Source organism: Ruegeria sp. H9, from assembly GCF_056532915.1.
In genome coordinates, this window is the sequence record NZ_JBQFNX010000001.1 from 1 (window position 1) to 57,003 (window position 57,003).

The following is a 57,003-nucleotide window of genomic DNA, read 5'->3' on the forward strand; positions in this document are numbered from 1 at the left end:
TCGTCAGGCTCATAACCTGAAGGTCGCAGGTTCAAATCCTGCTCCCGCAACCAACTTTAGAAAATCCCAGAGCAGCCCGCGCAGACTACAATTGATCACCCGGAGCAATTGCTTAACGTCTTCACCTCATCGCGCCACGCTCCAAAATCGACGCGTGAGGAAGAATGGGAGAATAGGGATGACCCTGAATCTATCGCTCTACGTGCTTCTGATCTCAACCCATTAATGGCGCGATATTGGTATTCTGCGCCAAGCGTTCCGATCGCTTAATGCCAATGCCGCGTTCAAACGCAGTTTGTTTGCATGAAAGCCCAATGATCAGCTTGATCCGTCTCGCAGCAGAGACGAATCAATCCGTGCGCTTCATTCCCATATTCAATCTCCTTTGCGGCAAAATGCCTTGAAAGGAGCGGTATCAACCAATCACACGTCCTAGTTTGTTCAAACCTGTAAAAGTAGTTTTGCGACGTCCAATAGTCCTGCTTGCCCAAAAAGCTCATCTGTGCTCGGTGTTGTATATGAGTTCATGGCATCTGGCTGCAAAGATGACCCTGCATCTAACCAATACCAGTGGTCTAGATTTAGTTTATTGGTATCAGCCGAAAAACCTTCGAAAATGTTCTTGACGTCAACACCTGACACCTTTGAAGTCGACTTGCGCTGCATCATCGCGATTGCTCCGGCGACCAAGGCAGCAGCACCCGATGTGCCTCCAAATTCAGCATATAATCCCGAAGGATCGTCGCGCGCACTTTCTCGTTTCTTCACAGGGCCAGCGAATGTTCCTTCCACGTAGCCCCTCGGTCCTGGAACATCCAAGGAAAGTAACCGTTGTGAGGCAAATGAAATTTCAGGGATATCATCATAAGGTGGTTCGCGCTTTTTGTGCACGTTCTCTACCCAGAAGTCGCCTGCTGAAGCAGCGCGACGGTCCAATCGGATTTGGTATCTGTTATATACTTCTCCGTCATCTGAAGGTGCGACTACGGTCAGATCACCCGAGTAGTTGGAATAACCCGATCGGTAGCCGTTGTAATTGACGGCGCCTACTGAAATGACACCGTTTGCGGGATTGGATGACAAACTAGCCGGGTAAATCAGTTCACTCCTGCCCTCATTACCTGCGGCGCATACAACAGGCGTCTGCTTGCTTACCCATTCTATGACTTTCTCAAGTAGAGCCCAGGATTTTTGGATATCCAAAATATCTTCATGAACTTCTCCCGCCTTGCTTTTATGAAGGCGGGTCTCTTCATCATCGTCAAAAGAGGTTGGATAGCCGGGCCAATACGAAGGGTCAGCGGCATCGCGCGGAAATAGAATGACATCCACACCTTTCGCTTCTGCATATAGAAAGGCCGCTATCAGTTCTTCAGGGCTAGGAGATATTGAAGTTGTGATAGGAACTACTTTGCTTAGCGGGTCTACGCCAAAGTAAGGGGCAACATTACCCGCATTGCCGAACTGATCCAATTCATAACTGGTACCGCTAGTCAGGCCAGCGCATCCAGTCCCGTGAGCGGCATACCGATCATCATAGGCATCGACGTAACGCTTGACGCCAAAACCGTTACTAATTCTGTTAATTATCTCGGTTTCTTCGGGGTCGAGACCAGGTATGACCAAAGCGCTGATTCCGGTCAAATGTTGTTCTGGTAGCTCGCGGTGTCTGTTTGCTGCAGGATATGCCGATAACTCCTCGTACTTTGCTCCATACGGGTGGCTCGCTAGATCAATTGCGTCATTCCAAATAACTTGATCTGGAGGGGGAAGGGGGGCCTCTGGCGCTTCTAAGTTTGGATGATGCCGGGCCACCCCCATATCAATGAGGCCAATTTTTACATCCCGTCCTGCAAAATCCCATTCGACACCAGATATCGTCGGGCAAACCTCACCAGATGAGGTGCCAGTTGGTACGGAAATCGCATTGATCGCCACCAGATGCCAAAGATAGTAGTAACGTTTATATAACTCATCGCCAACAGGCATTGGCTCACCTCCCCTTTGTAGCTATCCCAGCCATTCGTCCTGGGCTTCATCCATCAGTTCATCGAGAGCTTCTGTTAGATAAACCACTGTTTTCTTTGCGAGACTGCGTCCTGCAGCTGTATCACTTGGGTAGTGTAGACCTGCCCATTCTCGGTTCTCGGCAATTCGCTGGGCGCGATGGAAAAGCGCTATCGTTCCCGGATGCTCTGGAACCAGCCGAGAGAACAGCTCGGCAATCGCGAATGATTGATAAGAATGGTTGGATGGATATGCAGCGTGATAGGGTACGGGGATGTAAGGACGGATAAGCGGCTGCACGATGTTTGGTCGAGGTCGGCTGAACCTATTCTTGTAAGTAAGGCCGATCTCGTTGGTGATTTCCAGCAGGATGACCATCAAGGCCTTCGTCGCATCAAATCCGCCCTGCTCGTCAATCCCTAAAGGGGTCAGGTAATCGTCAATTCCGAACTGCGCTTGTGCAACAATTTCGTCGCGACGGCGCACTTGATCTGGCTGTTTCAGTTGCTCCTGAAGCTCCAGCAGATGAGTGGTTTCGTTCAGGCTTTCATCGGGTCCTGGAGGTGGTAGAAGATCAATATTCTCCCAGATTTTCCCGAGAATACTTGTATCAATAGGAATGCCAATTTTACAGAGATCACGCATTTCGCGCCACCCAAATGAGGCATCGCTCCCACCGAAATCGAACTCAGTGCGGTTTCTGTTTCTATTTCGATTCCTATTTCTGTTTCTATTTCGATTCCTGTTTCTATTTCTGTTTCTATTTCTGTTGCGGTTCAGGGCAAAGGATGAAGACTGACCCATCGCGATTACAGCGGCTCCGAGTGCAGACCGGCTTCCAATTTCTGTGGCAACCGAATTAGCTACTTGTTCGTTCCGCTGAAGACGATCTACCAGAGTCATCTCATCAAAAAACAAATTCAATTTTTCAAGTGTTGGATCATCAATTATGTCGTCCTTGATCTCACGAATCGCATTGATGTACGCCCAGAATGTTTGCTGCTGTTCGTCATAGATTAGCGATACAAGTTCATCCCTATTTCGCTCAGGATTGTCCTCTGCGCCCAAGTTCGCCAGCTTTAAAACTTTACACGAAATCAATTCCCCACGCCGAACGAGCATACCGAAGTTGTTGAGAAAACTAACGTAATTCAATGAATCCCCCTCCCTTGATCGAAATACTAAATTTGTTTTGGCAGCCCGATACGGCTCAGACCATCCTCCATAAGTTTTGCGCTGAAGCGGGTTGGAACCGGAAACCAGTCTTCTCGAATACTTGTGAGAGACATGTCTGGCTCCAATTCGACAAGTCGATGTAACGCTTTCTCACCTTTGGTGTGATCGCCCAAGTGACCGTAAGATGCCGCCAGATAGCGCATAACTGCTTTAAACTGTGGTTGTACCGCCATTACGTTTTCGCCAAATTTGACGGCTTGTTCGAAGTCGCCATTTACCAACGAAGCTACGCAGCTTGCGCCGTCGAATAGATGACGATAAGGGCTGTGCCGTCCGATAACCCTAGCTTTGTTCGCGGCCTCCACTGCAAGCCTCGGACGATCGGTATAGCAATAGAGCATCGCAGCAGAATCCCAACACATTGCACGATATGGGCTCAGCTCCAGGGCTCTGTCAGAAAGGTCCTGAGCAATCGAAAACTCGCGGAACACGTAGGAATAGACGTGAGCGACAAGCCCTAAAACGGTCCCGTTATCTGCGTCAGCTTCGACTGCTCGCCTCGCTAGCTCTCGTGCTCTTTCTTCAAGCTCAATGTCCCACGTTCCGTAACGTTCGCCGATTTGGAACGTCGTAAAATATGCTAGCCAGGCCAAGTAAACAGGCTTGGGGTCGATTTCGTAGGCCGCCAATATGTCTGCCTGCAAATGGTCCAAACCGGGTCCGGACATTGTTAGCAAGTGATGGACAGCTGAGATCGCCGTCTTTGCAGCATGATGGGCAGCGGGGTCTCGCATATGACGCCCATTCACCAATGCCGTGAGGAGCGCATCGGTAGCGTAGCTTACAAAAGCTGCAACGCTGGAGGTTGAGAGCCCAAGAAAGTCGCCCTGATCAGCCACCACATTCTGATTCCAAATAACTTTCCGGTCCTCGGGGCGCATTGCAGTGACAGAAACTTGAAGCATGCTTTCGCAGGCTGACGCTCTGCACTGAAGAAACAAGTCGGGACCAACACCGTGGCTGGGGCTGGAGTTGTATGGCCCGGGCACGTTCGGGGTGCGATAGTCCTGAACAATCAGGGCCTCGGTTTCCGAAAGAGATTTTGATAGCTGCTCTGCGACGATATTTGCTACGAAAGAGGCTTTTTCCGATCCCGCTCCCACATCTGAGGCTAGAAGGCCAATTACGAAATTTGTTCTCGTAGTTTCTACCCATGACGCATTAGGCGTTGGCTGAGTTGTGAGATCTGTTTTACTTACTAGATTAGCATCATCTTGGTTGATGCATCGAACCGCAGACCGTTGATGCTGGAGCCAATCCATGAAAGCAGCATTGCGGCAATTGAAACCCTCCAACAGCCTATTATTCGATAGTTCTGCTGTTGGCTCCGTTACGTCTATTTCTAATTCTTGTTGATTGAGGCAAATGAGATCTTTGTCGCGAACTACACTGATTAGGGTTGCCAAACCCGTGTGTTCATTGGTGGCGTCAACGAGCCGCTCCAATAAAGCAGACCTTTCAGAAGTAGACTGGTCCTCCCAAATAATTTCGCCAGCCCGATGCGCTGAAAAAACACCTTGAGAGCAAGCTAAGAGCGAGAGAAGCATTGTCTGCTCGTTGTTTAGGTCCAGCAAAGTGTTTTGGGAGCCCCAATACTTCGGATACCCAATCAATTCGAGACGGGCCTTTGCCAGCGACTCTTGGTCCGAAACTCTGATCACCTTGAATAACTCGAGAGAGTTTCCCAGATTTTTTAGTGTTGGGTAGCCGATGGAGACAAACCGAAAGTCGTTTCCACCCTGAAGCGAATTTCGGACCGCACTGGAGACCAGGACATCACCGGCCGATCCAGCACTTTCGATACGGGCCGCGGTGTTTACGGTATTCCCTATAATTTGGCGGTCTATTTCAAATGTATCACCAACATGCACACCGATCCTGAATCCGCGATCATAGTTTCCGACTTGTTCGGAAAGAGTTTCCTGTACCCTCAACGAGGCTTCTACCGCGACTGAAACACTTCTGAATGTCGCGCAAAAACCATCACCAGCAATACCCGTGACTTCGCCTCCAAGAGCGACCACTACTTCACTGGCTAAATTCAGATCCGCGCGAATAGTGGATAGGGTTCGCATTTCAGTTTCGCGAACCGCTAACGAGTACCCACATGCATCAATGAACACGATGGCCATTAGGCGGGCTTCGGGTGTTTTAGTCTTGGAAAACTTTGTCTGGTCTACCCCATATCTTGACCTCAAAGTAAATAGATTAAACGTTTCTAATGCCTAAAATTCGACACCCTGATCGATTGTTTTAAATAAAAATAACCCCACAGTTAGGGTCAGTAGTACACTAATCTCAGTAACTCGTCGACATTAAACGCGCTCGACATTTGCAATTGCGAACGCAGGTATTTGTTAAGTGCCAGATATAAATAAATAAATTTAGTGGTGGGTGATATGAACTGATACTTTCCGGTCATTGGTAAATGTTAAAGAGGGAATGCTTCCGCATTACTTCATAAGTGCTTGATTCCGGTGAATAAGAAAGAAACGCACCGTCGCAGCGCGAGATAAGGATGCACATTAAGAGGTCAAAGAGTGAATGCCACTTGAATATCGACAAAAGGCGTTTCTTGACATCTTGTCATTGGATTCTATTTTTGCATCAACACGTACCAAGACTTCAAGCGCTGCTAATTCATCTTTCTCTATGACAACACAACGGTAAAACCCAAGGGTCGTGTTACAATTGAATTAGATCTTTGGATTTCTACCAATTGAAGCATTGTACTATATTTCGTCAAAATGGATGCTTATCAGTTGAAGTATATTGAACTAACCTAGAACTCCCCCGTTTTTTGTTTAGAACAAATTTTTCTCCCAAGGTTTGATGACTTGAACCGTTCTCTGGAACGAAGGATGCGCGATGGGCACAGATGGGGAAGCAAGATGCATTCCAGTTTAAAGTGTCAGTTCAGTAGCTCGGGAAGTGCCCATCCAGTGTTGGCTGTGCTATTCGGTTAAAGCTTGATGAGGCTATCCCTCATCCAATGAGAGGTATCGTAGTTTCTGCTGAGAAGGACACCAAGCAGCGATAGTCCGCTTATCGAGCCTTCTTCATAGGTGGAGAGAGTGACGTCATAGTGTTATCTTTCGAATTCAAACTTTCATCACTGAGCACCTTCGAAGTGCAGGGTTCTCAGTGGCCCCGAGAATCTTTCCGAAACATCTTGTTTCCAATTCGCGAACTAAGAGTTTCGAATTTAGCCGTGGACACATTTTTGCCATAATGCCATCCTGGCACTGTGGGCGGCATGTCTTTATTTTTAGCACTTTCTAGTTTTTCCAACTGGATTTGAGGGGGTTACCTAGTTCGATATGCCGCCCCACGAGCAATCTTCTGATCGTCCAATGAATGAAGCGCATTTTCGGTGGCGTTGATACAATGCGCGTTCAAACCTTTTGTATCGCGCATCTGGGTGTAGTTATGGCGTACCTCGACAGCGCCATTAGATTCTATGGGTGCAGTTTCAGGTATCTTTCCATTGATCGTTGCGCGCCGAATGATGTGCAATCGGCGATGCAGAGGTGCAACAGGTCAAGATAGAAATGCCATCAGAACGACCCCAACTAACGTCCTGAGAGCGGTATCTGAGCAAGTAAGCGCTACCTGGATAGCAAGTTTCCGCGACGTAAACATAAGCTCACTTTTCGCCTTTCAAGACTTGCTCTATGCCGGGTGCAGCATTCCGGTGGGGCCCGATATGAAACTCAGTGCGTTGGAAATCCTTTGCGTCATTTTGGCAAGTGTTGTGGCAGTGGCTGGTTTTGCCGGAGCCGTGAATGCGCTTGTTTCAGCGATCTAATGTAGCACCGCAAAGTTGTAGGGCCTTTAGGCGCATGTTGTCGCGCTCGTGACAACTGTTCTCTCGGGGTGTCGGTGGTTTTGTAGTAAGACATTGAAATTAAAAAATTAAAGAAACACCATGCACTTCTTTTTCGTTCATCGTTGACGCCGTCGTCACCCAAAGTGAACAGGTCTAAGGCCCGAAAGCAAGCCCGCTTCGTCCAAATCTCGCGGTGGCGGTATTAGATTGAAAGCGTCGCCTCACATTCCACCTAGCAGAGGGGTTGGCGAGGGGGTCGAGCCAACCCCTCTGAAGGGGATACACGGATCAGTGAAAGTGGTCCGTTGAACTCAGGTTATGCGATGCTTGTAGGCCCGTATATTGGGGGTTCCCCGTAGTTGGGAAAATTAATCTTTCAGACACATTCCGGACATCTCGCCCAGATACCAAAACGATACGGCGCGCCTAGAAGATGTCTGATGATTTCTTGAGGGGGTACGAGTTTGGCGCGTCGTACCTTGAACCTCGATGATTTCCCAAAAACCTCAATCGAGGTTGATAACGGTGCCCTGCTTCAAGGACGCATCCGCCGCATCGGCCAGCAACTGAGCCCGCAGCCCATCGATGATACCTGGTGCAAGTTGTCCTGATCCGGACACAGCGTCAGTGAAATGGGCCATCTCGGCTTGATAGGCGCCTTCGTAGCGTTCAAGAAAGAAATGCCGGGCGGGGGCTTTGCGGAAACCCGACGGAGTCGCGACCTCAACCGCATTCTCCAACATGTTTTCGGCCCGCAACATGCCCTTCTCGCCATGCACCTCGATGCGCTGATCATAGCCATAGCTGGCGCGGCGCGAGTTGGAGATCTGGCAAATCTTGCCACTGGCTGTCGTCAGGGTTACGGCTGCGGTGTCGACGTCTCCGGCTTTGCCGATCTCGGGATCGACGAGCGATGATCCAACAGCGTAAACGCTGATAGGTTCTTCGCCCAGCAAGAAACGTGCCATATCCAAGTCATGGATCATCATATCGCGGAACAACCCACCCGAGCTTTCGATATAGCTGATCGGTGGCGGCGAGGGGTCGCGGGACAGAATGGTGACAATTTCGACCGCGCCGATCTCACCTTCGGCGATGCGGGATTGAATATTGGCAAAGCTCGGATCAAAGCGGCGGTTGAAGGCCGTCATGAAGGGCACGCCGGTGGCTTCGACCACCTTGATGCAGTCGCGGATGCGGTCAGCGGACATGTCCACCGGCTTTTCGCAGAAGATCGCTTTGCCGGCATTCGCCGCTTTATGGATCAGATCGTAATGGGTGTCGGTCGGAGTACCGATGACGACAGCATCGACATCTTTGCTTTCGATCAGTTCGTCCGCCGACAGGATCTGTGCGCCAGTTTTGTCGGCCAGCATCTGAGCCGGTTCTGTGAATGCGTCCGCCACTGCGCTCACCCGTGCGCCATCAATCTGCCCGATCGAGCGCGCATGAACCTGACCGATCCGCCCGCATCCCAATAGCCCGATATTCAGCATGTCATGCCCCTTTGAACGCTTTCAGTACTCGGCGCGTCGCCTCGACCACCGGTTCATGTGTATCTTTCAGTATTTGAACGCGGTCGAACCTGTCCGGATCGGCATTCACGGCCGTTCGCAGGGCATTCCCAAAGGCCATTCGCAGCTCGGTCCCGATGTTAAATTTGCAGATTTTCGATCCGCGCGCCAGCGCAGCACGTTGCGCAACCGGCACGCCCGAGCCGCCATGGATTACCAGAGGTATATCGGTCACGGCTTCGATGGCGCGGATACGGGCCTCGTCCAGACCGCCCTCTTTGTTCTGCTGCAAATGGACGTTGCCAACCGAGATCGCCATTGCATCCACGCCGGTCTCTCGGGCGAATTGCGCGGCTTCCTCCGGGTCGGTTCCGTCCGAACCTTCACCACCCGAATAGCCGACAAAACCGATTTCCCCCTCGCAGGAGACACCAGCGGCATGGGCCATCTCGGCAATTGCAGCGGTCTCGGCGATATTCTGTTCCAAAGGCTTGCGTGAGCCGTCGAACATGACAGAGGTGAAGCCGCTGTCGATGGCGATGCGGCACTCGTCCCACGTATAGCCATGGTCCAGATGGGCCACGACAGGCACACTGGCCCCTTCGGCCAGATGGCGGAACATCTTGCCCAGAACCGGCAGCGGCGTGTGTTCGCGGCATGATGGGCCGGCTTGCAGGATGATCGGTACGCCTTCGGCTTCTGCTGCGGCCACGTAGGCACGCATGTCCTCCCAGCCCAGCGTCACCAGCCCGGCCACGGCATAGCCGTCGCGAAGCGCGGGTTGCAGCACGTCCGATAATGTCACAAGGCTCATTTGAACTTGGCCACCATGTCCATAATGCCCGGGATCGTATGCAGCTGGGCTGCATGGGTCGGTTGGAAATACTGCTTCAGCGAGCGCTGACTGAGCCCGCCGAGGATGGTGAAATAGTACATTTCATACCCCGGCAAAACTGCGCAGGGGTGATAGCCCTTGTCCAGCAGGATCGTCGAGCCATCCATGATGTGATAGGCATCACCCGGCTTGTTGTCTTCGCGCTGCAGCATCTGGACGCCAGAACCATAGTTGGGCCGGAAGCGGAAATTATAGGTTTCGTCATGGCGGGTTTCGATCATTTCGCCATCGTCGCTTTTGCGGTCGGTGTCATGTTTGTGGCTGGGAAAGCCGGACCAGCCGCCCTGACCCACGGTATAAAGTTCAGACACCAGCAAGCGGCCGACCTTGTCGTGATGGTTCGCGCCCAGAATGTGTTTGATCTTTCGATGGGTTTTGGTGTCGTCCGATCCATACTGCACCAGATCCAGCTCGGGTACGCGGACATCAAAGGGTTCAAGCACACGGTCGAATTTTGCGCCCGCGATGAAGGTTTCGGTTTCATCCGTCATGCAGGTTATTCGAACCTTGGCGCCGACGGGAACGTATACGCCCTCGGGCTCGCCATCCCAGACGTCGATGGTGCGGTTGCCAAGGTTGGTATAGATCGCGCCGTCCACATCGACATCCACGGTACCGGTAGCGGGCACGATGCAGGTCTCATAGCCCGGTACGGCATATTCGAACACCTCGCCCTTTTTCAGTTTGACGATGTTGAAATAGTTTAGCGGCACCAGATCATGGTCGGCATCGACGATAGGTTTGTTCTGGTTGTCATGGGGCGCAATATGCATCTGCGTCTCCTTTCAGGTATCCGTGGAGCCCGGGTGTTGGGCCAGAAATTCGTCAAGTTCGGGCGTCGTCGGCATGGCCCCGGCGCAGCCGGGTTTCGACACGACGATCGACGCGCAGGCCGAACCGCGCAGCACCGCATCGCGCAGGTCATGCCCCGCAGCGATCGAGGCCAGCAGTCCGGCCAGGAAGCTGTCGCCTGCGCCGTTGGGCTTCACGGCGGTAACCGGGTAGATGCCGGTGCGGACCTCTTGCCCGTCTGCCAGCGTAATGGCCCCCTCATGGCCCATCTTGTAGATCACCATCTTGCCGTTGGCCGCCAATTCGCGGGCCTTGTCTAAACCTTTTTCGATGCCGCCCGCCATAAAGCCGAACTCTTCATCATTGCCTACGATCAGATCGCTTTCATTCCCTGCGCGGGTCAGAACCTCTGAGGCGACTTCGGGTGATGGCCAACTATAGGGGCGGTAATCGATGTCGAAAATCACCGGCAGGCCTGAGGCGCGCGCATTTTCAAATGCGCGGAAGGTGGCCGAGCGTGAGGGTTCCGCAGCAAAAACCGTGCCCGCCGTGATCAGGGCTGAGAAGGCGCTGTAGTCGACCTCATCCATATCCGCCTCGGTTACCTGGAAATCAGCGGCGCCGTTGCGGTAGATGACATTCTGAAAGTCTTCAATGCAACTTTCGTAGACAGCCAAGGACGTACGCGCCTCGCCACCCACAGCTCGGACATATCTCGTTTCAACGCCATAGTCCCGCAGCCGGTTCACACAGAACCGCCCCACGGCATCATCCGAGACCGAGGTGACCAGCGCCGCTTGCGATCCCAGCTTCACCAGTCCGGCGCAGATATTGGCGCTTGATCCGCCCAGATCGGCGCGAAACACTTGTGCGTCTTCGCTTTTGGTTCCGACCGGATCCGCAAACATGTCCATTCCGGCCCTGCCGAACACGGCAAAGCGGTTACCTTTTATACCTTCGATCAGAGTCACGTGCGCCCCTCGGTATTGCCTGCCCGCGCGGCATCCAGCACCTCGGGGTAGGGATAATTCAGGCCCAGCAACTGCCGCAGATCGGGACTTGCCTGATCAAGGAAATCCTGCGGTAGCGCAGCGGGCATATCTTCCATCGGTTTAACCCATTTGGGCAGATACTGGATCAGGATCGCGCTGCGGTCGTGATCCGCTTTGTTCGGCATCGCGCAATGCCACGTTACGCCATAGAACAGAGCAACATCGCCAGGCTCACCGGTCATCTGCTCGCATTTGTCATAGAACTTGTCTTCGGGCGTGGGATAACGAAGCTCTTTCTGCGATCCGGGTACATAGCCGGTCGCGCCGCTTTCCTTGGTGAACGGGTCCAGCAAAACCGAGACCTGTGCATTCATCGGAAATGATCCATTCAGACCGACGGGATGCGTTTCGGGGCTGTGAAAGTCCCAATAGGGATAGTCGACATGCGGCTCCTGCCCCGGCCCGCCCGGCAGGATGCGATTGGCAGCGATCGAGCCCATGATGAACTCGGTCCCCAGAAACTTGCGGAGGATCTTCATCAGAACCGGATGCGCAGCCATGCGTGAAAACACGTCGCCCTTGGCCAACAGGTTCCAGACCCGCCGCTGCAGGTTCAGTTTGCCATCTTCTTCCGCAGCGCCTTGGAAATGGGTCACTTTCTCGGCCGCCGTTTCGGATTCGGCCATGACGATGGCACGTGCCTCGGCGATCTCTTCAGGGGTGAAAAGGCCCGAGATTGCGACGACTCCGTCACCGTTCAGCAATTCATCCACAATGACGTCTGGGTCAGCCGTTTCTGCCTTGAACCGTTTCATCAGATGCCCTTGCGTTGTTTTTCACGGGTCGATTCCCATTCGACATGGGCATCACGAACCCTCTCGTCAGCCGAAGTGTGGGGTGTACCAACCTCCCACCATGCATGGCCTTCAGTGGTCCAGCCTTCATAGGCGTCCACGTCCATCACAATCACATAAGTCTTGTCGCTGGCCTTGGCGCGCTTGAACGCTTCGGCCAGTTCTGCCGGGTTCGCGACCTTTTCGCTGGTGGCCCCCATCGAGGCTGCGTGGGCAGCGAAATCAACGCCAAAGGCTTCGGGGATGGTAGGGCAGTCTTCCAGCAGGTTGTTGAAGCTTTCGTTGCCTGTGTTGTTCTGCAGCTTGTTGATGACTGCAAAACCGCCATTGTCCAGCACCAGAACAATCATCTTCTTGCGGCTCAGAACCGAGGAATAGATGTCCGAGTTCAGCATCAGATATGAGCCATCACCGCAGAAGGTAATTGTGTCCTTATCCGGCTCACGCTCAGATTGGGCAATGCGCGCGCCCCAAGCGCCTGCGATCTCATAGCCCATGCAGGAGAATCCGAACTCAACATCAACGGTGCCAATATCCAGCGTGCGCCAGTTGGCGGTGACTTCAGCGGGCAGACCTCCGGCAGCGGCGACCACACGGTCACGCGGGTCGCAAAGCTCGTTCACAACGCCGATGGCTTGCGCGTAGGAGCTTGGGCGGTTCCCGTACGCGACATTCTCGGCCACATAGGCATCCCATTTATGCCGTTCGTCCTGCGCCAGAGATACCCAATCGGGCGGGGCGGTATAGTCAACAGCCTCTGTTAGAGCCTGAATTGAAAGCTTGGCATCCCCAACAACTGGCAAGGACATGTGCTTACCCGCATCATGCCGCGCAGCATTGATCGAGATGAACTGAGCGTCCTTGGCAAAGGCAGTCCACGAGCCGGTCGTGAAATCCTGCAAGCGCGTCCCGACGGCGACAATCACATCGGATTGTTCCGCAATCGCGTTGGCACTGTCTGATCCAGTGACGCCGATCGGGCCAATGTTCAGCGGATGGGTCGCCAGCATATTGGCGCGGCCCGCGATGGTTTCGACGACCGGAATCTGAAACTTTTCGGCGAATTCGGTCAAATCGGTCACGGCTTTGGAATACTGCACGCCCCCTCCCGCAATGATCATCGGGCGTTTCGCGCCGGCCAAAGCGGTAGCGGCATCGGCGATTTCATGAGCATCGGGAGATTGGCGGCGAATGCGATGAACTTTTTTCTCAAAGAACTTCACCGGGTAGTCATAGGTCCAACCCTGCACATCCTGTGGCAACCCGAGGAACGCCGGCCCGCAATCGCCCGGGTCCAGCATTGTCGCTATAGCGGCGGGCAGAGATTGAATGACCTGTGCCGGATGCGTGATGCGATCCCAATAGCGGCTGACCGGTTTGAAGGCGTCATTCACACCAAACGTCGGGTCATAGTAGTTCTCCATCTGCTGCAGAACCGGATCCGGTAAGCGGGTGATGAACGTGTCCCCGCACAACATCAGCATTGGCAGCCGGTTCGCATGGGCCAGTCCAGCAGCAGTCAACAGATTCGCAGTGCCGGGGCCTGCGCTAGCGGTGCAGAACATGAATCGCTGACGCAGCCACTGCTTGGAATAGCCTGCGGCGGCGAATCCCATGCTCTGTTCATTCTGTCCGCGATACAACGGCAGCTCATCCCGGACAGTATTCAGTACCTCGCCCAGGCAGGTCACATTGCCATGACCAAAAATCCCGAAGCCCCCGCCACATAGGCGATATTCCTGACCATCGATCTCTATAAACTGGTTCGACAGCCAGCGAATGATCGCCTGCGCCGTTGTCAGGTAAACAGTTTCGTGTTGCGCGGACATGTCTGCGGGCTCCTTTAGGAAAATTATGATGCAGTGCCGAATGCAGCTTGCGAGAGTCCTATTCTCACGATACAAGTTTTGCAACCGGTTGCAAATGGTTTTCAAGAAAAAGCGAGGGAGGACGTCGGAATGGCAGAGATCGGCATTGGCATTCTAGGCGGCGGATATATGGGCAAGGCTCATGCGGTCGCCATGTCCTCGGTTGGGGCGGTGTTCAACACGGCCTTGCGACCACGGTTAGAGATGGTGTGCGCCTCGTCACCGGAAAGCGCTGAGCGGTATCGTCAGGCCTATGGATTCGCGCGCTCGACGGATGACTGGCGTGTGTTGGTGAACGACCCGAAGGTCGAGGCCGTTGTGATCGCCACGCCTCCGGAAACACATCGCGAGATCGCTCAGGCAGCGTTTGCGCTGGGCAAACCGGTGCTGTGTGAAAAGCCTTTGGGCGCGTCGCTGGAGGATGGTGCGGCGATGTCAGCAGCGGCCGAGGCCTCGGGCTTGGCCAACATGGTTGGTTTCAACTATATCCGCACCCCGGCCAGCCAATACGCTCGCGCTCTGATAGCCGAAGGAGAGATCGGCGACATCACATGGTTTCGGGGTGAGCATACCGAAGATTTCTACGCGCACCCTCAAGCCCCGGCAACCTGGCGTACAACAGGAATGTCGAACGGAACGATGGGTGATCTTGCGCCTCATATGATCAATGCCGCACTGGCTTTGATCGGCCCGATTTCACGCGTGATGGCCGAGGTCGAAACCGTGCACAATAGCCGCCCGGGTGGCGAAGTTGACAATGACGACCACGCTCAGATGATGGTGCGGTTCGCGAACGGAGCAATGGGATCGATCTATATCAGTCGAATCGCGACTGGGCGCAAGATGGGCTATGCCTATGAGATCAGTGGCACCAAGGGTGCGATCCGCTTTGATCAGGAAGACCAGAACGTTTTGTGGCTCTACCGTATGGAGGGTCCCGAAGCTGAGCGTGGCTTTCGTAAGATCCTGACCGGCCCTGCGCACCCGGACTATGAGCCGTTCTGTCAAGGGCCGGGCCATGGCACGGGCTATCAGGATCAGATCATCATCGAGGCGCGAGATTTCCTGCGCGCGATCGAGACAGGTAAACCGGTCTGGCCGACCTTCCACGACGGGCATGAGGTCAACCGGGTCGTCGCTGCGGCATTGGCATCGTCAGCGGATGAAAGCTGGAAAAATATCGAAGATTTCTGAGCATCGGAGACAAGACAAGATGAGCATCAGAATTGGCAATGCGCCCTGTTCCTGGGGCGTGGAATTTGCGCAGGACCCGCGCAATCCGCATTGGAAAACCGTTCTCAGCGAATGCGCTGCGGCCGGGTATAAGGGTATCGAACTGGGCCCGGTGGGTTTCATGCCCGAAGACCCTGCGGTGCTGGCCGATGCGCTGGCCGAGCATGATCTTGAACTGATCGGCGGCGTTGTGTTCCGCAACTATCACGACCCCGACGCGTGGGAAGACGTGCTGGACGCCACCCACCGCACCGCTCGCGCATTGAAGGCGCATGGGGCGAAGCACATGGTGCTGATCGATGCGATCTCACTCCGGCGCGCGCCAACCGCTGGTCGCGCCGATGAGGCTGAGCAGATGGACAAGGCCGAGTGGACGGCGTTCCGGGATCGGATTTCGGAGAGCGCGCGGATCGGGTCCGAGGAATACGGGCTGACCGTTGGGATGCACGCTCATGCTGCGGGCTTTATGGACTTTGAACCTGAACTTATCCGTTTGCTGGACGAGGTCGATGAAAGCCTTCTTAAAATTTGCTTCGATACGGGGCATCACTCTTATGCCGGGTTCGATCCGGTCGGCTTCATGAAGCGCTACGTTGATCGGATCTCGTACATGCACTTCAAGGATATCTCTCCGACAGTGAAAGCGGATGTAATTGCCAATCGGACCGGCTTCTATGATGCTTGCGGGCAGGGGATTTTCTGCAATCTGGGTGAAGGCGACGTAGACTTTCCAACCGTTCGCCAGGTGCTGCTGGACGCAGGTTTCACAGGATGGTGCACGGTCGAACAGGATTGCGACCCGACGCTTGATCCCGACCCTGTAGGGGACGCGCGGAAGAATCGTGAATACCTTGAATCCATTGGTTTCAGTTAAGGAGGTCCAGACCATGACCAAGCTGAAATGGGGCATGATCGGAGGCGGCGAAGGTAGCCAGATCGGACCGGCGCACCGGTTGGGGGCGCTGGCGGACGGGCATTTCCAATTCACCGCCGGAGCGCTGGATCACAGGCCTGACATTGGTCGCGAATACGCCCAACGATTGGGTATCGCGGCAGACCGAGCCTACGGCGACTGGTCCGAGATGCTGGAAGGTGAGAGCGGGCGCGAGGATCGGATTGATCTGGTCACTGTAGCCACTCCAAATGCGACGCATTTCGAGATCACCAAAGCGTACCTTGAGGCCGGGTTCAACGTGCTGTGCGAAAAGCCCATGACCATGACGGTGGAAGAGGGCGAAGAGATTGTCAAAGTCGCCGAGAAATCAGGAAAGATTTGCGCGGTAAACTACTGTTACTCGGCTTATCCGATGGTGCGTCAGGCTCGTGCGATGGTGCGCGCAGGTGAGATCGGCAAAGTCCGTCTGGTCGTTACCAATTTCAGCCACGGCCATCACGGAGACGCCACCGATGCTGACAATCCACGCGTGCGCTGGCGCTATGATCCGGCGATGGCGGGTGTTTCCGGGCAGTTCGCTGATTGCGGTATCCACGCGATGCACATGGCCGGATTCATTGCGGATGATGAGGTTGAGACCCTGTCTGCAGATTTTGCTTCAACCATTGGCAGCCGTGAACTTGAAGATGATGCCATGGTCAACTTCCGCACGACAAAAGGCGCTGTTGGCCGGCTGTGGACCTCTTCGGTGGCCATCGGTCGGCAGCACGGGTTCGACATTCAGGTGTTCGGAGAAACCGGCGGTCTGCGATGGGCGTCGGAGCAGCCGAACCAGCTTATCTACACGCCTGTTGGTGGTCGCCTGCAGATCATAGAAAAAGGCGAAGGCGGGCTGCATGAAGACGCGCAACGACTCAGCCGGGTGGCGATTGCGCATCCCGAAGGGTTCCCGTTGGCGGTTGCGAATATCTATTGCGATCTCGCAGATGCAATTGCCGGGGAAACCCGCGACGGCTTGCCCAATGCGGCAGACGGCGTGCGGTCGATGGCGGCTGTGCATACAGCGGTCGAGTCGGCGAAACAGGGCAGCGCGTGGATGGATGCCCGGCCACCGATGTTTCGTTAACTCTCAGATACGGGGCGCAATGTGCCCCGTTCCACCACCGAGCATGGGAATATCCGTGCCTCCGGATATCGGTCGGGTTCGTTCAGGGTTGCCACCATCAGCTCAATCGAAGAACTCACGATTTGCCGGATCGGCTGATGGATGGTGGTGAGATCAATATTCTCCCACCGTGCCATTTCCATGTCGTTCAGGCCGATGATGCCGATGTCTTCGGGCACCTTTAGGCCACTATCCAGAATCGCGGACAACACCCCGATGGACAACACGTCATCGCCGCAGAAATATGCATCAGCCCGCTCAGATTGGAGCAAGCGTAGCATTTCCTGACGACCTGCATCGAATGAGTAAGCCTCAGCAAACGAGCAGGTTACATCAATGCTAGGATGCCGGGCCATCTCTGACATGAAGCCCGCATGGCGATCCTGAGTCGAGGTCGCCGCCTCGGGCCCGCCTAGAAAGGCTACTTTCGTATAACCACGCGCGACCAGCTCGCGGGCCGCCATGCGTCCGCATTCCACATTGTCAATCCCGACCACATGAACCTGCGGTGAAGAGGATGACCGGCCAAAGCTGTGCACCACTGGTACGCCGGCATCCCGAAACGCTTTTGCGAAGCCGGGCGGCAAGGTCGACGACGCTACGACAACGCCATCGACCGAATACTGGCGCAGCATTCGTACCGAATTTTCGGGTTCAACCTCGTCGGTCAGATTCACCAGCAACGGGCGCAGGCCTCGGTCCTGCAGCCCCCTGGTAAAGAGGTCGAAAACTTCAAGAAATATCGGGTTGTGGAAGTTGTTCGAGACCAGCCCGATCAGCTTAGTTCGGCCTGTGGTCAGAGATGAAGCCAGTGCATTTGGGCTGTATCCCAGCTCACGCGCGGCCTTCTCGACTTTTCGGCGCATCTTGTCAGAAACCGAGGCCCCATCGGTGAAAGTGCGCGACACCGCCGAGCGTGAAACGCCGGCGCGTTCTGCAACCTCTTTCAATGTGACAGCCATGATCCGTCTGACCTTCCTGCGTTTAGTGGCAGTCCTTTTACCTGTATTCTTTGGCAGATACAGTATGAAACACATCTGACACCGTTTGCAACCGGTTGCAAAATTTTGACAGATATGCTCTAACTCGAGTCGGAGAGGTGCGAAGGACTGCCTCAATCCGCGATAACATGAGTTTTGGGAGGACATCATGACTTCACTGACGAAGAAGTTGGCGCTGGCGGCGGCGGTAGCTGCGACGCCTCTGATCGCAGCCACGGGCGCTGCGGCGGAAGGTGAGAAATACATTCTGGTCAGCCACGCGCCAGACAGCGATAGCTGGTGGAACACGATCAAGAACGGCATCGCGCTGGCAGGCGACCAGATGGGTGTCGAAGTCGAATACCGCAATCCGCCCACTGGCGACCTTGCTGATATGGCGCGGATTATCGATCAGGCGGCTGCTTCGGGTCCGAACGGGATCATTACCACGTTGGCGGATTATGATGTGCTGAGCGGACCGATCAAATCAGCGGTCGATGCGGGCGTTGATGTCATCATCATGAACACTGGTACGCCGGATCAGGCCCGGGAAGTTGGTGCCCTGATGTATGTGGGGCAGCCCGAATATGATGCCGGATTTGCTGCAGGCCAGCGCGCCAAGGGTGACGGCATCGGCTCGTTCCTTTGTGTGAACCACTATATCGTTCAGCCCTCAAGCCAGGAACGTTGTCAGGGCTTTGCAGACGGCTTGGGCATTGAACTGGGGGATCAGATGATCGACGCCGGCCAGGACCCAGCCGAGATCAAGAACCGCGTGCTGGCCTATCTGTCGGCGAACCCGGATACTGATGCGGTTCTGACACTGGGTCCAACCTCGGCTGATCCGACAATTCTGGCGCTGGAAGAAAATGGTATGGCCGGTGACATCTATTTCGGCACCTTCGATCTGGGTGGTGAGATTGTCAAAGGCATCAAGTCTGGCGTGATCCAGTGGGGAATTGATCAGCAGCCCTTCCTGCAGGCTTACCTGCCGGTTGTTGTGATGACCAACTACCACCGCTATGGCGTTTTGCCGGGCAACAACATCAATTCGGGTCCCGGCTTCGTAACTGCTGATGGTCTGACCAAGATCGAAGAATTTGCTGGCGAGTACCGCTGATTCTTAAAGCGCGGGCGCCCCGCCAAAGCGGCGCCCGCCAACAACTATCTGACGCAAAATCACTGCTTAACTCGGAGGGGCGTTCTAATGAGCGAGTCTGCTCAAAACACGGCTGTAACCGACGAACGGATTAAAGAAATATCGCCGCTGCGCAAGGCCTTGATCCGGCCTGAACTTGGCGGGATGGTCGGCACCGTTGCCGTCTTCACCTTCTTCCTTTTGTTCGCTTTTGACAGCGGCATGTTCAATGCACAGGGCATGATGAACTGGTCGGTTGTCTCGGCGCAGTTCATGATCATCGCCGTGGGTGCCTGCCTTCTGATGATCGCGGGTGAGTTTGACCTGTCAGTCGGATCGATGATCGGCTTTTCGGGCATGATGATCGCAATTTTTTCGGTCACGCTGGCGTGGCCGGTCTGGATGGCCATTATCGTCACGTTTGCGATGGCGGTGGCAATCGGCGCGCTGAACGGTTGGATCGTGATCCGGACTGGGCTGCCTAGCTTTATCGTAACGCTGGCCTTCCTGTTCATCTTGCGCGGCTTCACCATCTTCCTGCCGCAGGTGATCGAGCGTAAAACTATCATTGGCGGCGTAAAGGACGCGGCCGAAGGCGATTGGCTGGCGCCGATCTTTGGTGGTAAAATTTTGCAGGGATTGTTCCAATGGCTCGGGGATGCCGGGATCATCGCCGTATTCGAGCGTGGCACTCGCGCCGGTCAGCCAGTTGTGGATGGTATTCCAATGCTGATCGTTTGGGCGATCGCACTGATCATCTTTGGTCACGTGCTGCTCACCAAAACGCGGTTCGGCAACTGGATCTTCGCCTCGGGCGGGGATGCTGAGGCGGCGCGCAACTCGGGTGTGCCTGTGAACCGGGTCAAGATTCTGATGTTTATGTTCACGGCCTTCTGCGCCACTGTCTTCGCTGTCTGCCAGGTGATGGAGTTCGGATCGGCTGGTGCTGACCGGGGTCTGCTAAAAGAGTTCGAGGCGATCATCGCCGTGGTCATCGGCGGCGCGCTTCTGACCGGAGGATACGGCTCGGTACTGGGCGCGGCGCTGGGCGCGTTGATCTTTGGCGTGGTGCAACAGGGGTTGTTCTTTGCCGGTGTCGAAAGCTCGCTGTTCCGGGTCTTCCTTGGGGTGATCCTGCTGGGGGCTGTGATCCTCAACACCTATATTCGCCGCATCATCACGGGAGAGCGTTGATATGAATCCCGAACATGAACCCATCATCCAGATGAAAAACATCGAAAAGCACTTCGGCAGCGTGATCGCGCTGGCGGGTGTCTCGGTGGACGTGTTTCCCGGTGAATGTCACTGCCTTCTCGGCGACAACGGTGCGGGCAAGTCGACCTTCATCAAAACCATGTCGGGCGTGCACCAGCCTACGCACGGAGAGATTCTGTTCGAAGGCCACCCCATGCATTTCGCCGACCCGCGTGATGCCATCGAGGCCGGGATCGCAACCGTGCACCAGCATCTGGCCATGATCCCGTTGATGTCGGTCTCGCGCAACTTCTTCATGGGCAATGAGCCGGTAAAGAAGGTCGGACCTCTTCACTTTTTTGATCATGACTATGCCAACAAGGTCACGATGGAAGAGATGAAGAAAATGGGGATCAACCTGCGCGGACCCGATCAGGCGGTGGGCACGCTGTCAGGTGGTGAACGCCAGACCGTCGCCATCGCGCGGGCGGTGCATTTCGGCGCGAAGGTTCTGATCTTGGATGAACCGACCTCGGCCCTTGGGGTGCGCCAAACAGCCAACGTTCTGGCGACCATCGACAAGGTGCGCAAGCAGGGTATTGCAGTGGTCTTTATTACTCATAACGTCCGCCATGCGTTGGCAGTGGGGGACCGGTTCACGGTACTCAACCGCGGTCAAACGCTGGGTACGGCGCAGCGTGGCCAGATCACCCCGGAAGAGCTGCAGGACCTGATGGCCGGTGGTCAGGAGATGGTCGAGCTTGAAGGCAGTCTGGGCGGAACCGTCTGATACTTTTTTGCCCCGCTGGCTGTGCTGGCGGGGTGACTACTTCTTCTCGAAGTACAATATGACTTCACCCAGCCTTACGCCAAAACGCGAAACATAGGCTCGGTTCAATAACCGGTCATCCGACAACAACCACATCCAGTCATCGAAATTGACACGCATTGTGCCGTCTTTGACGGGCAGGTCGATTTTGTACTTCCAGTTAAACGTATCGCCTCTTTCGACCCCACTGGCTGTGCCCAGCACACCGGGAGCGGTGCCGGTCCAGGTGTCATCGCCGGTCTTGGTCAGGGTCCAGATCCTTTGTTCGGTCGCACCATCGTCATAGACGAAATCTTCGACAAGCGTCAGAGTCTCTCCGTCCCATGTGCCGTCAATATCGACCTGGAAGCGACGCGGGACATTACCTAGTACATCCTGAAACTGACCATAAGCGACAGTCTTACCTTCGAAGAACTCTTCAAGGTTCAGCTGACGATCTGACAGAAACGATTTTGGTATACGCGGTTTGGCCGAGCATGCGGCGAGGATGGCCAACCCCGCGATCGCGACACCTGCAATAAGGGTACGGCGGGCGATCATTGCAAAACCCTCAGCTCAGAGTCTGTATCGTGGCCGTTTGCGCCATGCAGCTGGGTGGATTTCACTTCAGGCGCAGGGCGCATCGTGGCGACCAGCTCGGCCACCTTGATCCCGAATTTTCGCATCTCGGACCGGTTCATGATTACACCGTTCTCCGTCAGATACATCCAGTCGGTCACATCCAGTGTATGCCCGCCCGCGTCCTCGGGCAGGATGATGCGATAGGTCAGCTTGACGGTTGAGCCCGAAATCACGCCTTTGCCCTCGCCGACAATATCGTCCGCTGTTGCGGTGAAAGTGTTGCCCGTGCCCAACGTCAGATGCCATTTGCGGGTCATCTGTTTGCCGTTGGAATAAGTGAAATACTCGGAAAGCGTACCGGTGTTGCCATCCCATTCGCCGACCATACGCGCGACAAAGCTGTTCGACATCTTGCCGTTAGGGCCATAGATCAGCCCTTCCGACAGGATCTCTCCATTCAGGTTCTTCTTCAGCGAAAACTCAGGCCCGGTTCCGCTGTAGTCGGAAGGTGATTGCGAGCGGAAACTGAGGAACCGGTTCTTCACAGCAAACAGCGCAAAAATCGCAAGCAGACAGATCAGGAGCGTTTTCATTTGGCAGAGACCTCTGTCGGGAGGGTCAGGACCATGCCAAACGCTCCGAGTTTCAAGATGCAGGGCAGCACCGCATAGGCGAGGGTGAGTGTATTCAAAGCCTCGGCAGAATTGGCCTGTCCAGGTGTAAAGCCGCTGCGTTCCAGTAGCGGCAGTGTGAAAAAGGCGGCCAGAGCTAGACCCAGCTTACCTGCGAAAGACCAGATGCCGAACGCAGCAGATGCGTTCAGCCCGGCCCGGGTCAGTACGACCGAGAACATTGCGGGCAGGACAACCATGTCCGCCCCAAGCGCCGCGCCGGATGCGAGGCATATGATGGCGAAACCGACGAGATTCCCAGGGGCTAGAAGAGCGGCCCCGACAAAGCCGAGAATGGCCAGCGGCATGGCGATCATCAGAGTCTGTTTCGGGCCAATCCGATTGCTGAGCCTGGCCCAGAACGGAACGCTGAGCCCGGCGCTGAGGAAGAACAGGATCAGCAATGGCCCCGCTTTGCCTGGCAGTTGCAGCCGATCTTCAACAAAGAACAGAAACAGGGTCGAGGTGATGGCGACGGGCAGGCTGTTGACCAACGCAAGGGCAAGCAGACGTAAAGCCCCAGCCTGTCCTAGGCCTGCAAAGGACAGCCCTTGACCGGTGATCGGCGTGCGTCGCCACATTGGCAGGGTAACAGCCAGAGTCACAACGCTCAGAAGCCCGAGAAACATTCCAAAGGCCGGATACCCCTGCGCGGCTGCGCCGAGCGCCACGAACACAGCGGGTGCTGCGGCTGCTATGATAACTCCGGTCAGTTGTCCGCCTTCGCGGAAGGCGGCCAGTGTCATCAGTTCCTTCGCGCTAGCCTGTTTCGCCAGCGTGGCGCTGCGGCCATAAAGCAAGATGGTCCCGAGGCTGTAGGCCGAGAATAACAGGATCAGAATAGACACTAATATGGTGATACTTGCCCCTTCTGGCAAACCAAACAGCAATGGGAATCCAATCGCCAGACCCAGCGCAGAGGCGGCGGCAAACAACATTTGCCCACCGGGCCAGCGATCAATGGCCCAGCCAATCAGTGGATCTTGCACTAGATCGACCAGCCGGATGACCAGCAGAATGGTGCCAATCACCCCCAGCCCGATACCGAGATTCACGGCGGCAAAGCGCGGCAGGTGGATGTAAAGCGGGATACCTGCTGCAGCAAGCATCAGCGCATAGAGGCTGACACGCGGGTACAGCATCACTGCCCCTTCAACTGCTGTGTGAACGAGGCGGATCGTGTATTGTTACCCAGAAAAATTGACATGAAGCTGCGTGTGATACCCGGATTTGTCAGGGTGCAGGTTTTGCTTCCGTTGCGCCAGAAGCTGACGTTGTTGGGGCCTTGCGCGATGGCCAGGTAGCTATCGCCTTTGCTGACCGCCTGAAAACAGCCCTGCAATTGGGCTTCCGTCGGCGCAGGATTGCCTTGTCGGGCCATCTCTTCCCGGGTCGACTCGACCAGCGCTTTTTGTTTCAGGTTTTTTCGATAGGTCAATTGTAGGCCGAAATTCTCGTTCCAGCTGAATGCGGCACCGCCGGGCGTGTAAAGCTTGGCGTCATAGAGCGGCAGCCCCAGAAAACGGAATGTCCCGGTGCCGCGCAGCTTAGGGTCTTTGATTGCATCCGACAAAGGCGAAGCCGCCAGTCCGCCGGGGACCATCAGCGCCAGTGACAGCAGCGCAGCGCAACAGGTTCTATACGCTGGCCGAAACAGCGAGGTCCGTTTCAGGGATACCATTGTCAGCTCCGATGCTCTGCGGGATGGCGGTGAGGCGCTCGACAACATGCATTGCGCTGGCAATCCCGTCTTCGTGGAAACCATGCCGGTTATACGCCCCGGCAAACCAGGTTCGGTTCTGTCCCTGCATCTCGCGGATTTGCCCTTGCGCGCGCAAGGCGGCTTTGTCGAACACCGGATGGCCGAACTCGACCTCGTCATAGATTTTGTCCGCGGGAATGTCTGATGCGGCGTTCAGGGTCACAAACAGTGGGTCACTGTCGGGGATATTCTGAAGCCGATTCATCCAATATGTGACCCCAACATTGCCCTTTTGCGATCGATAGGTCCAACTGGACCAGCAAGCACGCCGCCTGGGCATTTGGCGGGGATCACAGTGCAGGATAGCTTTGTTCGGTTGATATCTAATCGCGCCGAGCGCAGCTTTTTCCGCTTCGGTCGCTGCATCACCCAAGATGGCGAGAGACTGATCGGAATGGGTTGCCAGTATGATTTCGTCAAACAGAGCGGCCTCACCTCCTGCATGGACGGTGACGCCCAGATCATGCCGCTCGATCCGCTGCACGGGTGCGGACAGTCTGATGTCAGCACCGCGCGCACGTAGCGCAGTTTCGATCCGGCGGACATATTCGATGCTGCCGCCTTTCACGGTGTACCACTGGTGCTGATTGGCACGGCCCGAGGCCAGCAGCGCGTGATTGCGGAAGAACTGCACCAGCGAGCGGGCTGGGAACTGATCGACGAACTCGACCGGAGTTGACCAGATCGCGCCGCACATCGGCATCAGATAATTGTGCCGGAACCAGTGGCCGAGACGCAGCTGATCCACAAGCTCACCGATCGTGGTGTCGTCGTCCTGCGCGGCTTCGGGGGCCTCTTTGCCAAACCGCAGGATATCGGCGATCATCTTGTAATAGGCTGGACGCGCGAGGTTGCGCTTTTGCGCGGTCAAAGTGCGCAGATTGTTCAACCCATATTCGATGCGGCCATTGTCGATAGTTGCACCAAAGCTCATCTCACTTTTGGTGACCGGCACGTTCAGCTCATCAAACAGCCGGGTCAAATAGGGGTATGTGACATAGTTGAAGACGATGAAACCGGTATCTACCGGCTGATCTCCGTTCTTTCCGGCCATCACCGTGCGGGCGTGGCCGCCCAGTCGGGGCTCAGCCTCGAACACGGTTATATCGTTGTCTTCGGAAAGGTAATAAGCTGCGGAGAGACCTGAAATGCCTGCGCCTATGACTGCGATTTTCTTGCGTACGCCCCGGGTTTCGTCGAACATTCCATCCTCGTTATTCGGTATTTACAACAAGATACGCAGGGAATGAGCCTTTGGATCAACCGCATTAGAAGTTTTTTTCCGACGCGCTATGTAGTGTTATCTGGCCGAATGCTACGAGCGCTGGGCGTGATCCATTGCTGCTGTCAGAACGTATTCGTCCTAGTAGTACGAAAAAAGACTTACGCATGAGCAGTTTTGACGGAAAAACCTATTGGATCATTGGCGCCAGCGAAGGGCTGGGCCGTTGCTTGGCCGAAAAGCTGAGCCGCGAAGGCGCGCATTTGATCCTTTCTGCTCGCAATGCCGAGCGATTGGATGAAATCTGTGGCACCTTGCCTAATGCACGTGCTGTACCGATGGATGTTACTGATCTCGACACTGTGCGCCGCGCTGTGGTGGAGGCTGGCTCAATTGACGCGCTTGTCTACAACGCAGGCGCCTATGAGCCGATCAGTACGTCAGATTGGGACACCGATGCCGCTTTGGCGATAAGCGATGTGAACTATTCCGGTGCGCTTCGGGTGTTGGGTGAAACCGTCCCAGGATTTGTGGGCTCAGGCAGTGGTGATATCACGCTGATCGGGTCGCTTGCCGGTTATCATGGGCTTCCCAATGCGATCTCGTACGGGGCCAGCAAGGCTGCGCTGATCTCGCTGGCCGAGACCATGCGGCACGATCTGACAGGGTCAGGCGTGACGGTGCGCATTGTCAATCCGGGGTTCATCAAGACCCGTCTGACCGACAAGAACAGTTTCAAAATGCCGATGCTGATGACACCCGAAGATGCGGCCGATCGCGTATTGCGCGCCATGTCCCGTCGCCGGTTTCGAACCGATTTCCCGATACCGTTCTCATGGGTTGTGCGCTTGATCGATTATTTGCCCGATATTCTGGTGTACCGGGGAAAGTGACCCTATCCGCAAGTAAGCCTCTGAATTGTGCCTGCGCCGTTCACATAAACGTTCAGCCGGTCGATGCGATAATCCTGCGTGGCAATATCATCCGGGCCCAGAACGCGCGACCGTTCAGGCAGTTGGGCTTGTATGGTTGAAACCGGCTCACCAATGGTGTTCGCAAACGGTTCTCCCTTACAAAATGCAAGATCAACCGGTGCCTCCTCTAGTTCAAGCGCCGCGTCCTGCGGTGCAGAGGTCTCAGAACATGCGGTCAGAAGAATTAGGATCGGAAATAAACGGTACATTGGCGCAGGGCTTTCTGGTGATGTCGTTTCTGAAATATCAAAGATTTAGCCAACCTGTCATGAAAGCGCAGTTGAAAAAACCCTGTATTTGACGCAGGGTCGGGCAAAACAGACAGGGAGACAAGCACCATGCGTACCCGTGCCGCCGTCGCCGTTCAGGCAGGCAAACCTTTGGAAGTGATGGACGTAAACCTTGAAGGCCCCAAAGCGGGCGAGGTTCTGGTCGAGATCAAGGCGACAGGCATTTGCCATACCGATGAATTCACCCTGTCGGGCGCCGACCCTGAAGGCTTGTTTCCCGCCATTCTGGGCCATGAAGGCGCAGGTGTCGTGCTTGAGGTCGGCCCGGGTGTAACCAGCCTGAAACCCGGCGATCACGTCATCCCGCTCTATACGCCCGAGTGTCGTGAGTGCGAATACTGCCTGCATCCCAAGACCAACCTGTGCCAGGCAATTCGCGAAACCCAAGGCCAGGGCCTCATGCCGGATGGCACCTCGCGTTTTTCTACGTTGGATGGCGATCCGATCCTGCACTACATGGGCTGCTCGACCTTCTCGAACCATACGGTTCTGCCTGAAATCGCGCTCGCCAAAGTGCGTGAGGACGCGCCCTTTGACAAGATCTGCTATATCGGCTGCGGCGTGACCACCGGAATTGGCGCGGTGATCAACACTGCAAAAGTAGAAATTGGCAGCCGTGCCATCGTGTTCGGTTTGGGCGGTATCGGCCTGAACGTGATTCAGGGCCTGCGTCTGGCTGGCGCGGATCAGATCGTGGGCGTTGATTTGAATCCAGCCAAGGTGGAAATGGCGACCAAGTTCGGCATGACGGATTTCGTGAACCCCTCTGAGGTCGAAGGTGATCTGGTGCCGTATCTGGTCAACCTGACCAAGGGCGGCGCGGATTATACCTTTGACGCCACAGGCAATGTCGGCGTAATGCGAGCGGCACTGGAATCGGCTCACAAGGGCTGGGGTGAATCGATCATCATCGGTGTGGCACCTGCGGGCGCTGAAATCTCGACTCGTCCATTCCAACTGGTAACAGGCCGCTCATGGCGTGGCACCGCGTTTGGCGGAGCGCGTGGACGCACCGACGTCCCGAAAATCGTGGATTGGTACATGGACGGGAAGATCGAGATCGACCCCATGATTACCCACACCATGGGCCTGGATGACATCAACCACGGTTTCGACCTGATGCATAAGGGCGAGAGTATCCGATCAGTGGTCGTCTACTAAGGCTCTATAAGGGCTGAAATGGATTGCACGGCGCGCTGCAATGCGCGCCGTTTCTTATTCTCCGGGCCTCGTCGCTCCAGTATCTGACCGGGGCGACCTGACGCGCAGCACAGGCGTATTAGCAGAGGTAGTATTTGATCGGCTCTCTCGCCAAACCACGAAAACACCTGATGCGATGATGATACTTGCGCCAACGGCGACCCAGATATCCGGGTGCTCGCCAAAGAAAATCACGCCGAAGATCGTGGCCCAGATGATCTGGCTGTATTGACTGGGGGCAATGACGCCGGCGGGGGCGGCGCGATAAGCAAGGATGATCAGGTGCTGTGCGATTACCGAGAACACCCCGACAAACGCCATCATCGCCAGATGCAGCAATGATGGTGGTTGATAAACTGCCGGTTGGGCGACGCTCATGACGGCGATGGCCAGCAGCATAGGATAAAGGATCAGGACGGCAGAGCGTTCTTCATTCCCGATTTTGCGGACAAGAACCGAAGCAAATGCGCTGCAGAAGGCTGCTGCCAGGGCCGCTAAATGGCCCAGGGTGATTTCGGTCGCGCCAGGGCGCAGGACGATCAGGACGCCGATCAGGCCGACGCCCACGGCCGCCCACCTTTGGGCTCGGACCACCTCACCCAGAATCGGAATCGACAGAACAGTTACGATCAGCGGGAAGGAAAATAGCAGGGAATAGACTTCGGCCAGCGGCAGCACCGAAAAAGCGTAGAAGGCACAAGACATGGCCATGATCATCGTCGCTGATCGCAACAGCACCAACCACGGATGCCGCGGCAGGAAATTCCCAGTGGTCCGATCGGCCAGAATTGTTACTGCCATAGGGACAAAGGAAAACAGCGTCGCAAAGAAGATGATCTGCAAAACCGAATAGGTGCCACCCAGCACCTTGATCAGCACGTCATGCGTCGCGAAGACGGCAAAGCCTAAGAACGCAAAGGCAAGCCCACGAAGGGTGGAGTTCTGAGCGCTCATGACAAAAGCCTCAATCATAGATGGATCGTTTGGGGTGTTTGATGTTTGCTTAGACCCAAATTGGTCTGACGGGTAGCCCTTATTTTATCGCTAACATTCTTTTGCAAGCAGGGTTGCAGATTTTGCAATACGCAGGAAACGGGTCGAGTCCAAAACAAGCGATTGCCATGATCATCTCAAATCAAGGAGAAACATCATGCACGGAATTTCAGCCCTACCAACACAGCAGGTTCAGGCATATCGCGCCGGTGCGCCGGATGGATATGGAAACCCACCGGAGCGTGCGATTTCCAATGGGGCGGGCAACCCATGCCGACATTGTTTGAAATACATACCGGAAGGCAAAGAGATGCTGGTGTTGGCGCACCGACCCTTCCCGGAAACGCAGCCTTATGCAGAGACTGGACCGATCTTCCTTTGTGCCGACCCCTGCGCGCGCTATGAAAGTGAGGATGTGCTGCCCGAGGCGTTGACCGACTCGCCCAACTACCTGATCAAAGGGTATGGTCCGGACGACCGAATTGTCTATGGAACCGGGATTATCACCCCGCAGGCGCAGTTGCATGAGGCGGCTGAAAAAATCTTCTCCCGCGTTGATGTCGCTTACATCCACATCCGATCTGCTCTGAACAACTGTTATCACGCACGGATCGATCGTGTCTAAAGCTTGACGCGGTGCATCCCCCGATGTGGTTGGTTCGGGTCGTTGACAGTTGCGTCGTCGACCCGACTGGAGGTCAACGCAAGGAACACATCCTCAAGATCAGCTTCTTCAGTGCGGACGTCCTGGATGCGAATATCGGCCTGACGTACGGATTCCAGCACCTGCTCGGCTGTAGTTAGGTTGCTGTGGTATTGCAGCACAAGGTCGCCGTTCTCACGTTGCGCTGCAATCACGTTATCCGCTACAGGCAGAGTCTGTATGGGGCTATCCGGCACGATCACCATGGTTCGGCTGTCCATGCGGCCCAGCAGATTGGCCGTGCTGTCTTGTGCGATCTTTTCGCCGTGATTGATAATGGCGATCTCGTCACACATCTCTTGCGCTTCTTCCAGATAGTGCGTGGTCAGGATGATGGTCATGCCCTGTTCGTTCAGCTTGCGCACATTGGCCCAAAGCATCTGTCGCAGTTCGATATCCACACCCGCCGTGGGTTCGTCGAGCACCAGAATCTTGGGATGGTGCACCAGCGCCTTGGCCAGCAGCAGACGCCGCCGCATTCCGCCCGAAAGCGTGCGCGCGTAGGCCTCGGCCTTGTCGGCAAGGCCAACGAGGTCGAGGATCTCATCGCTTAGCCGATCAGACTTGGGAACACCGTACAGCCCGGCCTGAACTTCTAATGCGCCTCGAGGTGTAAAGAACGGATCAAGGTTCAATTCCTGAGGCATCACGCCGATGGCGGCGCGGGATTGGCGCGGGTTTTGATCCTGGTCGAAGCCCCAGATCGAGACGCTGCCAGACGTTTTGACCACCAGCCCCGCCAGAATGTTGATCAGGGTCGATTTGCCGGCTCCATTCGGGCCAAGCAGACCGAAAACGGACCCCTGCGGTACCGTCAGGTCGATCCCTTTCAAAGCCTGTTTCTCGGGCTGGCCCTTGCCGCCGCGATAGGTCTTGCGCAGTGATCTGATTGTGATTGCCGCATCGGACATGTGGCCCTTGCCCCCGGTTTGCTCATCGCCCATAAACGCACCTAATACATGCCCGCGAGGCCGACAACCAAAGAAGGATCGCCAGCCGTGACCATCGAAGCGCCGGAAACCAAGATTGTCGAAAATACCCGCGTCGCCTGCGATGGTGGCGAGGGTGCGCTGGGTCATCCGCGCGTCTGGCTGCAGATTCCCGAAGACACTGGTTGGGTCGAGTGCCCCTATTGCGATTGCAAATACGTGCTGCGTGGTGAGGACTCTGGTCAGGACGCGTAAGGGCGATCAGGACGGCAGGCGGTCGTAACTGGCGAGGATGGATAATGCTGTTCACAGCCAAAACGATTGACCTTTCCGACAGCCAGCCAATCGCGAACGGGACTGTGCGCAGTGTCTATGACTTTCCCGGTCATCCTGACCTTCTGATCAAAGTTTTTACCCGGTCCCAAGATCGTGTCTCGCACAGGCTTGGCAAGCGACTGGCATGGAAACTGTTCCCCGAGGCGCAGTATCGCAGCACGCTAAAAGAGCTGGAATGCGAGCTGCGGGTATCGCTGAAACTCGGGACAGAAATTGAGCGTTCACCCCTGTCCAGGATGTTGGGCGTGGTTCAGACGACGCATGGGGCGGGGGTTGTGGTTGAGCGCATTTCTGGCCTTGATGGCGGGCTTGCACCAAAGCTGTATGAAGTCTGCCGTAGTGGATTGGACGCCCCGGTTTTAGATGCGCTGAATGCATTCGTCGGGCAGATGTTTGACCTTCACATCGTCGCCCGCGACGTCAAAAGTTCGAATATTGTCTTCGGGACAAGGGGCGCTGGTCCGGCCTGTTTCCTGATCGATGGATATGGTGAGCGGAACCTCATCCCACTGCGCAGCCTGTCCCAACGTCTGAATGATCGCTCGCTGAACAAACAATTCGCGTTGATCGCGCAAAAAGCAGGTTTGGCTTGGAATGCGGATAAGCGCACTTTTTCGAATAGCTAAGACCAGACCACGGGCAAATTAGGTCGCAACGAATTGGCCAGGTGGCCTCGTCTTTCGTGCAGCCCTTATGTACAACTTGGCGCAACCCAGCGCAGGAGCCTCATATGACCACCACCCAATTCGGAAAAGGCTGCCATCTGCATCTGATTGATGGATCAGCCTTTATCTTCCGCGCCTATCACGCTTTACCGCCGTTGACGCGGAAATCGGATGGGCTACCAATTGGGGCGGTATCGGGGTTCTGCAATATGCTGCAGAAATATGTCGAAGGGAACGCCGGGCCGGATGCGCCGACCCATGTTGCGGTGATCTTCGACAAGGGCTCGCATACGTTCCGTAATGATCTGTATGATCTCTACAAGGCCAACCGTGAAGCGATGCCTGAGGATTTGCGCCCGCAAATGCCGCTGACTCGCGAAGCCACCAAAGCGTTCAACATCGCCTGCAAAGAACTTGAAGGCTATGAAGCCGACGACATTATCGCGACCCTCGCCGTTCAGGCACGTGAGGCCGGTGGGCGGGTGACCATTGTCAGTTCTGACAAAGACCTGATGCAGCTTGTGGGTGGCGGTGTCGAGATGCTGGATGCGATGAAGAACAAGCGCGTCGATCGCGACGGGGTGGTTGAGAAGTTCGGCGTCGGGCCCGAGCGGGTTGTCGATGTGCAGGCTTTGGCCGGGGATTCGGTGGATAACGTACCGGGCGCTCCGGGCATTGGTGTGAAGACGGCGGCGCTGTTGATCAATGAATATGGCGATCTGGAAACCTTGCTGGATCGCGCTGAAGAGATCAAACAGCCCAAGCGCCGCCAGACTCTGATCGAAAAGCGCGACCAGATCGAGCTTTCGAAGAAACTTGTGCAATTGGATGAAAACACACCGTTGGATTTCACTCTGGATGACCTTGAGGTGAAGGATCCCGATGCTGAGACTTTGATGAAGTTTCTGGCAGAGATGGAATTTCGTACGCTTACCAAACGCATTGCTGACAAGCTGGGCGTCGAGTCCCCCGTCATCCCCGAGATAACCACGCCTGAGGCGGAGTCACAGGCCGAAGACGTCCCATTTGATGCATCGAAATACGAATGCGTGCGCGATGCAGCGGCATTGCAGAAATGGATCGATCAGGCCTACGAGCGCGGCTGGGTTGCGGTGGATACCGAGACCACCGGCTTGAATGAGATGATCGCCGATTTGGTCGGGATTTCGCTATGTGTCGAGGCGGGTGAGGCTTGTTACATCCCGTTGACTCACCGTGAAAGCGCGACCGATGATCTGTTCGGATCGGATGCGCTGGCCGATGGACAGATGCCGCTGGATGCGGCTCTAAACTTGCTGAAACCGATGTTTGAGGATCCGTCGATCCTGAAGATCGGACAGAACATGAAATACGATGCCAAAATCTTTAAGCGATATGGCGTCGACGTCGCCCCCATCGACGACACGATGCTGATGTCCTACGCCATGCATGGCGGTGAGCATGGGCATGGCATGGATACGCTATCTGAACGCTATCTGAGCCATACGCCGATTCCCATCAAACCTCTGCTTGGCTCGGGCAAGTCTGCAATCACTTTCGACAAGGTGCCGATTGACGAGGCCACGGCCTACGCTGCCGAGGATGCGGACATCACCCTTCGCCTGTGGAAATTGTTCAAGCCGCAGTTGCATCAGGTGCAGGTGACGACGGTGTATGAAACACTTGAACGTCCATTGGTGCCGGTTCTCAAAGAAATGGAGATGCATGGCATCAAGGTCGATCGCGATGTTCTCAGCCGAATGTCAAATGCATTTGCGCAGAAGATGGCCGGATTAGAGGCTGAAATCCACGAATTGGCGGGTGAGAACTTTAACGTCGGTTCGCCAGCGCAACTGGGTGAAATCCTGTTCGACAAAATGGGGCTTGAGGGCGGCAAGAAGGGCAAGACCGGGAAGTACTCGACCGGGGCGGACATTCTTGAGGACCTTGCGACCGAACATGAACTGCCGCGCCGGGTGCTGGACTGGCGGCAACTCTCCAAGCTGAAATCGACCTATACGGACGCGCTGCAGACCCATATCAATCCTGATACGGGCCGGGTGCATACGTCATATTCGATTACGGGGGCGAATACGGGCCGTTTGGCCTCGACCGATCCGAACCTGCAAAACATTCCGGTGCGGACTGAGGAAGGTCGGCGCATACGTGAGGCGTTCATTGCCGAGCCGGGCAATGTGCTGGTCAGCCTTGATTACAGCCAGATTGAGCTTCGGATACTGGCCCATATCGCCGATATTCCGACCCTGAAACAGGCGTTTGCGGATGGATTGGACATTCACGCAATGACAGCGTCCGAGATGTTTGATGTTCCGTTGGACGAGATGACGCCGGATATCCGTCGTCAGGCCAAGGCGATCAACTTTGGTGTGATCTACGGCATTTCGGGCTTTGGGTTGGCGCGCAATCTGCGCATTCCCCGGGCGGATGCGCAGGGTTTCATCGATCGCTATTTCGAACGTTTCCCGGGCATCCGGCGCTATATGGACGACACGATCGCGTTTGCCAAAGAGAATGGCTATGTCCAGACCCTGTTCGGCCGGAAAATCCATACACCCGAGATCAATGCCAAGGGGCCGCATGCGGGGTTCTCGCGTCGTGCTGCGATCAATGCTCCGATCCAAGGGACGGCAGCAGATGTGATCCGGCGCGCGATGGTGAGGATGCCGGATGCGATCAACGGCTTGCCCGCCAAGATGCTGTTGCAGGTGCATGACGAGCTGCTGTTCGAAGTGGCTGAAGAGGCTGTGGATCAAACCATTTCGGTCGCGCGCGCGGTGATGGAAGGGGCGGCTGATCCGGCAGTGAAGCTGGATATCAAGCTGGTCGCGGATGCCGGACAAGGCGCGAACTGGGCCGAGGCCCATTAGGGGCGGCGCTGCTCATCAAGCCCTGCGGGCCCTCTTTGCAGCGGGTCAGGCTTCTGGCCTGACCAGGCGGGCGATCAGGCGTTTTACGAAAGGGCCCAGCGTCAGGATGACGGAAAAGGCGATAGGCCAGCAAAAGGCCCAAGAGGCCATCCAGTCTCCGAGTGTTGAAGGGCTGAAGCCGATAGCTTTGAGCGTGGCTATGCCGGTGACGACGCAGGACATCAGGCCGGACATGATCAAGGCGAACAGGGCATTGGCATAGCGGGCAGATATCATGCGAGGCATCCTTGGCGTGTCGATGCCCTCAATTGCGCCATTTCAGTCTGAAAATCCAGCGTTCATGCAGGGTTTAATACTGTATCCAAGCCAGTGAGTCCTCAGTCCGCCGGGTTGAGGGGTTGTATTCGGCGCTGACCCAGCCGCTGTAATCCGACTGGTCCATCGCAGCAAACAACGCGGCAAAGTCCATTGTACCCAGCCCGGGTTCCGAGCGATCCGGCGCAGCCCCGATCTGTGCATGGACAATACGGGGCTGAAAACGGAGCCAAATCGCCAGCGCGTCGCCGTGGATCATCTGCGCATGAAAACTGTCATATTGTAGGCCGACATTTGCGCGGTCGACGCGGTCCAGCACTTCGGCGGCCAGATCATAATTGTTCAGGAAGTAACCGGGTTGCGATACGGGGTTGAGCGGTTCGATTGTAAACCGCTGTGCCGGCGCGAGGTCGGCGGCCCATTGCAGGTTCTCGACAAAACAACGCAGGGCCTCGGGGCCGGAAGCGTATCCGGCCATAACGTGAATCATCTCTGGCCGCAGCACATCCGCGTAGCGCAGAACGCGCCGGATATCGGACTTAAACCTGTCAGAGCTGCCGGGCATGGCGGCGTAACCCGGTTCACCGCCGGTATAATTCGGGGGCGGGGCGTTGATCAGCACCAGATCAAGCCCGCTGGACAGCAGCGCGCGGCGGGTCTCTTTGGCCGCGAGGTCGTAGGGGAAGAGAATTTCAACAGCCGTAAACCCGGCCTGCGCGGCGGCTTGAAACCGGTCGAGATAGGGCAGTTCTGTAAACAGCAGTGAAAGATTGGCGGCAAATCTGGGCATCGGGCATCCGGTGTCGAACTTTGCAGAGCCTAGCGATCACGACGGCCACGTGAAAGAGACTGAAAACGACAGATTGTCGAAAATCGGCCAGATAAAGGCTTTCGAATCAGGGACCATCAGGCTCGAGCGGTATCCCGTTGCGAGGGCCGCGCCAACAATAAGGTCTGATCACGATGGCCATGAGCCCTGAACCCGCGCGCGGGACCGCTATAGCTGTATCTGACGGTCGACAGACCGCGTTCACCGGAAATACGCTGGCGGTGGCTTCGATGCTGACGTGGGCGGCGGGTTTCCCGGCGGCTGAGATCCTATTGCAAAGCTGGCCACCTATCGCCCTGTTCGCAGCACGGATGTCTCTTGCGGTGTTGGTCATGGTACCAATCTGGTTGATTCTGGACGGACCGGCTCAGGTATTGCGCGCCCGTTGGGGCCATGCCCTCCTGGTTGGAGGTTTGGGGCTAGGGTCGGGGATGTTCCTGATCCTTGTGGCGCAGAAGCTGACCGACCCAGTTACCGTTGCCATTATCGCCTCGTGTGCGCCTTTGATCGCTACGATCATGGAGCTTGTGGCGGGAACGCGGCGATTGCGCTGGAGCTTTGCGCTGGGATTGGTGATTTCAATCATTGGCGGCCTGATTGCCACCAGCGCGGTGGCACCGGCACAATTAGGACTGGGTGCGATGTGCGCAGTGGTGTCTACCGCGCTGTTCTGTTGGGCCAGCATGGCCACTGCGCGCGACTTCCCCGAGCTTAGCCAGTTGGGCCGTAGCACCATTACCTTGGTCGGAGGATTGTCGACCGCAGCCATTCTAGTACCGTTAGCCGGATTGCTGGGGCTAGAGGTCTTGCCTACACGCCCCGTTGATGTGGCGCAGATGGGTATGTTGGTGTTCTACGCACTGTTCTCACTGGGCCTGAGCCAGTTTTTCTTCATAGCATCAGTAGGAAAATTAGGGGTCGCCCTGGCGTCATTCCACATCAATATCGCGCCATTTTATGTGATGGTGATCATGATGGCGCTGGGCGAGGACTGGAACTGGACCCGCGCGCTGGGCGCGTCGCTGGTGGCGCTTGCAGTCGTGCTGGCGCAGGACCGCAAGCCGCGACCGGTTCAATCCTCTAGCACATCAGATGCGATCAGAGGGAAAAACTGGCCGTCCGACCAGACACCAAACCAACCGTCGTGATGTCTGGCGATCTCGACCAACCGGTAAAAGCTCTTGCGATCAATGCGCGCCTCAAGATTCGCGCGCATCAATATGTAGGGTGAGGGCTCATCAGTTTCCGTATTTAGGACAATGCGGATCGGGTGATCGGGCCCGGCGATGGCTGTATCGCCCACTTGCGTCGTAAAAGTCAGACGTTGGGCTTCGCCTTGTCCCTCATGCTCAAAATCAACGGCAACAAACGGCGCATCCTCGACGGTGATTCCCACCTTTTCAGCGGGAGTGACGAGAAAGTACCTACCCTCTTCTTTCTTAAGAATTGAGGAAAATAGCTTAACAAGCTCGACCCTGTTGATCGGTGACCCTAGATAACTCCAAGTGCCATCTTTGGCGATCCGAATGTCCAGATCGCCACAAAACGGAGGATTCCATAGGTGAACGGGCGGCAAACCCCGCGTTTTGGCCGCTTTGACCGAAGCCGCCAGACCGTCTGGTGAAGGGGTCACGGGTTTTTGTCCGCTCATTGCTTTTGCCATTTCCTCTCAGCGCGATACACTTCAATCATAACAGTCCACGGAAGGGAACCTCATGTCCGAACCTGCCGACCTCGTGTCCGAGATCGAAGCGCTGGAAAACAAGCTGCAAGAGGCCAAATCCTCGATCACCCGCCGCTTTATCGGGCAGGAGAAGGTCGTGGACCTGACCCTGACCGCGCTTTTGTGCGGCGGTCACGCGCTGCTGATCGGTCTGCCGGGGCTGGGCAAGACGCGGTTGGTCGAGACGCTTTCGACCGTGATGGGCCTGCATGGCAACCGCATCCAGTTCACGCCGGACCTGATGCCTGCTGATATTCTGGGCTCGGAAGTGCTGGATACTGCCGAAGATGGCAGCCGCCATTTCCGGTTCATCTCCGGCCCGATTTTCTGTGAGTTGCTGATGGCGGATGAGATCAACCGTGCCAGTCCCCGGACCCAATCGGCGCTGTTGCAGGCGATGCAAGAGCGTACGGTGACAGTCGCGGGCGAAGACCGCGAATTGGGCGTACCGTTCCATGTGCTGGCAACGCAGAACCCGATTGAGCAGGAAGGGACCTATCCATTGCCCGAAGCTCAACTGGACCGGTTTCTAGTGCAGGTCGACGTGGAATATCCGGATCGCCAGACCGAGCGAGATATTCTGCTGGCTACCACGGGGGTCGAGGAAGCCGAGGCGCATCAGATTTTCACCAAAGAGGAATTGCTGGCCGCACAGGTTCTGTTGCGCCGGATGCCTGTAGGAGAGTCGGTTGTCGAACTGATCCTCGATCTGGTCCGCGCCTTCCGCCCGGATGAGGCAGGTGTGTCAGAGCGAGTGAAGGAAACTGTTGCCTGGGGTCCCGGACCGCGCGCTGCGCAGGCTCTGATGATGACCGTGCGCGCAAATGCGATGCTGGAAGGCCGTTTGGCCCCCAATGCCGAGGATGTTCTGACCATGGCCCGTCCGGTTCTCAGCCACCGTATGGCGTTGAACTTCGCGGCGCGGGCACGTGGTGACAGCCTCTCTGACCTGATTGAGTCCACCGCTACTGGGCTGGTCCGAACTGAGGCCGCGGCGTGAGCGCCGCCCAGACCCTACGCGAACGCTCCGAGGCCGAGGCGTCCCGGTTGCCGCCGTTATTGGCGCGTGCCGAGCATCTGGCCGGAACCGTGTTATTGGGCGATCACGGGCGGAGACGCTCGGGTCTGGGGGATGATTTCTGGCAGTACCGCCCTGCGCAGATTGGCGACAGTCGCCGGTTGATCGACCATCGCCGTTCGGCCCGTGGTGATCAGCAGTTTGTACGTGAGCGCGAATGGCAGATTGCACAGTCGATCATGCTTTGGGTCGATCAGGGCGCGTCGATGCGGTTTGCTTCGGACAAGAACTTGCCGACCAAGGCCGATCGTGCGCGCCTGCTGGGGCTGTCGACCGCTATCCTGCTTGTGCGTGGTGGCGAGCGCGTTGGTCTGACTGGCACGACGCTGCCCCCGCGCAGGGGGAATGCTCAGATCATTCGGCTGGCCCAAGCCTGGTCTGAAGATGCGCAAACCGATTACGCGCCACCCGAACACCGCGCCATGATCCCGCATGCGCGTGCGGTGTTTATCTCGGATTTTCTTGGGCCGCTGGACGAGGTCGAGCTGGCCCTTACCAAAGCCGCTGACCGGGGCGTGCGCGGCGTGTTGCTGCAGGTTCTGGACCCCAGCGAGGAGTCCTTTCCCTATTCGGGACGTACCATTTTTGAAAGTGTTGGTGGCACCGCTCGACATGAAACCTTGAAGGCCGCAGACCTGCGTGATCGTTATCTGGATCGCCTTGCGCAGCGTAAGGACGCGCTGACGCAGCTTTGTAGTGCGACCGGATGGCAGATGGGGCTCCATCACACCGGTGACAGTGCTCAATCGGCTCTGTTGTGGCTTTATCGCGCCTTAGATGGGGGTGCGCAATGACGGTTCTTGCAGGCATCGGCTTTACCGCGCCATGGGTGTTGCTGGGCCTTTTGACCCTGCCGATCCTGTGGCTGATCCTGCGCGCTGTTCCGCCTGCGCCGATCCGCCGACTGTTCCCTGCGGTTACCTTGTTGCTGGGCCTTAAGGATGATGAAAGCGTTTCGGACCGTACACCATGGTGGTTGCTGCTACTGCGGATGCTGGCAGCCGCAGCGATCATCATCGGGCTGGCAGGGCCGGTGCTGAACCCCTCACGCGATGAGACCGGATCCGGGCCGCTACTGCTGGTGCTGGATGCAAGCTGGGGGGGCGCGACACGTTGGTCCTCGACACTTGATCAGATTGATGCGCAATTGACGGAAGCCGGGCGGGCGGGTCGTCCTGTGTCGATCTTGCGTCTGACTGAGCCTGAGGCACCTGTGTTTCAGGCCGCCGAGGCGTGGCGTGGGCGTCTGCCGGGCCTTACACCGATGCCGTGGCAACCAACCCAAGCGCAGATTGACCAAACTCTGATCGCGTTGGGACAGGTCGAAGGTGGCTTCGACACCCATTGGTTCAGCGACCGTCTGTCCTATGTCGGCCATGATCGTTTGACTTCTGCCCTACAAGCGCGTGGGGACGTGATTGTCTACCAATCCTCTGCACCCGTTACCGCGATCTTGCCCGCCACCTATCAGGACGGCGCAATCCGACTCAGCGTACAGCGCGCTAATCCAGGACCAGAGGAAAGAGTCACCGTTCTGGCGCAAGGGCGCGACCCGGCAGGAGCAATGCGGGTGCTGCAATCGACCAATCTTGAGTTCGAAAACGGCTCTACGCAGGCGGAAATTGATCTTGCGCTTCCATCGGAACTGCGCGCACGCATTACACGGTTCGAGATTCAAGGCCAGCGCTCTGCCGGTGCCATTACACTGACAGATGACAGCCTGCGTCGGCGCGAAGTGGCATTGATCGCAGGTACCCTGAACCGCGAAGGGTTAGAGTTACTGTCGCCGCTTCACTACCTGACACAGGTACTGATTCCGACCGCTGATTTTGTCGAAGGCGGCCTGGCCGAGATTCTCCCCGCGAACCCGGATGTGATCGTATTGGCGGATGTGGCCAAGCTGTCCGAGTCGGAACAGGCTGAAGTCGTCGAATGGGTTGAACAGGGCGGCCTACTGCTGCGCTTTGCCGGCCCACGCATGGCCGCCAGCGATCTGGGGCGCGATACTGAGGATGCACTGTTGCCGGTTCGACTTCGTAGCGGTGGCCGCTCGGTCGGCGGCGCCATGAGCTGGGGTGAAGCGAAGGGGCTTGCTCCGTTCACTGAAAACTCGCCGTTCTATGGGTTGGAGATTCCTGCGGACGTCTCTGTGACCACTCAGGTCATGGCACAACCAGACCCTAATTTGGCGGATCGGGTCATTGCGTCACTGTCGGATGGCACACCATTGGTGACCCGAAAACCGCTGGGGCTGGGGCAGGTGGTTCTGTTCCATGTCACGGCTGATGCGGAATGGTCCAGCCTGCCGCTGTCCGGGCTGTTTGTCGAAATGCTCGACCGGCTTGCCGTTGCCTCTGCTGCCAAATCGCGTCAAGAGGCTCAGATGCAGGGCACCGTATGGGAGCCGATTCAAATAATGGATGGCTTCGGTGTTTTGACTGACGCAGGAACGCTGCCCGGTGTCGATGGAGTCGAACTGGTTTCTGGGCAAATCGGGCCGGACCTGCGCCCGGGGCTTTATGAAAACGGCAAGCAGAAACTGGCGCGGAATGTTCTTGCCGAGGATGCTGTACTATCCCCGGTGATCTGGCCGTCTGACGTCCCAATCCGGGGTCAGGAGGTCAGCAATGAGACTCCGTTGGAAGGGCTGTTGCTTGGCGTTGCACTGTTGTTGCTGACAATCGATGTGATTGCCTCTTTGGCGTTGTCGGGGCGTTTGGCCAAGGCAACCCCTGTTGCATTTGCGCTTGTTGCCCTGTTCCTTGCCCCTGAGGTGCGGGCACAGACCCCTGAAGACACCGATTTTGCATTGAACGCGACGCATGAGCTTGTGCTGGCCCATGTACTTACCGGGAATGCTCAGGTCGACGATATCGCGCTGGCCGGGCTGCGCGGGTTGGTGCAGACGCTGCATTTTCGCACTTCGGTCGAACCCGCCGACCCGATTGGCATCGACCTTGAACGTGATGAGCTTGCATTCTTTCCGCTGCTCTATTGGCCTGTCACTCCGGACCAGCCGCAGCCCTCGGTTGAAGCCTATGCAAAGCTGAACGCCTATCTGCGTTCGGGCGGGATGATTTTATTTGATACGCGCGACGCCGATATCGCCGGTTTCGGGGCATCCAGCCCCAATGGGCGCAAGCTGCAACAACTGGCCGCCCCGTTGAACATCCCCTCATTAGAGCCTGTCCCGCGTGATCATGTCCTGACCCGCGCCTTTTATCTGCTGCAGGATTTCCCCGGACGATATTCTGGCACCGAGGTCTGGGTCGAAGCCGCGCCACCCGATGCCGAGCAGATCGAAGGAATGCCCTTCCGAAACCTCAACGATAACGTGACCCCGGTAGTGATCGGCGGTAATGACTGGGCCGGGGCCTGGGCGGTGGATCGCAACGGTCAGTCCCTATTGCCCGTGGGTCGCGGTTATGCCGGAGAACGGCAGCGCGAGTTGGCCAATCGGTTTGGGGTTAATCTGGTGATGCATGTGCTGACCGGGAATTACAAATCCGATCAGGTTCACGTGCCCGCGCTTTTGGACAGGTTGGGACAATGACCGGAACCGTCATCTTTGACCCGCTAATCCCGTGGCCGTTTCTGGCAGCCGTGGCATTGATTGCCATGTCAGGTGTGGTTCTGGCGCTTTGGCGCGGTCTGTCGGGCTGGGCCCTGCGCGGCTTGGCGACCTTGGTCATCCTCGGGGCGCTTAGCGGTCCTGTTTATCAGGTCGAAGATCGCGCGCCGCTTACCGACATCGTGTTGATGATCGAAGATGAAAGTGCCAGTCAAACCCTATCGGATCGTGCCGAACAGACTGCTCAGGCTGCCAACGACCTCGCGACCGAGATCGAAGCCCGAGACAATACCGAGCTGCGCCGCATCCAGGTTGGTGACGGCGATGGTGACGAGGGCACGCAGGTCATGGCTGCGCTGAACGCGGCGCTGGCCGAAGAACCCCGTGCGCGGATTGCGGGCATTATCGTGGTGTCAGACGGCATCGTTCATGATGCAGACCTGGCACCCGACCTGCCTGCTCCAATGCATCTGTTGCAGACCGGGCGCGAAGGCGATTGGGATCGGCGCCTGATCGTGCGTAACGCCCCAGCCTTCGCCATTATCGGTGAACCCGTGACCCTGACCCTGCGCGTCGAAGACACTGGCGCTGCGCCTGCCGGAGTTGCAAACGCTCCGCTTGAGATATCCGTCGATGGAGGTGAACCCGAGCAGTTCACCATTCCAATCGGTCTGGACGTCGAGCTCCCGATCACGCTGCCGCATGGTGGTCGGAACGTCATCCAGTTCACGGTCCCGCAGGCCGAGGGCGAACTGACCGACCGCAACAACACGGCTCTGATCCAGATGAACGGTGTGCGGGATCGCCTGCGTGTTCTGCTGGTATCGGGCGAGCCGCATCCGGGCGGGCGTACTTGGCGCAACCTGCTGAAATCTGACAGCTCGGTTGATTTGGTCCATTTCACCATCCTCCGGCCGCCGGAAAAACAGGATGGCGTACCGGTGGATGAGCTCTCACTGATTGCCTTCCCAACGCGAGAGTTGTTTCTGGAGAAGATCAATGATTTCGACCTGATCATCTTTGACCGCTACAAACGGCGCGGCATCCTGCCCGCGATCTATCTGGACAATGTTGGCGACTATATCGTCAATGGTGGCGCGGTGCTGGTCGCTGCTGGCCCTGATTTTGCCACGGCTGACAGCCTGTACCGATCCCCGCTTGGGCCGGTCCTGCCCGCAAAACCCAGTGCGCGGGTTTACGAGGAGCGGTACGTGCCCATGGTCACCGATCTGGGCCAGCGTCATCCGGTTACCGCTGATCTGGGCGATGCTGAGACTTGGGGCGCTTGGCTGCGCCAGATCGATGTCAGCCAGCTGTCCGGCAATATGCTCATGACCGGCGTGGATGATCGTCCGTTGCTGCTGTTGGATCGCGTGGGTGAAGGCCGTGTGGCGCTGATGGCATCAGACCACGCCTGGCTATGGAGCCGCGGCTTTGAGGGCGGTGGCCCGCAGTTGGAACTACTCCGCAGGCTGGCGCATTGGATGATGAAAGAACCCGAGCTTGAGGAAGAGGCGCTGTGGGCCGAAGCGAACGGCCAGTCCATGCGTATTATCCGTCAAACGCTGGAGGATGAGGTTGGCCCGGTCACCGTCACCCTCCCCAACGGCGACACCTTGGAGATTACGCTAAACGAAGTCTCGCCCGGTCGGTTCGAGGCGCAGTACTTCGGCCCTGAAATTGGCCTGTACCGTCTGGAAGAGGGTGCGCATTCTGCCGTGATCGGTCTTGGTCCTGCTGCACCAAAGGAATTCGAGCGCACGATCGCGACCGATGAGATTCTAAGCCCCGTTCTGGCCAGCCTGCGCGGGGGAACGATCCGGTTGGAAGAGGGTCTGCCCTCAATCCGGAATGTCCGTGCGGGCCGACCGGCAGCAGGTCGGGGCTGGATCGGTCTGACCCCGCGCGACGCCTATGAAACCCGCGATGTTACACAGGCCGGGTTGCTTCCACCCTGGCTGGTGCTGTTGCTTGCCGGTGGGTTCCTCTTGGCCGGTTGGTTGCGTGAGGGACGTCGCTAACGCTGCTTAAGCACTTTTTCATGCTCTACCGCGATGCTCTGAGCAGATTATCGCGGGAAAACTTTACATGAGTCTTGCTGAGAAACTGGCGCAGGAACGGCGCGCACGACTGGCGGCCGAGCGGTTGTTGCATCTGAAACAGGCCGAGTTGTCTGCTGCCAACCGCAAATTGGGACGCCATGCTATCGCATTGACACGTCAGATCGATGAGACTCAGGCCGAGGTTGCGACGGTTCGCGATGAAAACGAAAAGGTCAAATCCGATCTGACCGTAGCCAATGCCAAGATCGAAGTGGCTGAACGCCGCCTGTGGCATTCGATCCAGACCATCCCTGACGGGTTTGCCTTTTTCGACGGCAACAACACACTGATCGGTGCCAACGCCGCTTACCTAAGCGTTTTCGATGGGCTGGAAGAGGTCGCGCCGGGGATCAGCTACACGCGTATTCTCGAAATTCTGACCCATGAAGGGATCGTGGATATCGGCGCAGAAAATATCGCGGACTGGCAGGTGCGTATGCTTGCACGCTGGGCGCAACCGCACCCCGAACCCGAGGTGATCCAGTTGTGGAACAGCCAATATATCCGGCTGATTGATCAGCGGGGCCACGGCGGTGACGTGCTGAGCCTGGCGTTGAACATCACAGCCTCGGTCCGGCATGAGGCCGAGCTGGACGCTGCACGTGAACGGGCCGAGGCCGCAAACCGCGCCAAATCCGCCTTTCTGGCCAATATGAGCCATGAGATTCGCACGCCGATGAACGGGATCGTCGGTATGACCGAACTGCTGACCGAAACCCCGATGAACGAAGAACAAAGGCTCTATGTAAGCACAATTCGCAATTCGGGTGAGGCTTTGCTGGTCATCATCAACGATGTTCTCGACTATTCCAAGATCGAGGCCGACAAGTTGACGCTGCACCCCGAACAGTTCGATTTGGAGCGCTGTATCCTTGAGGTCGCGATGCTGTTGCAACCCAGCGTACGCGACAAGGGCCTGACCTTGCTGGTGGACTATGACCTGTTCCTGCCGACGCTTTTTGTGGGTGATCCGGGGCGGATTCGGCAGATTCTGACCAACCTTGTCGGCAATGCAGTGAAGTTTACCGCGCAGGGCCATGTCCTTATCCGGGTGACGGGTGTTCCTGACGCGACAACTGAAACCTGCGACATCCACGTGGCCATCGAAGATACGGGTATCGGAATCAAAGCCGACAAGGTCCCGCACATCTTTGGTGAATTCAATCAGGTTGAGGATGCTCAGAACCGCCAATTCGAAGGCACGGGTTTGGGGCTGGCAATCACCAAGCGGCTGATCTCGATGATGGGCGGTGCCGTCTGGGTCGAAAGTGACGCGGGCAAAGGATCTTGCTTTGGTTTTCGTATCACGCTGCCCACGGCCGAAGGTCCGCAGCCCGTTCCGCCCGATCTGGCGGGGCAGTTGGGCCAGGTTCTGGTGGTCGAGGATATGGCCGTCAACCGCGCCATTTTGACCAAGCAACTGAGCCGCCTTGGGTCTCAGGCGCTCACCTGTTCAACAGGGGCTGAAGCGCTTACTGCAATGGACAAAACTATTGATCTGGTGCTGTGCGATCACGATCTGCCGGACATGGACGGTCTGGAACTCGCCACAACACTGCGCGACAAAGGATGGGGTGATCTGCCAATTGTGGTGATGTCGGCCAATCCGGGTGTGATTCATGCCGATCCGGCCCATCGCCTGATTGACGGCGTGTTGCAAAAGCCCATTCCTCGCGCCGAGCTGTATTCACGGCTGATGGCGCTGGGTGCTCCTGTATTCAAGTCGGATCGCAGTGACGACTGCGTCGCTGATCCCGAGACTCATGCGCAAGTTCCGCAGAATCAGAGGCTGATGCGGGTTCTGGCAGCCGAGGACAATCGAACCAATCAACTGATCCTTCAAAAGATGACCAAAGATCTGAATATCGATTTGAGATTCGTCTCCAATGGGTTGGAGGCGATCGAAACCTTCGCCAGTTTCGACCCGGACCTGATTTTCATGGATATCTCGATGCCCAAGATGGATGGGAAAGAGGCGACGGGTGAAATCCGGCGGCGCGAGATCGGAACGGATCGACATGTTCCCATAGTGGCCCTGACGGCCCATGCCATGACAGGGGATGATCAGGGAATACTGGCAGCCGGGCTTGATCATTATCTGACCAAACCGTTGCACAAGAAACTGATCCACAAGATGATACTGGAACATCGTCCAGCCGATGCCCAATTGGTCGGTGCAGAAGGTGAAAGTACGGAATAGGATCGATTTATGTCAGATGAGCGCGGTTTTCGCCCCCGGGGATTGGGTGAGATTGCAATTCGCTGCGCCGATATGGCGGCAATGGTGTATTTCTATGAGAAGGTGATCGGGTTGCAGCGATTGCAAGGCGACCATAACAGCGCCATCACCTTTTTTCGGATTGCCGAAGGGTTTGGTGGACATACACAGGTGCTGGCCCTGTTTCACCAATCTGTTGGCTCTGAGCGTGGATCGGGCCAGACTGGCGCGGCGGTGCCAGTAACAGGGGGCGCCTCGGCCCTGCACCATATCGCGCTGTCGCTGCCCTTTGTCGAACAGGATGCTGTCATGCGCTGGTACGACCAGATCGACCAGCCTTATCGGGTCGAGCATTTCGGCTGGATCGGCTGGCGCGGTATCTTCACCCAAGACCCCGAAGGGAACACCGTTGAGCTTGTAGCCTACGACTCTTCACTGCTCGATCAGGCCTGATAGGGGCGAACAAACACAGGTTTGTAGTCGTCAGACAGATCTGCCCTGTATTCATAACCACCGCTGTCGAAATCCAGCAGGCCAATGAGATCGGTCAGGCGGTGCTGGATGATGTAGCGTGCCATCGCACCGCGCGCTTTCTTGGCGAAGAAGCTGACGATCTTGGGGGTGCCGCCCTTGTCCTCCATGAAGACCGGGGTCACAACGGGTAGCTTCAGTGCCTTCAGGTCGACCGCGCCGAAGTATTCCTGACTGGCGCAGTTCACCAGAACCTTGCTGTCAGTTTCGGCAGCCTGCGCGTTAAGCACCTTGCTTAGATGATCGCGCCAATATTCGTACAGGTTTTTTCCGCGTCTGGTTTTCAGTTTACTACCCATCTCAAGCCGGTAGGCCTGTATGGCATCCAGCGGGCGCAATACGCCATAAAGCCCGGACAGAATGCGCAGGTGATCCTGTGCCCAGGCCATTTCGTCGGCATCCAGCGATGCGGCTTCAAGCCCTTGATAGGTATCGCCCGCAAACGCCAGTGCGGCAGGGCGCGTCATCTCCGTATCTGGCGCGTCCGAGAACATACGATATCGGTCGCGGTTCAAGCGTGCCAGATCATCGCTCAGATCCATCAGTTTTTTCAGATCGCCCAATGTCAGATTGCGTGCTGTCTTCGACAAGCGGATCGCGTCATCCTGAAAATCGGGTTGTGTCACTTCGACGTTTCGTTCAGCCCAATCCAGCCGCTTGGCCGGGGAAATCACTACCAGCATATCCGCCCTCGTTTCTCGCCTGCTCAGGCGTATCTAGCCCGCCTGTTGCAGCACGTCCAGAAACGCCGCGCCAAACCTTTCGTGACGACGGTCACCCAGAACCTGCTCCATCGCTCGTGGATCATCCGGGTGCAGTTGCGCCACTTTCGCCAGTTGCGAGGCCGTACAGCTTAGCGGTTTGTCGATCCCGTCGGGGCCACGCGACAATTGCGATTGAACCTTAAGCAACTGATCGTAAATGTCGCCCTGATTGCGGCCAGCAAGTTTGCGCCTTGCGGGGTGCAGCTCTTCTACCGCGCCGGTCAGCACCTCAAGGAAAGTGGAACCATAGCGTTCCAGTTTCTTTGACCCGATACCGCTGATCCGCGCCATGTCATCCAGATTTGAAGGTCGGGTTTCTGCCATCTCGATTAGGGTGCGATCAGGAAAAATGACATAAGCTGGGACCCGAGCGGCCTCGGCCAGTGCGCGCCGCTTGGCCTTGAGCGCCGAGAGCAGCGGCGCGTCTTCCTCGGACACCATCGCTTTGACAGCGGGTCGTCGGGTGGCTTTGCGGATGGTATCCTTGCGCAGATCGATCAGCGCCTCACCTTTCAGGATGGGTTTGGCGGTTTCTGTCATACGCAGCGCGCCGTGGCGTTCAGGGTCGGGGCGCACCAAATCATGGCCCATCATCTGCCGGAAGATCGCTTGCCATTGCGGGCGCGACCAGTCCTTGCCGATGCCGTAGGTGGACAGATTGTCGTGTCGCCGTGCGCGAATTTTATCGGTCTCGTTGGCAAGCAGAATGTCGATCAGATGACCTGCGCCGAACCATTCCTCGGTGCGTAGAATGGCGGACAGAGCCATGCGGACGGGCGTTGTGCCGTCGAAGACTTCAGGCGGGTTGTCGCAGAGATCGCACTTGCCGCAGGGTTCAGCCTGTTCCCCAAAATACCCCAGCAAGGTCTGGCGGCGGCATTTTAGGGCTTCGGCCAATCCCAGCAGCGCGTTAAGACGCGCATGATCCGCCATGCGCCGTTCAGGTGGGGCTAGCCCTTCGTCGATCTGTGAGCGTCGTAGTCGGATATCGTCAGGCCCGAACAGGGTCAGGGTCTCGGCTGGTCCACCATCGCGTCCGGCGCGACCGATTTCTTGATAATAGGCCTCGATCGATTTCGGCAAATCCGCATGGGCGACCCAGCGGATGTCCGGCTTGTCGATACCCATGCCAAAGGCGACCGTAGCGACGACAATCAGCCCGTCCTCGCGCGCAAAGCGAGCTTCAACGATGCGGCGATCCTCGGCCTCCATCCCGCCGTGATAGTGGCAGGCCGTGTGACCTTCGGCGCGCAGGGCTTGCGCCAGCACCTCGGTCTTGTTGCGGGTCCCGCAATAGACGATGCCGGATTGAGTTTTGCGCGCGGCAGCGAAATCGAGGATCTGTTTGCGCGGTCCATCCTTGGCGGCAAAAGCCAGATGGATATTGGGCCTGTCGAACCCCCGCAGGAACTTGCGCGGCTCAACACCGTCGAACAGTTTTTCGACGATCTCGTCCTGCGTTTCCGCATCCGCTGTCGCGGTGAACGCGGCGAGGGGAACATTCAAAGCGCGCCGCAGCTCTCCGATCTGCAGATAGTCAGGGCGGAAATCGTGGCCCCATTGGCTGACACAATGGGCCTCATCCACCGCGATCAGATTGACGTTGATCCTGCGCAGCATCCCCAGCGCCGACCCGGCGGCCAGACGCTCGGGCGCCATATACAGAAGCTTGAGCCGTCCAGCCTCTAATGCCTCCCACACCGCATCAGTTTCTTCGGGGGTGTTGCCCGAGGTGAGCGCGCCCGCCTCGACACCGGCTTCCTGCAGCCCACGCACCTGATCGCGCATCAAGGCGATCAGCGGAGAGATCACAACAGTCACGCCGTCTCGCAGCAACGCAGGTAATTGGAAACATAAGGACTTGCCCCCACCAGTGGGCATGATCGCCAGCACGTTTTCACCTGCGGTCACGGCGTCGACGATCTCTTCCTGACCGGGGCGGAAGTCGTCGAATCCGAAAACGTCTCGCAACAAGGGTGCGGAGTCGAACATGCGACGGAGGGTCCTGTTTTATGGTTTATCTGCTCTTAAGACAGGACCATCACATACTAAGATTCGGTGAACAAGAGGTCAGTAGAAATAGACCGCGTTGTTGATCAGGATTATCCGCAACGCATAGACTCCGATCAGCACCACCAGAGGGGTCAGATCCAGACCGCCCATGGCGGGCAGAATGCGGCGAATGGGGCCGTAGATCGGCTCTAACAAACGGTTCAGTCCGTACCAGATTTGCGCCACCAGTTGCTGGTGCAGGTTCAGCACCTGGAAGTTGATCAGCCAGCTCATGATCACATGGGCAAGGATGATGAACCAGACAATGTCCAGGATCAGCAGAAGGATTTGGATCAGCGACAGCATGGGCACTCCGTTCGTCAATTGTCCTGAGACCTAAGCGTCACAGCCGCAAAGAGCAAGTGCGCCCCAACAGAACGCTTGCGAATTGACCCAAAGCCCCGTCTTATGATCGCAACAATAATAATATGGGGCAGAGATGGCTGAGATTTCCAAGCGTAAGCGCATCTGGGGCTGGTGGTTTTTCGACTGGGCCAGCCAGCCGTTCCATACATTGCTAGTGACCTTTGTCTTTGGCCCCTATTTCGCCGGGGTGGCGGCTCAATACTATGCGAATACCGGATTAGACACCGATGCAGCGGCGGCGCAGGCGCAGACCGTCTGGGCGAATTGCCTGACCATAACTGGGCTGATCATCGCGTTCGGAGCGCCCCTGTTGGGCGCGATGGCGGATGTTTCGGGTCGACGCATCCCGTGGATTCTCGGGTTTTCGGTGATGTACGCGGTGGGGTCTGCCGCGTTGTGGTATACGATGCCCGATGGCTCGAACATGTGGTTGATGCTGTCGGCTTTTGGTCTGGGCTTTGTGGGCGCAGAATATGCACTGATCTTCATCAACTCTCAGCTGCCCGATCTGGGTGACGATAGAGAAGTGGGCGAGATTTCAGGTTCGGGCTTCGCCTTCGGCTATTTCGGAGGCCTGCTGTCGCTGGCCATCATGCTGGCGCTGTTTGTTGAACAGCCCAACGGCAAGACCTTGATTGGTATGGATCCGTTGTTCGGGCTGGATGCGGCAACGCGTGAAGGGACGCGGTTTGTCGGCCCCTTCACCGCTGGATGGTTCGTGTTGTTCATGGTGCCGTATTTCCTGTGGGTTCGGGATGATCCTGAGACCAACAAACAGGGTAGCGTGGGTGAGGCGCTGCGCTTGCTGGGCAAGTCCGTGGCGGCTTTGCGTCACCGGGTCAGTCTGGCGACCTATCTGGGGTCGTCGATGTTCTATCGCGACGCGTTGAACGGGCTATACAGTTTCGGAGGCGTCTACGCGCGGTTGGTGCTTGAATGGGACCTGATAAAAATCGGCGTATTTGGAATCGTCAGCGTTCTGGCCTCGGCCATCTTTGCGTGGATCGGGGGCAAGATGGATCGCAAGTACGGCCCTAAACCGGTGATATTGGTTGCGATTTGGGTTCTGATCTTTGTCTGCGTAACGGTTGTGTCGATGGATCGAACACAGATCTACGGAATTTCATTACCCGTAGGCTCGGGCCTGCCGGACATGGCGTTCTTCGGGTGCGGAGTTCTGATCGGCGGCATGGGAGGTATTCTGCAATCCGCCAGCCGTTCAATGATGGTACGCCATACTGATCCCGCCACCCCGGTCGAGAGTTTTGGGCTGTACGGGCTTTCGGGTCGGGCGACCGCCTTTGCAGCGCCGCTATTGATCGGAATAGCAACAGCAGCAACCGGTAGTGCAAGACTGGGGGTGTCACCGATCATTCTGTTGTTTATTCTGGGCCTAGTCCTGATGCGCTGGGTGAAACCGGAAGGGGATCAGAGCAGATGATTTTACTACGTTTTTTGGCCGTTCTGGCCGCAATAGCACTGGCAGGCGTGGCTACGGCACAGCCCTTGGCCAAACAGTTATTCGGAGCCCAGAAGGTTGGGTCGCAGCAAAAATCTGCCGCATTCGGCAGTTATTCGCGCGGGTGCGCCGCCGGGTCGGTGCAACTCCCTGAAACCGGGCCAACTTGGCAAGCCATGCGCCTGTCGCGCAATCGCAATTGGGGGCATCCTCAGGCGATCGACTATGTGCAGGATCTCAGCCGGTTTGCCGCGAAACAACCGGGGTGGAATGGTCTCTATATCGGGGATATCAGCCAACCGCGGGGTGGGCCGATGACCTCGGGCCATCGTTCGCACCAGTTGGGTTTGGATATCGATATCTGGATGCTGCCGGGCGATAACATGCGCCTAAGCCGCAAAGCACGCGAGAATATCTCGTCTATATCCTTGCGCCGCGCGAACGGCGCGTATGTAAACGGCAACTGGACCAAGCAGCACCATGCGGTATTGCGCGAAGCCGCCAAGGACAAGCGCGTTGCCCGGATCTTCGTATTCCCGGGTGCAAAGGTGCAGATGTGCAATGACGAGAAGGGCAACAAAGCCTATCTGCGCAAGATCCGGCCATGGTGGGGACATCACTATCATTTCCACGTGCGGCTGAAATGCCCGAAAGGATCGAAAGGCTGTGTAAATCAGGACCCGCCACCCAAGGGTGATGGTTGCGCCGAGGCGCAGCAATGGGTGCGCAATATTCTGAACCCACCGCCACCTGATCCAAATGCGCCGCCGCCCAAGAAACGTCGTGAATATCGAATGGCGGACCTTCCCCAGCAATGCGCCGCAGTCTTGCAATCCAACTGATTGTTGCAACGCTGTTGGCCAGTGCCGTTTCGGCAGTTGGTACCAGCCCGGCAACGCTTCTAGCCCGATTTGACTGGAACAACAGTGCCGGTTGGTTTGGCGGGTTCTCGGCCCTTCATTTGTCGGAAAACGGCCGGCAAATGATCGTGCTCGGCGACCGGTCGAGGCTTGTGACCGCGCGGATCAACCGGGATGGAGACCAAATCAGGAATATCCAGATACTGAGATACGGACCCATCTTCTCGAGCAAAGGGCGCAGCCTGAGCGGTCGGGCAGGGGATTCCGAAGGGATCGCTGTCGCTCCGGATGGGAGCCTATATATCTCGTTCGAAGGTGTGCACCGAGTGGTCCATTATTCCACACCGGGGGCCAAAGCCAAGGTATTGCCCCGCCCGGAGGCTTTTCATGATTTAGAGCGCAATGGCTCGTTCGAAGCATTGGCGATCGATGATCGGGGCAGGCTTTACACCCTGACCGAGAAATCCCGCACCGCAGACGGTAAAATCCTCGTCTATCGGTGGGATGGCCACCACTGGACAAGGCCGTTTGTTTTGCCGCCGAGTGGAAGGTTCCTGCCGGTTGCGGCAGATTTTGGGCCCGATGGGCGTTTGTATGTGTTAGAGCGCGCGGTGTCATTTTTCGGCTTCCGCTCGCGACTGCGGCGCTGGGTGATCGCAGATGATGCACCCGTGTCACAAGAGATTCTGTTCGAAACCAGCACCGGGACGCATGACAATCTCGAGGGCCTTTCTGTCTGGCGCGATGTGCAGGGGCGGCTGCGCGCAACGATGATTTCCGACGACAACTTCTTCTTTCTGCAACGCACTGAATTGGTCGAATACTTGCTGCCTGATTGACAGGCGGCAGACAAAGGTCTAAACGCACGGCCTGCCTCGGGATGAGCCTGGGGCCAAGTCGCCGCTACCTTGTCAAAACGGGCATCTGAAAATGCAACGCAGCTTTATTCCCGGCATCCTTGCCATGGCCTCGATCGTCGTGGCCTCAAACATCCTGGTCCAGTTCCTGATCCTTGACGGCCTGTTGACCTGGGGTGCCTTCACCTATCCGTTGGCCTTTCTGGTCACCGACATCATGAACCGCGTCTACGGCGTGGGTCCGGCCCGCAAGGTCGTATTCGCCGGATTTGTCACCGGTATCATCTGCTCGCTGATCGGCAGCCAGATCATGCTGCAGGGTGACGGCTTCACCTATGCCGCCGTGCCGCTGCGCATCGCAGTCGCTTCGGGCACCGCCTTCCTGATCGCGCAATTGACCGACGTCACTGTGTTCAACTCACTGCGTGGTGGCCGCTGGTGGCGCGCGCCGCTGGTGTCGACACTGGTCGGTTCAGCGCTGGACACCGCGATCTTCTTTACGCTGGCGTTCTCGGCCTCGGTTACCGTCTTTGGTGCCAATGCAGACGCTGCGATCAACTGGGCGTGGGAGCCTGTGCCCTTCATGCTGTCCGGCCCGATGGCCCCGCTGTGGGTGACGCTGGCCTTCGCTGACTGGCTGGTGAAACTGTCGCTGGCACTAATCGCCCTGATTCCGTTCAAGGTGATTGTTGCCCGTCTGACCGCTGCACAGCCTGCGTAAAAAAGTTCTTTGAGATTGGCACAACTTGTGTCACGCTCCTTGTTAACCGCAACAGATAGAAAAGGAGGTGATCCAGTGTCGAGAAAGAGATTGGAGAGAGGTGTTGGAACAACCGGGGGGATCGCCTGTTAAGGCAGCCCTTGGCGGAGCGCTCGCTCCGGCTGGTCGATTGATCTAACCGACCCAACCTCCTGAACTTTCGAAGGGCCGTCCCGCCGGGGCGGCCCTTTTTGTTTTCAACTGCGCCCTGTAAGGTCCGATCCATGTTGCGCATCACCGACGATATCGCCCTGCAAGACTGGGAAATGACCGAAAGCTTCGTGCGGTCCTCTGGTCCGGGTGGGCAGAACGTCAACAAGGTCTCCACCGCCGTTGAGCTGCGGTTCGAGGCCGCGCGCTCACCCTCCTTGCCTGATCCGGTCAAGACACGTTTGAAACGGCTGGCCGGACGTCGCTGGACCAAGGACGGCGCCATCATCATTCAATGTGAAGAAACACGGTCTCAGGCCCGCAACCGCGACATCGCGCGCGCCCGGTTGGCTGAACTGATCACGCGGGCTTTGGTCAATCCCAAGCGCAGGATCGCGACCAAACCCACTTATGGTTCGGTCAAGCGAAGGCTTGCTGCTAAGAAAGCCCGCGCGGATGTCAAAGCCCTGCGAGGCAAAGTGTCCGAAGATTGATCTGGCAGTTTCGCTGCACGTTGCTACTCTGCCGGTGCAAGACGCAGGGGAGGTAAAGCCATGAGGCTTGAGGGAAAAACCGCCATCGTAACCGGCGGTGCATCCGGGTTCGGCGCAGGGATTGTGCAAAAATTCTTGGCCGAAGGTGCCCGCGTGATGATCGCAGATATCAATGGCGAAGCGGCTTCCGACATGGCGTCTGCGGTCGGCACGAATGCCATCGCACAGCGCGTTGACGTCTCGGATGCGGCATCGGTTCAGGCCATGGCACATGCGGTGTCGGAAGAATTCGGAAAGCTTGATATTCTGGTGAATAATGCGGGCGTGACGCACCTGCCGGCCCCACTTGAGGACGTCGATGACGATGAATTCGACCGCGTCTTCGCCGTGAACATGAAATCCGTTTACCTGACCGCGCGCGCCTTTGTTCCGCAGATGAAGATACGCGGCGCGGGGACGATCCTGAACGTGGCCTCAACGGCAGGCCTGTCGCCGCGGCCCAATCTGAACTGGTACAACGCCTCCAAAGGCTGGATGATCACCGCGACCAAGACGATGGCCGTCGAACTTGCCCCCTCGGGCGTGCGCGTTAACGCGATCTGCCCGGTGGCGGGTGAAACCCCGCTGCTGAAATCCTTCATGGGTGAAGACACCCCGGAAATCCGCGCCAAATTCCTGTCGACGATCCCGCTTGGTCGCTTCTCAACCCCCGAAGACATGGCAAACGCCGCCTGTTTCCTCTGCTCGGACGAGGCCAGCATGATCACCGGCACAGCCCTAGAAGTGGACGGAGGCCGATGCATCTGATCCGCCCTTCATCTGGCCATAAATATCTCCGCCGGAGGCAGCGCGCGCCAGCGCGATTTCCGGCCCAGTGTGCGAGACGAAAATGAACCCCGGACCCAGAAACCTGATCACTGATGTCGCTGGCCTCATGGTTGGCAATGCGCACGATGATACGCTTAAATCAGGCACAACTGTCCTGACGGCGGACAACCCGTTCACAGCTTCGGTTCATGTGATGGGCGGCGCCCCCGGCACGCGTGAGACCGACCTTCTGGCGGTCGACAAAACTGTTGATCGGGTCGACGCGATTGCTTTGTCCGGCGGCTCGGCCTTTGGACTGGATGCGTGCTCGGGCGTTTCAGACGCATTGCGCGCTCAGGGGCGCGGATTTCAGGTCGGTTCGGCAGTCGTGCCCATCGTACCGGGCGCGATTCTGTTCGATCTACTCAATGGTGGAGATAAGAACTGGACCGAAAATCCTTATCGCGATCTGGGGAAGTCTGCGTATCTCACCGCCTCACCAGAATTTGAACTGGGCTCGGTGGGGGCTGGTACCGGCGCATTGGCCGCGATGCACAAGGGTGGCTTAGGCTCGGCTTCTTTAAAGCTTGAGGGTGGCGTAACCGTCGGCGCGCTGGTTGCGGCCAATCCGCTTGGCAGCGTAACCACACCGGGTGATCGGCATTTTTGGGCTGCGCCGTTCGAGATAGATGACGAGTTCGGTGGATTGGGGCCAGACCCGGCCTCGGGCCTTGGTTCCTCTCTTGTCAGCCGCAAGGCGCAAATGATGCATTCTGCTCCGCCAGATCGCGCAAACACCACGATTGCTATAGTTGCAACTGATGCAGCGCTGACCAAACCGCAATGCCAGCGTCTGGCGGTAGCAGCCCATGACGGCATCGCCCGCGCCATCGTACCTGCGCACACGCCTGGCGATGGAGATCTGGTATTCGGTCTCAGCACCGGCGCGCGCACGGTTGGCCCCGAGGCGATGGCGATGATCGGCCATGCGGCCTCGATCTGTCTTGCGCGCGCGATTGCACGGGCGATCTATCTGGCTTCCCCCCGCGCTGGCGACCTGCTGCCCTGCTGGTCGCAGTTACATGACTTCGGTTAAGTACGACACCGATCGCCTGTGACACAGTGCCGTCGCGCGGCAATCTGCGCGTTGACTCTCTGCTGTGCCAGCGATCCATTCGGTGCAGCCAATTCATATCGGAGCAAAAGCTATGAATCGTATCCTTGCCACCGCAATTGCCGGTCTGCTGGCCCTTCCTGTCTATGCAGAAGGTGATGCCGAAGCGGGTAAGAAGACCTTCAACAAATGCAAATCCTGTCACATGATTGCTGACCCTGCGGGTGAAGTTATCGTTAAGGGCGGTAAGACGGGTCCGAACCTGTACGGAATCGCAGGCCGCACTGCCGGCACTGAAGAAGGCTTCAGATACGGCGATAGCATCGTGGCCGCGGGCGAAAATGGGCTGGTCTGGGATG

The 57,003-nt window shown here is 56.9% G+C and carries 51 protein-coding genes (1 of these 51 only partly in view); 27 read left to right on the forward strand and 24 right to left on the reverse strand.

The genetic code is table 11. The annotated features are described in order from the left end of the window. Positions 1–441 precede the first annotated feature (441 nt). From ACR0CZ_RS00005 to iolD, 9 genes are all read right to left on the reverse strand, one after another. A complete protein-coding gene (locus ACR0CZ_RS00005) occupies positions 442–1,989 on the reverse strand; it encodes a S8 family serine peptidase (protein ID WP_170395036.1) in 1,548 nt (515 codons plus the stop codon). Between the two features lie 21 nt (positions 1,990–2,010). Beyond that, positions 2,011–3,162, reverse strand: a complete 1,152-nt coding sequence (locus tag ACR0CZ_RS00010; protein WP_170395034.1) for a phosphatase PAP2 family protein — start codon at positions 3,160–3,162, stop codon at positions 2,011–2,013. 26 nt (positions 3,163–3,188) lie between these two features. Beyond that, positions 3,189–5,375, reverse strand: coding sequence for an adenylate/guanylate cyclase domain-containing protein (locus ACR0CZ_RS00015; RefSeq protein WP_170395032.1), 2,187 nt, complete (start codon positions 5,373–5,375; stop codon positions 3,189–3,191). Positions 5,376–7,578: 2,203 nt separating this feature from the next. Beyond that, positions 7,579–8,568: an inositol 2-dehydrogenase gene (iolG, locus tag ACR0CZ_RS00020; protein ID WP_170395030.1), complete on the reverse strand. Its 990-nt coding sequence runs from the start codon at positions 8,566–8,568 to the stop codon at positions 7,579–7,581. Position 8,569: 1 nt separating this feature from the next. Next, positions 8,570–9,400 (reverse strand): class II fructose-bisphosphate aldolase, encoded by an 831-nt coding sequence (locus tag ACR0CZ_RS00025; protein WP_170395028.1) that lies wholly within the window; start codon positions 9,398–9,400, stop codon positions 8,570–8,572. Next, positions 9,397–10,254 (reverse strand): 5-deoxy-glucuronate isomerase, encoded by an 858-nt coding sequence (locus ACR0CZ_RS00030; RefSeq protein WP_170395026.1) that lies wholly within the window; start codon positions 10,252–10,254, stop codon positions 9,397–9,399. The genes ACR0CZ_RS00025 and ACR0CZ_RS00030 overlap by 4 nt, the downstream gene beginning before the upstream one ends. A 12-nt stretch (positions 10,255–10,266) precedes the next feature. Continuing rightward, positions 10,267–11,244: a 5-dehydro-2-deoxygluconokinase gene (gene iolC, locus ACR0CZ_RS00035; RefSeq protein WP_170395024.1), complete on the reverse strand. Its 978-nt coding sequence runs from the start codon at positions 11,242–11,244 to the stop codon at positions 10,267–10,269. Next, entirely contained in the window at positions 11,241–12,080 is an 840-nt protein-coding gene (locus tag ACR0CZ_RS00040; RefSeq protein ID WP_170395022.1) for a phytanoyl-CoA dioxygenase family protein, read from the reverse strand. The genes iolC and ACR0CZ_RS00040 overlap by 4 nt, the downstream gene beginning before the upstream one ends. Next, entirely contained in the window at positions 12,080–13,948 is a 1,869-nt protein-coding gene (gene iolD / locus ACR0CZ_RS00045) for a 3D-(3,5/4)-trihydroxycyclohexane-1,2-dione acylhydrolase (decyclizing) (protein ID WP_480537153.1), read from the reverse strand. Before iolD ends, ACR0CZ_RS00040 begins: the two co-directional genes overlap by 1 nt. A gap of 129 nt (positions 13,949–14,077) precedes the next feature. Here iolD and ACR0CZ_RS00050 point away from each other — a divergent pair, with 129 nt between their 5' ends. The 3 genes from ACR0CZ_RS00050 to ACR0CZ_RS00060 are packed head-to-tail and all read left to right on the forward strand — an operon-like array spanning position 14,078 to position 17,241. After that, on the forward strand, positions 14,078–15,181 hold the full coding sequence (locus ACR0CZ_RS00050) for a Gfo/Idh/MocA family protein (protein WP_170395018.1): 1,104 nt from the start codon (positions 14,078–14,080) through the stop codon (positions 15,179–15,181). Between the two features lie 19 nt (positions 15,182–15,200). Continuing rightward, on the forward strand, positions 15,201–16,094 hold the full coding sequence (locus ACR0CZ_RS00055; protein WP_170395016.1) for a sugar phosphate isomerase/epimerase family protein: 894 nt from the start codon (positions 15,201–15,203) through the stop codon (positions 16,092–16,094). A 13-nt stretch (positions 16,095–16,107) separates the two neighbouring features. Continuing rightward, the gene (locus tag ACR0CZ_RS00060) at positions 16,108–17,241 is read left to right on the forward strand and encodes a Gfo/Idh/MocA family protein (protein ID WP_170395014.1); all 1,134 of its coding nucleotides are present in this window, start codon (positions 16,108–16,110) and stop codon (positions 17,239–17,241) included. Here ACR0CZ_RS00060 and ACR0CZ_RS00065 read toward each other — a convergent pair. After that, entirely contained in the window at positions 17,238–18,242 is a 1,005-nt protein-coding gene (locus tag ACR0CZ_RS00065) for a LacI family DNA-binding transcriptional regulator (RefSeq protein WP_170395012.1), read from the reverse strand. The two genes, ACR0CZ_RS00060 and ACR0CZ_RS00065, sit on opposite strands and share 4 nt — an antisense overlap. 187 nt (positions 18,243–18,429) lie before the next feature. Here ACR0CZ_RS00065 and ACR0CZ_RS00070 point away from each other — a divergent pair, with 187 nt between their 5' ends. The 3 genes from ACR0CZ_RS00070 (at position 18,430) to ACR0CZ_RS00080 (ending at position 21,382) form a co-directional block, all read left to right on the forward strand. After that, positions 18,430–19,380, forward strand: coding sequence for a sugar ABC transporter substrate-binding protein (locus ACR0CZ_RS00070; RefSeq protein ID WP_170395010.1), 951 nt, complete (start codon positions 18,430–18,432; stop codon positions 19,378–19,380). Positions 19,381–19,467: 87 nt separating this feature from the next. Further along, on the forward strand, positions 19,468–20,592 hold the full coding sequence (locus tag ACR0CZ_RS00075; protein ID WP_170395008.1) for an ABC transporter permease: 1,125 nt from the start codon (positions 19,468–19,470) through the stop codon (positions 20,590–20,592). Between the two features lies 1 nt (position 20,593). After that, positions 20,594–21,382, forward strand: a complete 789-nt coding sequence (locus tag ACR0CZ_RS00080; RefSeq protein ID WP_170395006.1) for an ATP-binding cassette domain-containing protein — start codon at positions 20,594–20,596, stop codon at positions 21,380–21,382. A gap of 36 nt (positions 21,383–21,418) precedes the next feature. Here the strand turns inward: ACR0CZ_RS00080 and ACR0CZ_RS00085 are convergent, their stop codons facing one another. The 5 genes from ACR0CZ_RS00085 to ACR0CZ_RS00105 are packed head-to-tail and all read right to left on the reverse strand — an operon-like array spanning position 21,419 to position 25,619. Then, positions 21,419–21,961, reverse strand: a complete 543-nt coding sequence (locus ACR0CZ_RS00085) for a DUF3833 domain-containing protein (protein ID WP_170395003.1) — start codon at positions 21,959–21,961, stop codon at positions 21,419–21,421. Beyond that, complete coding sequence (locus tag ACR0CZ_RS00090) at positions 21,958–22,575, reverse strand: DUF3833 domain-containing protein (protein WP_170395001.1); 618 nt, start codon at positions 22,573–22,575, stop codon at positions 21,958–21,960. Before ACR0CZ_RS00090 ends, ACR0CZ_RS00085 begins: the two co-directional genes overlap by 4 nt. Beyond that, on the reverse strand, positions 22,572–23,795 hold the full coding sequence (locus ACR0CZ_RS00095) for an MFS transporter (protein WP_170394998.1): 1,224 nt from the start codon (positions 23,793–23,795) through the stop codon (positions 22,572–22,574). The genes ACR0CZ_RS00090 and ACR0CZ_RS00095 overlap by 4 nt, the downstream gene beginning before the upstream one ends. Beyond that, positions 23,795–24,334 (reverse strand): hypothetical protein, encoded by a 540-nt coding sequence (locus tag ACR0CZ_RS00100; protein WP_170394996.1) that lies wholly within the window; start codon positions 24,332–24,334, stop codon positions 23,795–23,797. The genes ACR0CZ_RS00095 and ACR0CZ_RS00100 overlap by 1 nt, the downstream gene beginning before the upstream one ends. Continuing rightward, the gene (locus ACR0CZ_RS00105) at positions 24,291–25,619 is read right to left on the reverse strand and encodes an FAD-dependent oxidoreductase (protein WP_170394992.1); all 1,329 of its coding nucleotides are present in this window, start codon (positions 25,617–25,619) and stop codon (positions 24,291–24,293) included. Before ACR0CZ_RS00105 ends, ACR0CZ_RS00100 begins: the two co-directional genes overlap by 44 nt. Before the next feature lie 185 nt (positions 25,620–25,804). Between ACR0CZ_RS00105 and ACR0CZ_RS00110 the strand changes: the two genes are divergently transcribed. After that, positions 25,805–26,530: an SDR family NAD(P)-dependent oxidoreductase gene (locus tag ACR0CZ_RS00110; protein ID WP_170394989.1), complete on the forward strand. Its 726-nt coding sequence runs from the start codon at positions 25,805–25,807 to the stop codon at positions 26,528–26,530. 2 nt (positions 26,531–26,532) lie between these two features. Here the strand turns inward: ACR0CZ_RS00110 and ACR0CZ_RS00115 are convergent, their stop codons facing one another. Then, positions 26,533–26,820 carry an I78 family peptidase inhibitor gene (locus tag ACR0CZ_RS00115; protein ID WP_170394986.1) on the reverse strand — a complete coding sequence of 96 codons (288 nt, stop codon included), beginning with the start codon at positions 26,818–26,820 and terminating at the stop codon, positions 26,533–26,535. 129 nt (positions 26,821–26,949) lie between these two features. On the opposite strand from ACR0CZ_RS00115, the gene ACR0CZ_RS00120 reads away from it, so the two are divergent. Beyond that, complete coding sequence (locus ACR0CZ_RS00120) at positions 26,950–28,062, forward strand: S-(hydroxymethyl)glutathione dehydrogenase/class III alcohol dehydrogenase (RefSeq protein ID WP_170394983.1); 1,113 nt, start codon at positions 26,950–26,952, stop codon at positions 28,060–28,062. A 54-nt stretch (positions 28,063–28,116) separates the two neighbouring features. On the opposite strand, the gene ACR0CZ_RS00125 is transcribed toward ACR0CZ_RS00120, so the two are convergent. Next, positions 28,117–29,055 carry a DMT family transporter gene (locus tag ACR0CZ_RS00125; RefSeq protein ID WP_170408579.1) on the reverse strand — a complete coding sequence of 313 codons (939 nt, stop codon included), beginning with the start codon at positions 29,053–29,055 and terminating at the stop codon, positions 28,117–28,119. Positions 29,056–29,251: 196 nt separating this feature from the next. Between ACR0CZ_RS00125 and ACR0CZ_RS00130 the strand changes: the two genes are divergently transcribed. Beyond that, entirely contained in the window at positions 29,252–29,719 is a 468-nt protein-coding gene (locus tag ACR0CZ_RS00130) for a DUF1203 domain-containing protein (protein ID WP_480537152.1), read from the forward strand. Here ACR0CZ_RS00130 and ACR0CZ_RS00135 read toward each other — a convergent pair. Further along, on the reverse strand, positions 29,716–30,708 hold the full coding sequence (locus ACR0CZ_RS00135) for an ABC transporter ATP-binding protein (protein ID WP_480537158.1): 993 nt from the start codon (positions 30,706–30,708) through the stop codon (positions 29,716–29,718). The two genes, ACR0CZ_RS00130 and ACR0CZ_RS00135, sit on opposite strands and share 4 nt — an antisense overlap. An 87-nt stretch (positions 30,709–30,795) precedes the next feature. On the opposite strand from ACR0CZ_RS00135, the gene ACR0CZ_RS00140 reads away from it, so the two are divergent. The 3 genes from ACR0CZ_RS00140 (at position 30,796) to polA (ending at position 34,594) form a co-directional block, all read left to right on the forward strand. Further along, complete coding sequence (locus ACR0CZ_RS00140; protein ID WP_170426216.1) at positions 30,796–30,981, forward strand: zinc-finger domain-containing protein; 186 nt, start codon at positions 30,796–30,798, stop codon at positions 30,979–30,981. 44 nt (positions 30,982–31,025) lie between these two features. Further along, positions 31,026–31,688 (forward strand): YrbL family protein, encoded by a 663-nt coding sequence (locus ACR0CZ_RS00145; protein ID WP_480537151.1) that lies wholly within the window; start codon positions 31,026–31,028, stop codon positions 31,686–31,688. A gap of 104 nt (positions 31,689–31,792) precedes the next feature. Then, positions 31,793–34,594: a DNA polymerase I gene (gene polA, locus ACR0CZ_RS00150; protein WP_480537150.1), complete on the forward strand. Its 2,802-nt coding sequence runs from the start codon at positions 31,793–31,795 to the stop codon at positions 34,592–34,594. A 45-nt stretch (positions 34,595–34,639) separates the two neighbouring features. On the opposite strand, the gene ACR0CZ_RS00155 is transcribed toward polA, so the two are convergent. Further along, positions 34,640–34,870 (reverse strand): DUF2798 domain-containing protein, encoded by a 231-nt coding sequence (locus tag ACR0CZ_RS00155; protein WP_170394965.1) that lies wholly within the window; start codon positions 34,868–34,870, stop codon positions 34,640–34,642. A 73-nt stretch (positions 34,871–34,943) separates the two neighbouring features. Further along, positions 34,944–35,699 (reverse strand): TIM barrel protein, encoded by a 756-nt coding sequence (locus ACR0CZ_RS00160; RefSeq protein ID WP_170394963.1) that lies wholly within the window; start codon positions 35,697–35,699, stop codon positions 34,944–34,946. 173 nt (positions 35,700–35,872) lie between these two features. On the opposite strand from ACR0CZ_RS00160, the gene ACR0CZ_RS00165 reads away from it, so the two are divergent. Then, positions 35,873–36,886, forward strand: coding sequence for a DMT family transporter (locus tag ACR0CZ_RS00165; RefSeq protein ID WP_480746693.1), 1,014 nt, complete (start codon positions 35,873–35,875; stop codon positions 36,884–36,886). Here the strand turns inward: ACR0CZ_RS00165 and ACR0CZ_RS00170 are convergent. After that, a complete protein-coding gene (locus ACR0CZ_RS00170) occupies positions 36,811–37,389 on the reverse strand; it encodes a DUF1285 domain-containing protein (protein WP_480503076.1) in 579 nt (192 codons plus the stop codon). The genes ACR0CZ_RS00165 and ACR0CZ_RS00170 overlap by 76 nt on opposite strands. 64 nt (positions 37,390–37,453) lie before the next feature. Between ACR0CZ_RS00170 and ACR0CZ_RS00175 the strand changes: the two genes are divergently transcribed. From ACR0CZ_RS00175 to ACR0CZ_RS00200, 6 genes are all read left to right on the forward strand, one after another. Continuing rightward, positions 37,454–38,461: an AAA family ATPase gene (locus ACR0CZ_RS00175; RefSeq protein WP_170394959.1), complete on the forward strand. Its 1,008-nt coding sequence runs from the start codon at positions 37,454–37,456 to the stop codon at positions 38,459–38,461. Beyond that, a complete protein-coding gene (locus ACR0CZ_RS00180; RefSeq protein ID WP_170394958.1) occupies positions 38,458–39,333 on the forward strand; it encodes a DUF58 domain-containing protein in 876 nt (291 codons plus the stop codon). Before ACR0CZ_RS00175 ends, ACR0CZ_RS00180 begins: the two co-directional genes overlap by 4 nt. Then, positions 39,330–42,092 carry a DUF4159 domain-containing protein gene (locus tag ACR0CZ_RS00185; protein ID WP_170466686.1) on the forward strand — a complete coding sequence of 921 codons (2,763 nt, stop codon included), beginning with the start codon at positions 39,330–39,332 and terminating at the stop codon, positions 42,090–42,092. Before ACR0CZ_RS00180 ends, ACR0CZ_RS00185 begins: the two co-directional genes overlap by 4 nt. Continuing rightward, a complete protein-coding gene (locus tag ACR0CZ_RS00190) occupies positions 42,089–44,131 on the forward strand; it encodes a hypothetical protein (RefSeq protein WP_170394954.1) in 2,043 nt (680 codons plus the stop codon). Before ACR0CZ_RS00185 ends, ACR0CZ_RS00190 begins: the two co-directional genes overlap by 4 nt. Before the next feature lie 67 nt (positions 44,132–44,198). Further along, a complete protein-coding gene (locus ACR0CZ_RS00195; protein WP_170394952.1) occupies positions 44,199–46,412 on the forward strand; it encodes a response regulator in 2,214 nt (737 codons plus the stop codon). Positions 46,413–46,421: 9 nt separating this feature from the next. After that, positions 46,422–46,883, forward strand: coding sequence for a VOC family protein (locus tag ACR0CZ_RS00200; protein ID WP_170394950.1), 462 nt, complete (start codon positions 46,422–46,424; stop codon positions 46,881–46,883). Here ACR0CZ_RS00200 and yaaA read toward each other — a convergent pair. The 3 genes from yaaA to ACR0CZ_RS00215 all read right to left on the reverse strand — a co-directional run bounded on the left by yaaA (position 46,874) and on the right by ACR0CZ_RS00215 (position 50,083). After that, the gene (gene yaaA, locus ACR0CZ_RS00205) at positions 46,874–47,644 is read right to left on the reverse strand and encodes a peroxide stress protein YaaA (RefSeq protein WP_170394948.1); all 771 of its coding nucleotides are present in this window, start codon (positions 47,642–47,644) and stop codon (positions 46,874–46,876) included. The genes ACR0CZ_RS00200 and yaaA overlap by 10 nt on opposite strands. A 33-nt stretch (positions 47,645–47,677) precedes the next feature. Further along, positions 47,678–49,717, reverse strand: coding sequence for a DNA helicase RecQ (gene recQ / locus ACR0CZ_RS00210; protein ID WP_170394945.1), 2,040 nt, complete (start codon positions 49,715–49,717; stop codon positions 47,678–47,680). 78 nt (positions 49,718–49,795) lie between these two features. Next, positions 49,796–50,083 carry a YggT family protein gene (locus ACR0CZ_RS00215; protein WP_170394943.1) on the reverse strand — a complete coding sequence of 96 codons (288 nt, stop codon included), beginning with the start codon at positions 50,081–50,083 and terminating at the stop codon, positions 49,796–49,798. A 133-nt stretch (positions 50,084–50,216) separates the two neighbouring features. Between ACR0CZ_RS00215 and ACR0CZ_RS00220 the strand changes: the two genes are divergently transcribed. The 8 genes from ACR0CZ_RS00220 to ACR0CZ_RS00255 form a co-directional block, all read left to right on the forward strand. Next, positions 50,217–51,584 (forward strand): MFS transporter, encoded by a 1,368-nt coding sequence (locus ACR0CZ_RS00220; protein ID WP_170394940.1) that lies wholly within the window; start codon positions 50,217–50,219, stop codon positions 51,582–51,584. Beyond that, positions 51,581–52,444, forward strand: a complete 864-nt coding sequence (gene mepA / locus ACR0CZ_RS00225) for a penicillin-insensitive murein endopeptidase (protein ID WP_170394937.1) — start codon at positions 51,581–51,583, stop codon at positions 52,442–52,444. Before ACR0CZ_RS00220 ends, mepA begins: the two co-directional genes overlap by 4 nt. Then, a complete protein-coding gene (locus ACR0CZ_RS00230; RefSeq protein WP_170394933.1) occupies positions 52,417–53,301 on the forward strand; it encodes an esterase-like activity of phytase family protein in 885 nt (294 codons plus the stop codon). The genes mepA and ACR0CZ_RS00230 overlap by 28 nt, the downstream gene beginning before the upstream one ends. Before the next feature lie 91 nt (positions 53,302–53,392). After that, complete coding sequence (locus ACR0CZ_RS00235; protein ID WP_170394930.1) at positions 53,393–54,040, forward strand: queuosine precursor transporter; 648 nt, start codon at positions 53,393–53,395, stop codon at positions 54,038–54,040. A gap of 263 nt (positions 54,041–54,303) precedes the next feature. Beyond that, positions 54,304–54,723 (forward strand): alternative ribosome rescue aminoacyl-tRNA hydrolase ArfB, encoded by a 420-nt coding sequence (gene arfB, locus ACR0CZ_RS00240; RefSeq protein ID WP_170394928.1) that lies wholly within the window; start codon positions 54,304–54,306, stop codon positions 54,721–54,723. A gap of 60 nt (positions 54,724–54,783) precedes the next feature. Next, a complete protein-coding gene (locus ACR0CZ_RS00245) occupies positions 54,784–55,530 on the forward strand; it encodes an SDR family oxidoreductase (protein WP_170394926.1) in 747 nt (248 codons plus the stop codon). A gap of 82 nt (positions 55,531–55,612) precedes the next feature. Continuing rightward, entirely contained in the window at positions 55,613–56,626 is a 1,014-nt protein-coding gene (locus ACR0CZ_RS00250; protein ID WP_170394923.1) for a P1 family peptidase, read from the forward strand. Between the two features lie 112 nt (positions 56,627–56,738). Next, positions 56,739–57,003, forward strand: partial view of a cytochrome c family protein gene (locus tag ACR0CZ_RS00255; protein ID WP_170664306.1) — the 5' portion only. 149 nt of this gene lie beyond the right edge of the window; only the first 265 of its 414 coding nucleotides appear in the window; the start codon lies at positions 56,739–56,741; its stop codon lies off the right edge, out of view.

What these genes read in the sequence shown, in the direction of transcription:
- ACR0CZ_RS00005 (WP_170395036.1), bottom strand. Translation starts at nt 1,989, where the DNA reads ATGCCTGTTGGCGATGAGTTATATAAACGTTACTACTATCTTTGGCAT.
- ACR0CZ_RS00015 (WP_170395032.1), bottom strand. Translation starts at nt 5,375, where the DNA reads ATGGCCATCGTGTTCATTGATGCATGTGGGTACTCGTTAGCGGTTCGC.
- iolG (WP_170395030.1), bottom strand. Translation starts at nt 8,568, where the DNA reads ATGCTGAATATCGGGCTATTGGGATGCGGGCGGATCGGTCAGGTTCAT.
- ACR0CZ_RS00025 (WP_170395028.1), bottom strand. Translation starts at nt 9,400, where the DNA reads ATGAGCCTTGTGACATTATCGGACGTGCTGCAACCCGCGCTTCGCGAC.
- ACR0CZ_RS00030 (WP_170395026.1), bottom strand. Translation starts at nt 10,254, where the DNA reads ATGCATATTGCGCCCCATGACAACCAGAACAAACCTATCGTCGATGCC.
- ACR0CZ_RS00040 (WP_170395022.1), bottom strand. Translation starts at nt 12,080, where the DNA reads ATGAAACGGTTCAAGGCAGAAACGGCTGACCCAGACGTCATTGTGGAT.
- iolD (WP_480537153.1), bottom strand. Translation starts at nt 13,948, where the DNA reads ATGTCCGCGCAACACGAAACTGTTTACCTGACAACGGCGCAGGCGATC.
- ACR0CZ_RS00050 (WP_170395018.1), top strand. Translation starts at nt 14,078, where the DNA reads ATGGCAGAGATCGGCATTGGCATTCTAGGCGGCGGATATATGGGCAAG.
- ACR0CZ_RS00055 (WP_170395016.1), top strand. Translation starts at nt 15,201, where the DNA reads ATGAGCATCAGAATTGGCAATGCGCCCTGTTCCTGGGGCGTGGAATTT.
- ACR0CZ_RS00060 (WP_170395014.1), top strand. Translation starts at nt 16,108, where the DNA reads ATGACCAAGCTGAAATGGGGCATGATCGGAGGCGGCGAAGGTAGCCAG.
- ACR0CZ_RS00065 (WP_170395012.1), bottom strand. Translation starts at nt 18,242, where the DNA reads ATGGCTGTCACATTGAAAGAGGTTGCAGAACGCGCCGGCGTTTCACGC.
- ACR0CZ_RS00070 (WP_170395010.1), top strand. Translation starts at nt 18,430, where the DNA reads ATGACTTCACTGACGAAGAAGTTGGCGCTGGCGGCGGCGGTAGCTGCG.
- ACR0CZ_RS00075 (WP_170395008.1), top strand. Translation starts at nt 19,468, where the DNA reads ATGAGCGAGTCTGCTCAAAACACGGCTGTAACCGACGAACGGATTAAA.
- ACR0CZ_RS00080 (WP_170395006.1), top strand. Translation starts at nt 20,594, where the DNA reads ATGAATCCCGAACATGAACCCATCATCCAGATGAAAAACATCGAAAAG.
- ACR0CZ_RS00085 (WP_170395003.1), bottom strand. Translation starts at nt 21,961, where the DNA reads ATGATCGCCCGCCGTACCCTTATTGCAGGTGTCGCGATCGCGGGGTTG.
- ACR0CZ_RS00090 (WP_170395001.1), bottom strand. Translation starts at nt 22,575, where the DNA reads ATGAAAACGCTCCTGATCTGTCTGCTTGCGATTTTTGCGCTGTTTGCT.
- ACR0CZ_RS00095 (WP_170394998.1), bottom strand. Translation starts at nt 23,795, where the DNA reads ATGCTGTACCCGCGTGTCAGCCTCTATGCGCTGATGCTTGCTGCAGCA.
- ACR0CZ_RS00100 (WP_170394996.1), bottom strand. Translation starts at nt 24,334, where the DNA reads ATGGTATCCCTGAAACGGACCTCGCTGTTTCGGCCAGCGTATAGAACC.
- ACR0CZ_RS00105 (WP_170394992.1), bottom strand. Translation starts at nt 25,619, where the DNA reads ATGTTCGACGAAACCCGGGGCGTACGCAAGAAAATCGCAGTCATAGGC.
- ACR0CZ_RS00110 (WP_170394989.1), top strand. Translation starts at nt 25,805, where the DNA reads ATGAGCAGTTTTGACGGAAAAACCTATTGGATCATTGGCGCCAGCGAA.
- ACR0CZ_RS00115 (WP_170394986.1), bottom strand. Translation starts at nt 26,820, where the DNA reads ATGTACCGTTTATTTCCGATCCTAATTCTTCTGACCGCATGTTCTGAG.
- ACR0CZ_RS00120 (WP_170394983.1), top strand. Translation starts at nt 26,950, where the DNA reads ATGCGTACCCGTGCCGCCGTCGCCGTTCAGGCAGGCAAACCTTTGGAA.
- ACR0CZ_RS00125 (WP_170408579.1), bottom strand. Translation starts at nt 29,055, where the DNA reads ATGAGCGCTCAGAACTCCACCCTTCGTGGGCTTGCCTTTGCGTTCTTA.
- ACR0CZ_RS00130 (WP_480537152.1), top strand. Translation starts at nt 29,252, where the DNA reads ATGCACGGAATTTCAGCCCTACCAACACAGCAGGTTCAGGCATATCGC.
- ACR0CZ_RS00135 (WP_480537158.1), bottom strand. Translation starts at nt 30,708, where the DNA reads ATGTCCGATGCGGCAATCACAATCAGATCACTGCGCAAGACCTATCGC.
- ACR0CZ_RS00145 (WP_480537151.1), top strand. Translation starts at nt 31,026, where the DNA reads ATGCTGTTCACAGCCAAAACGATTGACCTTTCCGACAGCCAGCCAATC.
- polA (WP_480537150.1), top strand. Translation starts at nt 31,793, where the DNA reads ATGACCACCACCCAATTCGGAAAAGGCTGCCATCTGCATCTGATTGAT.
- ACR0CZ_RS00155 (WP_170394965.1), bottom strand. Translation starts at nt 34,870, where the DNA reads ATGATATCTGCCCGCTATGCCAATGCCCTGTTCGCCTTGATCATGTCC.
- ACR0CZ_RS00160 (WP_170394963.1), bottom strand. Translation starts at nt 35,699, where the DNA reads ATGCCCAGATTTGCCGCCAATCTTTCACTGCTGTTTACAGAACTGCCC.
- ACR0CZ_RS00165 (WP_480746693.1), top strand. Translation starts at nt 35,873, where the DNA reads ATGGCCATGAGCCCTGAACCCGCGCGCGGGACCGCTATAGCTGTATCT.
- ACR0CZ_RS00170 (WP_480503076.1), bottom strand. Translation starts at nt 37,389, where the DNA reads ATGAGCGGACAAAAACCCGTGACCCCTTCACCAGACGGTCTGGCGGCT.
- ACR0CZ_RS00175 (WP_170394959.1), top strand. Translation starts at nt 37,454, where the DNA reads ATGTCCGAACCTGCCGACCTCGTGTCCGAGATCGAAGCGCTGGAAAAC.
- ACR0CZ_RS00185 (WP_170466686.1), top strand. Translation starts at nt 39,330, where the DNA reads ATGACGGTTCTTGCAGGCATCGGCTTTACCGCGCCATGGGTGTTGCTG.
- ACR0CZ_RS00190 (WP_170394954.1), top strand. Translation starts at nt 42,089, where the DNA reads ATGACCGGAACCGTCATCTTTGACCCGCTAATCCCGTGGCCGTTTCTG.
- ACR0CZ_RS00195 (WP_170394952.1), top strand. Translation starts at nt 44,199, where the DNA reads ATGAGTCTTGCTGAGAAACTGGCGCAGGAACGGCGCGCACGACTGGCG.
- ACR0CZ_RS00200 (WP_170394950.1), top strand. Translation starts at nt 46,422, where the DNA reads ATGTCAGATGAGCGCGGTTTTCGCCCCCGGGGATTGGGTGAGATTGCA.
- yaaA (WP_170394948.1), bottom strand. Translation starts at nt 47,644, where the DNA reads ATGCTGGTAGTGATTTCCCCGGCCAAGCGGCTGGATTGGGCTGAACGA.
- recQ (WP_170394945.1), bottom strand. Translation starts at nt 49,717, where the DNA reads ATGTTCGACTCCGCACCCTTGTTGCGAGACGTTTTCGGATTCGACGAC.
- ACR0CZ_RS00215 (WP_170394943.1), bottom strand. Translation starts at nt 50,083, where the DNA reads ATGCTGTCGCTGATCCAAATCCTTCTGCTGATCCTGGACATTGTCTGG.
- ACR0CZ_RS00220 (WP_170394940.1), top strand. Translation starts at nt 50,217, where the DNA reads ATGGCTGAGATTTCCAAGCGTAAGCGCATCTGGGGCTGGTGGTTTTTC.
- mepA (WP_170394937.1), top strand. Translation starts at nt 51,581, where the DNA reads ATGATTTTACTACGTTTTTTGGCCGTTCTGGCCGCAATAGCACTGGCA.
- ACR0CZ_RS00230 (WP_170394933.1), top strand. Translation starts at nt 52,417, where the DNA reads ATGCGCCGCAGTCTTGCAATCCAACTGATTGTTGCAACGCTGTTGGCC.
- ACR0CZ_RS00235 (WP_170394930.1), top strand. Translation starts at nt 53,393, where the DNA reads ATGCAACGCAGCTTTATTCCCGGCATCCTTGCCATGGCCTCGATCGTC.
- arfB (WP_170394928.1), top strand. Translation starts at nt 54,304, where the DNA reads ATGTTGCGCATCACCGACGATATCGCCCTGCAAGACTGGGAAATGACC.
- ACR0CZ_RS00245 (WP_170394926.1), top strand. Translation starts at nt 54,784, where the DNA reads ATGAGGCTTGAGGGAAAAACCGCCATCGTAACCGGCGGTGCATCCGGG.
- ACR0CZ_RS00250 (WP_170394923.1), top strand. Translation starts at nt 55,613, where the DNA reads ATGAACCCCGGACCCAGAAACCTGATCACTGATGTCGCTGGCCTCATG.